Annotated in this window: 49 protein-coding genes and 3 pseudogenes (1 of these 52 running past the window's edge); 25 read left to right on the forward strand and 27 right to left on the reverse strand. The window is 69.6% G+C overall.

What is annotated here, in order from left to right; translation table 11 throughout:
- From AB8P05_RS26220 to AB8P05_RS26230, 3 genes are all read right to left on the reverse strand, one after another.
- A protein-coding gene (locus tag AB8P05_RS26220; protein WP_014189570.1) for a dihydroneopterin aldolase crosses the window boundary here: on the reverse strand, window positions 1–196 show its 5' portion. 188 nt of this gene lie to the left of the window's left edge; 196 of the gene's 384 nt are visible here — the first part of the coding sequence; it begins with the start codon at window positions 194–196; its stop codon lies beyond the left edge, outside the window.
- Window positions 197–284: 88 nt separating this feature from the next.
- Window positions 285–1,367, reverse strand: coding sequence for a site-specific DNA-methyltransferase (locus AB8P05_RS26225; protein ID WP_455175373.1), 1,083 nt, complete (start codon window positions 1,365–1,367; stop codon window positions 285–287).
- A gap of 89 nt (window positions 1,368–1,456) precedes the next feature.
- A complete protein-coding gene (locus AB8P05_RS26230) occupies window positions 1,457–2,125 on the reverse strand; it encodes a ribonuclease HII (RefSeq protein WP_455175374.1) in 669 nt (222 codons plus the stop codon).
- Window positions 2,126–2,340: 215 nt separating this feature from the next.
- Between AB8P05_RS26230 and AB8P05_RS26235 the strand changes: the two genes are divergently transcribed.
- Together AB8P05_RS26235 and AB8P05_RS26240 are read left to right on the forward strand one after the other, a co-directional pair.
- A complete protein-coding gene (locus tag AB8P05_RS26235) occupies window positions 2,341–2,838 on the forward strand; it encodes a YchJ family protein (RefSeq protein ID WP_472761483.1) in 498 nt (165 codons plus the stop codon).
- A 255-nt stretch (window positions 2,839–3,093) separates the two neighbouring features.
- Complete coding sequence (locus tag AB8P05_RS26240) at window positions 3,094–3,705, forward strand: cold-shock protein (RefSeq protein WP_108548876.1); 612 nt, start codon at window positions 3,094–3,096, stop codon at window positions 3,703–3,705.
- Between the two features lie 87 nt (window positions 3,706–3,792).
- Here AB8P05_RS26240 and AB8P05_RS26245 read toward each other — a convergent pair whose 3' ends face one another.
- From AB8P05_RS26245 to AB8P05_RS26255, 3 genes are read right to left on the reverse strand one after another with little or no spacing between them, the layout of a single operon-like run.
- Window positions 3,793–5,502 (reverse strand): ABC transporter ATP-binding protein, encoded by a 1,710-nt coding sequence (locus tag AB8P05_RS26245; RefSeq protein ID WP_472761484.1) that lies wholly within the window; start codon window positions 5,500–5,502, stop codon window positions 3,793–3,795.
- The gene (locus AB8P05_RS26250) at window positions 5,499–6,317 is read right to left on the reverse strand and encodes an ABC transporter permease subunit (protein ID WP_472761485.1); all 819 of its coding nucleotides are present in this window, start codon (window positions 6,315–6,317) and stop codon (window positions 5,499–5,501) included. Before AB8P05_RS26250 ends, AB8P05_RS26245 begins: the two co-directional genes overlap by 4 nt.
- Before the next feature lie 26 nt (window positions 6,318–6,343).
- The gene (locus AB8P05_RS26255) at window positions 6,344–7,096 is read right to left on the reverse strand and encodes an ABC transporter permease family protein (RefSeq protein WP_472761486.1); all 753 of its coding nucleotides are present in this window, start codon (window positions 7,094–7,096) and stop codon (window positions 6,344–6,346) included.
- 275 nt (window positions 7,097–7,371) lie between these two features.
- On the opposite strand from AB8P05_RS26255, the gene AB8P05_RS26260 reads away from it, so the two are divergent.
- The 3 genes from AB8P05_RS26260 to AB8P05_RS26270 all read left to right on the forward strand — a co-directional run bounded on the left by AB8P05_RS26260 (window position 7,372) and on the right by AB8P05_RS26270 (window position 11,947).
- On the forward strand, window positions 7,372–9,651 hold the full coding sequence (locus AB8P05_RS26260; RefSeq protein ID WP_472761487.1) for a VTT domain-containing protein: 2,280 nt from the start codon (window positions 7,372–7,374) through the stop codon (window positions 9,649–9,651).
- The gene (locus tag AB8P05_RS26265; protein ID WP_472761488.1) at window positions 9,648–10,457 is read left to right on the forward strand and encodes an endonuclease/exonuclease/phosphatase family protein; all 810 of its coding nucleotides are present in this window, start codon (window positions 9,648–9,650) and stop codon (window positions 10,455–10,457) included. The genes AB8P05_RS26260 and AB8P05_RS26265 overlap by 4 nt, the downstream gene beginning before the upstream one ends.
- 263 nt (window positions 10,458–10,720) lie before the next feature.
- Entirely contained in the window at window positions 10,721–11,947 is a 1,227-nt protein-coding gene (locus tag AB8P05_RS26270) for a polyhydroxyalkanoate depolymerase (RefSeq protein ID WP_472761489.1), read from the forward strand.
- A 152-nt stretch (window positions 11,948–12,099) separates the two neighbouring features.
- Here AB8P05_RS26270 and eat read toward each other — a convergent pair.
- From eat to AB8P05_RS26285, 3 genes and pseudogenes are all read right to left on the reverse strand, one after another.
- Window positions 12,100–13,511 (reverse strand): annotated as a pseudogene (eat, locus tag AB8P05_RS26275) (ethanolamine permease).
- A 50-nt stretch (window positions 13,512–13,561) separates the two neighbouring features.
- A pseudogene (gene eutC, locus AB8P05_RS26280) lies at window positions 13,562–14,325 on the reverse strand (ethanolamine ammonia-lyase subunit EutC).
- Window positions 14,322–15,716, reverse strand: a complete 1,395-nt coding sequence (locus AB8P05_RS26285; RefSeq protein WP_472761490.1) for an ethanolamine ammonia-lyase subunit EutB — start codon at window positions 15,714–15,716, stop codon at window positions 14,322–14,324. Before AB8P05_RS26285 ends, eutC begins: the two are co-directional and overlap by 4 nt.
- Window positions 15,717–15,928: 212 nt before the next feature.
- Between AB8P05_RS26285 and AB8P05_RS26290 the strand changes: the two genes are divergently transcribed.
- Window positions 15,929–16,189: a hypothetical protein gene (locus AB8P05_RS26290; protein ID WP_472761491.1), complete on the forward strand. Its 261-nt coding sequence runs from the start codon at window positions 15,929–15,931 to the stop codon at window positions 16,187–16,189.
- Window positions 16,190–16,215: 26 nt separating this feature from the next.
- Here AB8P05_RS26290 and AB8P05_RS26295 read toward each other — a convergent pair whose 3' ends face one another.
- Complete coding sequence (locus AB8P05_RS26295; RefSeq protein WP_472761492.1) at window positions 16,216–17,004, reverse strand: DUF1194 domain-containing protein; 789 nt, start codon at window positions 17,002–17,004, stop codon at window positions 16,216–16,218.
- A 374-nt stretch (window positions 17,005–17,378) separates the two neighbouring features.
- Here AB8P05_RS26295 and AB8P05_RS26300 point away from each other — a divergent pair, with 374 nt between their 5' ends.
- From AB8P05_RS26300 to AB8P05_RS26315, 4 genes are all read left to right on the forward strand, one after another.
- Entirely contained in the window at window positions 17,379–19,184 is a 1,806-nt protein-coding gene (locus tag AB8P05_RS26300; RefSeq protein WP_472761493.1) for a hypothetical protein, read from the forward strand.
- Between the two features lie 113 nt (window positions 19,185–19,297).
- A complete protein-coding gene (locus AB8P05_RS26305) occupies window positions 19,298–19,933 on the forward strand; it encodes a LysE family transporter (protein WP_455175388.1) in 636 nt (211 codons plus the stop codon).
- Between the two features lie 349 nt (window positions 19,934–20,282).
- A complete protein-coding gene (locus AB8P05_RS26310; RefSeq protein WP_472761494.1) occupies window positions 20,283–22,361 on the forward strand; it encodes a putative bifunctional diguanylate cyclase/phosphodiesterase in 2,079 nt (692 codons plus the stop codon).
- A gap of 271 nt (window positions 22,362–22,632) precedes the next feature.
- Window positions 22,633–24,141 carry an acetyl-CoA hydrolase/transferase family protein gene (locus AB8P05_RS26315; protein ID WP_472761495.1) on the forward strand — a complete coding sequence of 503 codons (1,509 nt, stop codon included), beginning with the start codon at window positions 22,633–22,635 and terminating at the stop codon, window positions 24,139–24,141.
- 62 nt (window positions 24,142–24,203) lie between these two features.
- Here the strand turns inward: AB8P05_RS26315 and AB8P05_RS26320 are convergent, their stop codons facing one another.
- From AB8P05_RS26320 to AB8P05_RS26375, 12 genes and pseudogenes are all read right to left on the reverse strand, one after another.
- Window positions 24,204–24,389 carry a hypothetical protein gene (locus tag AB8P05_RS26320; protein ID WP_472761496.1) on the reverse strand — a complete coding sequence of 62 codons (186 nt, stop codon included), beginning with the start codon at window positions 24,387–24,389 and terminating at the stop codon, window positions 24,204–24,206.
- A gap of 130 nt (window positions 24,390–24,519) precedes the next feature.
- Complete coding sequence (locus tag AB8P05_RS26325; protein ID WP_472761497.1) at window positions 24,520–25,239, reverse strand: endonuclease III domain-containing protein; 720 nt, start codon at window positions 25,237–25,239, stop codon at window positions 24,520–24,522.
- A 57-nt stretch (window positions 25,240–25,296) separates the two neighbouring features.
- The gene (locus AB8P05_RS26330) at window positions 25,297–27,129 is read right to left on the reverse strand and encodes a sensor histidine kinase (protein WP_472761498.1); all 1,833 of its coding nucleotides are present in this window, start codon (window positions 27,127–27,129) and stop codon (window positions 25,297–25,299) included.
- Between the two features lie 3 nt (window positions 27,130–27,132).
- Window positions 27,133–28,293 (reverse strand): nitric oxide-sensing protein NosP, encoded by a 1,161-nt coding sequence (gene nosP / locus AB8P05_RS26335; protein ID WP_472761499.1) that lies wholly within the window; start codon window positions 28,291–28,293, stop codon window positions 27,133–27,135.
- Window positions 28,294–28,446: 153 nt separating this feature from the next.
- Window positions 28,447–28,838 (reverse strand): annotated as a pseudogene (locus tag AB8P05_RS26340) (DUF779 domain-containing protein).
- A 92-nt stretch (window positions 28,839–28,930) separates the two neighbouring features.
- Window positions 28,931–30,451 carry an aldehyde dehydrogenase gene (gene adh / locus AB8P05_RS26345; RefSeq protein ID WP_455175397.1) on the reverse strand — a complete coding sequence of 507 codons (1,521 nt, stop codon included), beginning with the start codon at window positions 30,449–30,451 and terminating at the stop codon, window positions 28,931–28,933.
- A gap of 168 nt (window positions 30,452–30,619) precedes the next feature.
- Window positions 30,620–31,636, reverse strand: a complete 1,017-nt coding sequence (locus AB8P05_RS26350; RefSeq protein WP_472761500.1) for a formate dehydrogenase subunit gamma — start codon at window positions 31,634–31,636, stop codon at window positions 30,620–30,622.
- Between the two features lie 195 nt (window positions 31,637–31,831).
- Window positions 31,832–32,467, reverse strand: coding sequence for a formate dehydrogenase FDH3 subunit beta (fdh3B, locus tag AB8P05_RS26355; RefSeq protein WP_472761501.1), 636 nt, complete (start codon window positions 32,465–32,467; stop codon window positions 31,832–31,834).
- A 20-nt stretch (window positions 32,468–32,487) separates the two neighbouring features.
- Window positions 32,488–35,409, reverse strand: a complete 2,922-nt coding sequence (locus AB8P05_RS26360; protein WP_472761502.1) for a formate dehydrogenase subunit alpha — start codon at window positions 35,407–35,409, stop codon at window positions 32,488–32,490.
- 121 nt (window positions 35,410–35,530) lie between these two features.
- Window positions 35,531–35,740: a twin-arginine translocation signal domain-containing protein gene (locus AB8P05_RS26365; protein WP_455175400.1), complete on the reverse strand. Its 210-nt coding sequence runs from the start codon at window positions 35,738–35,740 to the stop codon at window positions 35,531–35,533.
- Entirely contained in the window at window positions 35,737–36,345 is a 609-nt protein-coding gene (locus tag AB8P05_RS26370; protein ID WP_472761503.1) for a TorD/DmsD family molecular chaperone, read from the reverse strand. Before AB8P05_RS26370 ends, AB8P05_RS26365 begins: the two co-directional genes overlap by 4 nt.
- A 138-nt stretch (window positions 36,346–36,483) precedes the next feature.
- On the reverse strand, window positions 36,484–36,660 hold the full coding sequence (locus AB8P05_RS26375; RefSeq protein WP_472761504.1) for a hypothetical protein: 177 nt from the start codon (window positions 36,658–36,660) through the stop codon (window positions 36,484–36,486).
- 134 nt (window positions 36,661–36,794) lie between these two features.
- Between AB8P05_RS26375 and nadA the strand changes: the two genes are divergently transcribed.
- From nadA to nadC, 3 genes are all read left to right on the forward strand, one after another.
- Window positions 36,795–37,844 (forward strand): quinolinate synthase NadA, encoded by a 1,050-nt coding sequence (gene nadA / locus AB8P05_RS26380; protein ID WP_472761505.1) that lies wholly within the window; start codon window positions 36,795–36,797, stop codon window positions 37,842–37,844.
- A 180-nt stretch (window positions 37,845–38,024) separates the two neighbouring features.
- Window positions 38,025–39,683, forward strand: coding sequence for an L-aspartate oxidase (locus AB8P05_RS26385; RefSeq protein ID WP_472761506.1), 1,659 nt, complete (start codon window positions 38,025–38,027; stop codon window positions 39,681–39,683).
- On the forward strand, window positions 39,668–40,501 hold the full coding sequence (gene nadC / locus AB8P05_RS26390; RefSeq protein ID WP_472761507.1) for a carboxylating nicotinate-nucleotide diphosphorylase: 834 nt from the start codon (window positions 39,668–39,670) through the stop codon (window positions 40,499–40,501). Before AB8P05_RS26385 ends, nadC begins: the two co-directional genes overlap by 16 nt.
- Window positions 40,502–40,543: 42 nt before the next feature.
- Here nadC and AB8P05_RS26395 read toward each other — a convergent pair whose 3' ends face one another.
- Entirely contained in the window at window positions 40,544–41,098 is a 555-nt protein-coding gene (locus AB8P05_RS26395) for a carbonic anhydrase (RefSeq protein WP_472761508.1), read from the reverse strand.
- A 565-nt stretch (window positions 41,099–41,663) separates the two neighbouring features.
- On the reverse strand, window positions 41,664–42,836 hold the full coding sequence (locus AB8P05_RS26400) for a mandelate racemase/muconate lactonizing enzyme family protein (protein WP_472761509.1): 1,173 nt from the start codon (window positions 42,834–42,836) through the stop codon (window positions 41,664–41,666).
- A 158-nt stretch (window positions 42,837–42,994) separates the two neighbouring features.
- Here AB8P05_RS26400 and AB8P05_RS26405 point away from each other — a divergent pair, with 158 nt between their 5' ends.
- The 3 genes from AB8P05_RS26405 to AB8P05_RS26415 all read left to right on the forward strand — a co-directional run bounded on the left by AB8P05_RS26405 (window position 42,995) and on the right by AB8P05_RS26415 (window position 45,176).
- Window positions 42,995–43,987: a LysR family transcriptional regulator gene (locus AB8P05_RS26405; protein ID WP_472761510.1), complete on the forward strand. Its 993-nt coding sequence runs from the start codon at window positions 42,995–42,997 to the stop codon at window positions 43,985–43,987.
- Window positions 43,988–44,197: 210 nt separating this feature from the next.
- Window positions 44,198–44,428 carry a hypothetical protein gene (locus AB8P05_RS26410; protein ID WP_455175409.1) on the forward strand — a complete coding sequence of 77 codons (231 nt, stop codon included), beginning with the start codon at window positions 44,198–44,200 and terminating at the stop codon, window positions 44,426–44,428.
- Window positions 44,429–44,540: 112 nt separating this feature from the next.
- On the forward strand, window positions 44,541–45,176 hold the full coding sequence (locus tag AB8P05_RS26415) for a hypothetical protein (protein WP_472761511.1): 636 nt from the start codon (window positions 44,541–44,543) through the stop codon (window positions 45,174–45,176).
- A 12-nt stretch (window positions 45,177–45,188) separates the two neighbouring features.
- Here the strand turns inward: AB8P05_RS26415 and AB8P05_RS26420 are convergent, their stop codons facing one another.
- Window positions 45,189–45,743, reverse strand: coding sequence for a cytidine/deoxycytidylate deaminase family protein (locus tag AB8P05_RS26420; protein ID WP_455175411.1), 555 nt, complete (start codon window positions 45,741–45,743; stop codon window positions 45,189–45,191).
- A gap of 179 nt (window positions 45,744–45,922) precedes the next feature.
- Here AB8P05_RS26420 and AB8P05_RS26425 point away from each other — a divergent pair, with 179 nt between their 5' ends.
- Window positions 45,923–46,807 carry a hypothetical protein gene (locus tag AB8P05_RS26425; protein WP_472761512.1) on the forward strand — a complete coding sequence of 295 codons (885 nt, stop codon included), beginning with the start codon at window positions 45,923–45,925 and terminating at the stop codon, window positions 46,805–46,807.
- Window positions 46,804–47,787, forward strand: coding sequence for an acetyltransferase domain-containing protein (locus AB8P05_RS26430; protein ID WP_472761513.1), 984 nt, complete (start codon window positions 46,804–46,806; stop codon window positions 47,785–47,787). Before AB8P05_RS26425 ends, AB8P05_RS26430 begins: the two co-directional genes overlap by 4 nt.
- A 70-nt stretch (window positions 47,788–47,857) precedes the next feature.
- On the opposite strand, the gene AB8P05_RS26435 is transcribed toward AB8P05_RS26430, so the two are convergent.
- Window positions 47,858–48,310 carry a MarR family winged helix-turn-helix transcriptional regulator gene (locus AB8P05_RS26435; RefSeq protein WP_455175414.1) on the reverse strand — a complete coding sequence of 151 codons (453 nt, stop codon included), beginning with the start codon at window positions 48,308–48,310 and terminating at the stop codon, window positions 47,858–47,860.
- Between the two features lie 492 nt (window positions 48,311–48,802).
- Between AB8P05_RS26435 and rimO the strand changes: the two genes are divergently transcribed.
- The 7 genes from rimO to AB8P05_RS26470 all read left to right on the forward strand — a co-directional run bounded on the left by rimO (window position 48,803) and on the right by AB8P05_RS26470 (window position 55,585).
- Window positions 48,803–50,122, forward strand: a complete 1,320-nt coding sequence (gene rimO, locus AB8P05_RS26440) for a 30S ribosomal protein S12 methylthiotransferase RimO (protein WP_472761616.1) — start codon at window positions 48,803–48,805, stop codon at window positions 50,120–50,122.
- A 22-nt stretch (window positions 50,123–50,144) separates the two neighbouring features.
- Window positions 50,145–50,549, forward strand: coding sequence for an HNH endonuclease (locus AB8P05_RS26445; RefSeq protein ID WP_472761514.1), 405 nt, complete (start codon window positions 50,145–50,147; stop codon window positions 50,547–50,549).
- Window positions 50,546–50,713 carry a hypothetical protein gene (locus tag AB8P05_RS26450; protein ID WP_167562533.1) on the forward strand — a complete coding sequence of 56 codons (168 nt, stop codon included), beginning with the start codon at window positions 50,546–50,548 and terminating at the stop codon, window positions 50,711–50,713. Before AB8P05_RS26445 ends, AB8P05_RS26450 begins: the two co-directional genes overlap by 4 nt.
- 232 nt (window positions 50,714–50,945) lie before the next feature.
- Window positions 50,946–51,197, forward strand: a complete 252-nt coding sequence (locus AB8P05_RS26455; RefSeq protein ID WP_014189516.1) for a hypothetical protein — start codon at window positions 50,946–50,948, stop codon at window positions 51,195–51,197.
- 130 nt (window positions 51,198–51,327) lie between these two features.
- Window positions 51,328–51,753: an OsmC family protein gene (locus AB8P05_RS26460; RefSeq protein ID WP_455175416.1), complete on the forward strand. Its 426-nt coding sequence runs from the start codon at window positions 51,328–51,330 to the stop codon at window positions 51,751–51,753.
- 341 nt (window positions 51,754–52,094) lie between these two features.
- Window positions 52,095–53,192 carry an ABC transporter substrate-binding protein gene (locus tag AB8P05_RS26465; protein ID WP_472761515.1) on the forward strand — a complete coding sequence of 366 codons (1,098 nt, stop codon included), beginning with the start codon at window positions 52,095–52,097 and terminating at the stop codon, window positions 53,190–53,192.
- Between the two features lie 8 nt (window positions 53,193–53,200).
- The gene (locus AB8P05_RS26470; RefSeq protein ID WP_472761516.1) at window positions 53,201–55,585 is read left to right on the forward strand and encodes a sensor histidine kinase; all 2,385 of its coding nucleotides are present in this window, start codon (window positions 53,201–53,203) and stop codon (window positions 55,583–55,585) included.
- 33 nt (window positions 55,586–55,618) lie between these two features.
- On the opposite strand, the gene AB8P05_RS26475 is transcribed toward AB8P05_RS26470, so the two are convergent.
- Window positions 55,619–55,870 carry a hypothetical protein gene (locus AB8P05_RS26475; protein WP_455175419.1) on the reverse strand — a complete coding sequence of 84 codons (252 nt, stop codon included), beginning with the start codon at window positions 55,868–55,870 and terminating at the stop codon, window positions 55,619–55,621.
- Window positions 55,871–55,876: the final 6 nt, after the last annotated feature.

Consider the following 55,876-nt stretch of genomic DNA (forward strand, 5'->3'; position numbering starts at 1 on the left):
TGTCCTCGCCGGTGACGCCGGGGGCGATCACCTCGAGGTCCAGGTTCAGGCGGATGCGCTGGGGTTTTGCCCGTTCATGGGCATAGACGCCGATCAGCGCGTCCATCACCAGATCGCGCACGAAACAACGGGTGGACAGCGCCGCCGGGGCCGAACGCGGCACCGGGGCGGTGACGGTGGCGAAGAGCTTGTTCATGGGCGACAGCCCTAACACGGCGACGCCACCGCTGCCAAGCGACCGTCCCCGCCCGCGACCATGCCGGAAGGACAGGTCTGGGATGGACTCAGTGCATCTCCGAGCGGATGCGCTCGCGCAGCACGTCGATCGGGCGCAGATCCTCGCCCTCCTCATAGTGCCAGAAGGTCCAGCCGTTGCAGGCCGGCAGGCCGGCCATGGCGGCGCCCACCTGATGGATCGAGCCGCGATGGTCGCCGCGCGGGCCGGAGCCGATCAGCGTGCCGTCGGCGCGCACGCGGGCGGCGACGCGGCGGCGCTGGTCGAACAGGGTCGAGCCGGGGCGCAGCAGACCGCGCTCCACCACCCAGCCGAAGGGGATGCGCGGTGCGGCGCGCTTGGGCGGGGTGTCGAGGATCGCCGCCTCCGGCGCCTCCTCCACCGCGTCGATGCGGGCCTGGGCCGCCTTGACATAGGTGTCGTCGCGCTCCAGCCCGATCCACTTGCGGCCGAGCCGCTTCGCGACCGCGCCGGTGGTGCCGGTGCCGAAGAAGGGATCCAGCACCACGTCGCCGGGACGGGAGGAGGACAGGATCACCCGGTACAGCAGCGATTCCGGCTTCTGCGTCGGGTGGGTCTTCTTGCCGTCCTCGTCGCGCAGGCGTTCGCCGCCGCTGCAGATCGGCAGCAGCCAGTCGCTGCGCATCTGAAGATCCTCGTTGAGGTTCTTCATCGCGTCGTAATTGAAGCGGTAGCGCGCATCCTTGTCGCGGGCCGCCCAGATCATCGTCTCGTGGGCGTTGGCAAAGCGGGTGCCGCGGAAGTTCGGCATCGGGTTGGTCTTGCGCCAGACGATGTCGTTCAGGATCCAGAAGCCCAGATTCTGCAGCGTGGCGCCGACGCGGAAGATGTTGTGATAGCTGCCGATCACCCACAGCGAGCCTTCCGGCTTCAGGATGCGGCGGGCGGCCGTCATCCAGTCGCGGGTGAAGCGGTCGTAGGCCTCGAAATCGTCGAACTTGTCCCACTCGTCATCCACCCCGGCGACGCGGGTGTGGTTCGGCCGCAGCAGCTCACCCCCCAACTGAAGGTTGTAGGGCGGATCGGCGAAGACGAGATCGACCGACGCGGGCGGCAGATCGTTCATGAGAGCGATGCAATCGCCGACCAGGATACGGTTTTCAGGGAGCATTTTACGACCGGCAAAGAACTGAGACTCGGCCGGACAATGAGTCGCGGCCGAGTCGCCGTCAACAGCTTTCTTTGCCAAGTGACGAGCGCTCAGCCGCTTAGTGCCTTTTGGCGTTTCACTGGTGCAAAACTGACTCGGTGATGGGGCGTGACACCATGGCGGGTCAGCGCGTCCAGATGCTCGGGCGTCGGATAGCCGGCATTTCGATCCCATCCATAGTGTGGATACTGGGCCGACAACCGCAACATCTCGCTGTCGCGCGCCACTTTGGCGAGAATAGAGGCGGCGGCGATGGACTGGCTGCGGCTGTCGCCCTTGACGACCGCCACCCTCTCGCACGGCAGGTCGGGGGTGAAGCGGCCGTCCACCAGCGCCGCGTCGGGCGGGACGCCCGGCAGCGCCTCGTAGGCCCGCTTCATCGCCAGCAGCGTCGCCTTGTGGATGTTCAGATCGTCGATTTCCTGAGCCGACGCCTCGGCAATGGCGAAGGCGAGCGCGTGGGCGCGGATCGCCGGCTCGATCTCCTCGCGCAGGCGGCGGGTGACGGCCTTGCTGTCGTCGATCTGCGCCGCGATTTCCGGCGGCAGCCCTTCAGGCGGCAGCACGACGGCGGCGGCGACCACCGGGCCGCAGAGCGGTCCGCGCCCGACCTCGTCGATGCCGCAGACGCGGCGGCCGGGTCCGAAGCCGGCCTCCAGCGACAGGTCGGGGCGGGCGCGGAGGACGGCGGCGGCTTTGCGGGGCGCTTTGGCAGGCATCGGCGGGCGGCCTTCCGGAAGGGGGTGGATGGGGCCGCTTGATAGCGGCGGCGGAGTCCGCGCGCAAGGCCGCCCCCGTTTGCGGCCTCTTGCGTCAACCAGCCTCTTGAGAAGCGGCGCAAGGCTGCGCTATGGATGCGCCCCGCGAAACCGGCCGGCCCCGCCGACAGGCCGGATTTGCGACGCCGGACCACGCCATCACCCGAGAGCAGGCCATGACCGACACGACCCAGACCGCCGCCGAATGCCCCTGCCGTTCCGGCAAGCCGCTGGATGCCTGCTGCGGTCCCTATCTGGCCGGCATGCCCGCCCCGACGGCCGAAGCGCTGATGCGCTCGCGCTATTCGGCCTTCGCCACCGGCAACATCGATTACCTGCACGAGACGCTGCTGCCCAGCACCCGCGACGACTTCCACCGTGACGAGATCGAGGCGTGGGCCAAGTCCAGCGTGTGGACCGGCGTGGAGATCCGCTTCACCGAGGCCGGCCAGCCCGGCGACAGCGAAGGCGTGGTGGAGTTCGTCGCCCGCTTCACCACGAACGGCAAGCCGATGACCCACCACGAGACCAGCCGTTTCACCCACCAGGACGGCCGTTGGTACTATGTGGACGGCATGCTGGGCGCCCGCCCGCGCAGCGGCCCCAAGGTCGGCCGCAACGACCCCTGCCCCTGCGGCAGCGGCAAGAAGTACAAGAAGTGCCACGGCGCCTGAGCCTGCGCGACTGACGGCCGGACCCTGAGTCGCGGTTGATTCGTCACGCTGCACCTGCACAATTTCGGCGAAATCGCCCCGCCCCGCCCGTCGATCGGGCGGCGGCGGTGTTTTTGTTGTGCGCGCGGAGTGGAATTGCGCAATCCTGATTGAATTATGGGTCGGAACCGATCATCCTTCGCTCGCCCTGTTCCGGGTCTCCCTCTTTGGTGCTTTGCCGGGATGGGGTTTAACACGACAGATGAGACGATACTGATGTTCGACCGTCCGCAGCGCTCTTCCTTCCGCGCTCCTGAAATCACCCAGCGCGACATCCGCGCCACCGTCAAGTGGTTCAACGCCACCAAGGGCTTCGGCTTCGTCACCCCCGACGACGGTTCGCCCGACGCTTTCCTGCACTCCACGGTTCTGCAGTTCTGCGGACACGACAGCCTGCCCGAAGGCGCCACCATCACCTGCGACCTGTCGCGCGGCCCGAAGGGCCCGCAGGTCGCCACCATCCACGCGGTCGACACCTCGACCGCCGCTCCGAGCCGTCCGTCGCGCGCCCCGCGCGAGCGTGACAGCTGGGGCAACGACGGCGGCTACGGCGGCGGCAACAGCTACGGCGGCAGCCGCGGCGGCTACGGTGCCGACAGCTACGGCGATTCGGACAGCGGCGAGCTGGTCGACGGCACGGTGAAGTGGTTCAACGTGTCGAAGGGCTTCGGCTTCATCGCCCCGTCCACCGGCGGCAAGGACATCTTCGTGCACATCCGTGCGCTGGAGCGGTCGGGCATCAGCGGCCTGGACGACGGTGCGCAGGTCCGCGTGACCATCCGCCAGGGCGCCAAGGGCCCCGAGGCGCAGCGCATCGAGATGGCCTGATCTCTCATCGGTCGTTGTGATGTGAAAAAGCCCCCGCTCCGGTGGAGCGGGGGCTTTTTCATGCCTGAAACGCGGCCGAGAGGCTCTTTACGAATCCAGGAACGGCGCGCCGCCCTCGAACGCCGTGTCCCAGTAATGGCAGGCCACGCGGTGGCCGGGCGCCACCTCCTCCAGCGGCGGGACCGCCTGGGCGCAGAAGTCGCGGGCCAGCGGGCAGCGGCGGCGCAGGGCACAGCCGCCCGGCGGGTTGAAGGCAGACGGCGCGTCGCCCTCCAGGGCCGGCCGCTCGCCACGGGCCGCGGCCAGCATCGCCCGGCTGTAGGGATGCAGCGGCGCCGTCCGCAGGGTCTCGGCATCGGCGCTCTCCACCACCCGCCCCGACAGCATCACCATGCCGCGATGGGCGTCGCGCAGCCCCTCCAGATAGCGGTCGGTCGCCAGCACCAGCGCCAGGCCGCGCCGGTCGCGCACCGCCGTCAGTCGGTCGAGGAAGCCCTCGCGCTCCTCCGCCGACAGGCCGGCGGCGGGATCGTCGGCGATCAGCACCCGCGGCTCCGGCAACAGGGCGCGGGCAAGCCCGGCATGGGCGGCCTCCGCCTTGCCGAGCCCGCCGGGCCAGCGGAGCGCGGTGTCGGCACGCAGGCCGGCCTCCTCCAGCGCCTCGTCGATGCGGCGGTCGCGGCGGTCGGCGGCGATGTCGGGGCGCAGGCTTCCCAGCGCCAGGGCGAACTGGGCACCGATGGTCATGGCGGGATCGAAGGAGGCGGCCGGGTCGGGGAACAGCGGCTGCAGGTCGCGCCGGGCGCGGCGCATGCCGCCGGGATCCGCATCCTCCCCCGCCGCGTCGGCCGGCGGCGCGGCGGCGGCGACCAGATCGCGGCCCATCCACACCACCGCCCCCGCCGTCGGCGGCGGCAGGCAGAGCAGCGCGCGGGCGAGGGTCGCCTTGGCGCTGCCGGTCTCGCCCAGCAGGGCCAGCGTCTCCCCCAGGCCAAGGTCGAGGTCGATCCCGTGCAGCACGGTCAGCGCCCGCGCCTCCCCCTTAGGACCGGGGGCGAGCGGATAGGCCATGCCGACGCCGCGGGCATGCAGCCGGGCGGTCCCCGGCGCCTCCATCACCGCCGCCGGGGCGATGCGCGGCGGCTCATGCGGCAGCAGGCGGCCGCGGCGCAGGGACAGCACGCGGTCGGCGGGTCCGGCCACGCCGTCCTCCGGCCGTCCGGCAAGGATCAGCGCCACCCCGTCCGCCCGCGCCCAGTCGGCCAGCCGGTGGAGAAGCCGCAGCCGCACCGTCGGGTCGAGCCCGGCGGCCGGCGCGTCGGCCAGCAGCACCGCCGGCCCCACCGCCGCCGCCATGGCGAACAGGCAGGCCCAGCGCAGCGAATCCGGCAGCTGTTCGGGCGGCAGGTCGAACCGGCGGGCGGCGGCGGGCACGCCCATGCGGTCGAGCCCGTCGGCAGTCCGGCGCAGCGCGCCCCGCAGGTCCAGCCCCAGATGGTGGCCGACCACCTCCGCCACCTGCAGGGCCAGCGGCCGGCGCGGCGCCAGACGGCCGCCCTGGGCGATCAGCAGCCGCCCTTCGACCCGGACGCTGCCCGCCATGTCCACCCCGGCCGGCGGCTGGCCGGCGAGCGCGCCGAGCAGGGCGGTCTTGCCGCTGCCCGCCCCGCCGGTGATCGCCAGCACCTCCCCGCGCTCCACCCGCAAGGTGGCGCGGTCGAGCAGGACGCGGTCGCCGACCATCAGGGTCAGCGCCTCGGTCTCCACCGGGGCGGCTTTGGGGGCGATGTGGTTCATGGCTTGCGATTTCCCGCCACCGCGGCGTCGGCGATGGCGCAGGCGGCCCAGAGGGCGAGCGCCAGCAGCAGGGCCGGCGGGACGAAGGCAACCGGATCGCCCAGCCGCGCCGCCAGCCCGACCGAGGCGCCCCAGCTGCCCAGCGCCGGCGGCAGCCCGAGGCCGAGCAGGCTGGCGGCACTCTCCGCCGCCAGCACGCGCGGCAGGGCCAGCGTCCCGGCGGCCAGCAGCGGACGCGCCGCATTGGGGATCAGGTGGCGGCGCAGCACCTCTCCCTCCGGGAGGCCGGCGGCGCGGGCGGCGGTCAGGAACTCCGCCCGCAGCAGCGCCGACAGCTCGGCATGGGCGAGTGCGGCGACGGCCGGAGCGGCGGTCAGCGCGGTGACGACGGCCAGCGGCCCGACCTCCCCCAGCAGCCCGCCGGCCAGCCCGCCGGCCAGCGGCACCAGCAGGGCGAGCGGCAGGCCGGCGAGACGGTGGGCGGCGGCGATGGTCCGCCGCTCCGCCCGGTCGCCCGACAGCCTGCCGAGCAGCCCGGCCAGCAGCGCCCAGCCGATGCCCAGCAGCCCGCCCAGCACCGCGGCCAGCAGCGCGAAGGACAGGCTGCCCCGCCCGTCGAGCAGGGCGGCGGCCACCGGATCGGCGTCCAGGCGCTGGATCGTCGCCCCGTCGGCCATCAGCGGTGCTGCGGCCGAGGCGAGCGCCAGCGCGGCCAGCACCGCTACCCCGGACAGGCCGCGGGCGAAGCCGGCGCGCGGCGCCGCCGGATGGGACGGCACCGGGTGGGACTGCGGTGATTGGTCGAACTCGGCCATCGGGTCCCTTCGTCCGTCACGCCCCCTCATAGGGCGTCGAGCTGTGGTTGGCCGGATCGATCCAGTCGCGCACCGCAAGGCCGAGCGCACCCAGCAGCGCGGTCAGTCCGCAGAGCGCCAGCAGCGCCGGCAGCGACCCCGCCGCCGACCCGGCGCGGGCGGCGTCGATCATCAGCGCCCCCGCCCCCGGCAGGTCCAGCAGGCTTTCCAGCACCACCGATCCGACCACCGCCGCCAGCACAGCGGCGCGCAGCCCCCATCACCGGGGCGACCGCCTGCGGCAGGGCGTGGTGGCGCAGCACGGTGCGCTCGTCCAGGCCCAGGCCGCGGGCCATGCGCACGGCGCCGCCCTCCGGCCCGGCGCCCAGCGCCCGCTCCATCGCCGGGCGCGACAGCCGTGCCGCCTGGCAGGCGGCGGGAATGGCGAGCGCGGTCCAGCCCAGTGGTGCCGCCGAGGCCCCGGCCCGCACGGCGAGTGCCGCGACGGCGGCCAGCAGGAAACCCGGAAGCAGCGGCCCCGCCCCGGCCAGGAAGCGTCCGATCAGCCCGCCGGCGGAGCGCGGCGCCACCGCCGCCCAGGATCCGGCCAGGGCGCCCAGCGCGGTGCCCACCGCCAGCGACGGCAGGGTCAGCAGCAGCGTCACCGCCAGCCCGACCAGCAGCGCCATGCCGGCATCCGGCTGCGGCGCCACCAACGCCGACAGCCCCACCCCCGCCGCCATCGGCAGGATGGCGGTCGGCACGGCATCGATCAGTCGGCGGATCAGGGAGCGCGGCATCGGAGGAACGGCTGTCGGGCGGAAAACGGCATATCGGGTGCGACATGCGACCGTAAGCGCCCCCGCCCCCGCGGGGCAACAGAATTAGCGCCACCCCGGCCCAAGGCCGGACGGCCCGCGTCCGACGGGGGGAGGTCGGGCCCCGCCGGAATTTTTCGACCGTCAGCGTGGCCGGGGTGGCTGCAATTCCCGGCGGCTTTCACCAAATGGCTGAGGGCGGGGAAGGAAAGGCCTTCCCAGATGTTATGACCAGGACACACAGACGACCGGACCCCATGTACGCCCACTCGCCCCAGCCGCTCCCCTCCGCCGGACCGCCGCCCGACGCGACCGGCTCCGCCGGCATGCTGCGGCCGATCCTGGAGCCGGGACGGACCTGCTGGCGGGTGGAGGATACGGCGCGGCTGGGCGTCATCGTCGACGGCGAGGATTACTTCGCGCTGGCCAAGGCCGCCATGCGGCGGGCGCGGCGCACCATTTACCTGACCGCCTGGGATTTCGACGCCCGCATCCGCCTGATGCCGCAGACGCGCCGGCCGCGCCGCCCCGACCGGCTGGGCACGCTGCTGAACTGGCTGGCGACGACGCGGCCGGACCTGCACATCCATGTGCTGAAGTGGGATTATGCGGAGCTGTTCGACCTCGCCCGCTGGTCGCACCCCTTCATGCTGCGCAACTGGCTGACCCACCGGCGCCTGCAGTACCGGCTGGACGGCGACCACCCGACCGGCGCCTGCCATCACCAGAAGCTGCTGGTGATCGACGACCGGGTCGCCTTCTGCGGCGGGATGGACGTCACCGCCAACCGCTGGGACACCCGCGCCCACCACGCCCACGATCCGCGGCGGCGCCAGCCCGACGGCAAGCCCTACGAGCCGTTCCACGACGTGATGATGGCGGTGGACGGCGATGCCGCCCGCGCGCTGGGCGAGATGTTCCGCGAACGCTGGGCACGGGCGACCGGCGAGACGCTGCTGCCCCCCGCCCCGTCGCCCGGCCGCCCGGCGCGCCGCCATCCGCTGGCCGCCGACCCCTGGCCGCAGGGATTCGAGCCGCTGCTGCGCGGCGTGCGCGTCGGCATCGCCCGCACCGACCCCGCCTGCAACGGCCGCGAGGCGGTGCGCGAGGTCGAGGCGCTCTATCTGGCGGCCATCGCCGCGGCGCGCGAGGTCATCTATCTGGAAAGCCAGTATTTCGCCTCCACCGCCGTCGCCGAGGCGCTGAGGGCCCGGCTGGCGGAGGAGGACGGGCCGGAGGTGATCGTCGTCAACCCGGTGCGCACCACCAGTTGGCTTGAGAACACCGTGATGCTGGGCGCCCGCGCCCGCCTGACCCGCGAGCTGCGCGAGGCCGACCGGCACGGCCGCTTCCGCCTGTTCGCCGCCCTGACCGACGGTGGCACCTGCATCACCGTGCATGCCAAGGTGATGGTGGTGGACGACCGGCTGCTGCGCATCGGTTCGGCCAACCTGAACAACCGCTCCATGGGCCTCGACACCGAATGCGACCTGGCGCTGGAAGCCGGGCCGGGGCCGGAGGACGCCGAGACCCGCCGGGCGATCCGCCACACCCGCGACGACCTGATCGCCGAGCATCTGGGCACCAGCCCGGCGGCGGTGGCGGCGGCGCAGCGGCGGCTGGGGTCGCTCGCCGCGGCCATCGACGAGCTGCGCAAGCCAGTGGGCCGCACGCTGGAGCCCCTGCACGACCCCGAGCCGGACGGGCTGGCCGCCGCGGTCGCCGACGCCCGCGTCTTCGATCCCGAACATCCGGTCGATGCGGTGGACATCGTCCGCCGGGTCCTGCCCTCGCGCATCCCGCGCACCCGCCACTGGCTGATGCTGGCCGGCATCCTGGCGCTCCTGGGTCTGTGGGGCATGTGGCGCTACACGGCGCTCAGCGAATGGGCGACGCTCGACGCCGTGCTGTCGGTCTTCCAGGGCTTGCGCGACAGCCCGCTGGCGCCGCTGTGGGTGATCCTGGCCTATGTCGCCGGCGGCTACGTCATGTTCCCGCTGACCGTGCTGATCGCCGCCACCGCCATCGTGATGGGGCCGTGGTGGGGATTCCCAACCGCCATGGGCGGAGCGGTCGCCTCGGCGGTCGCGATGTTCTGGACCGGGCGGATGGCCGGACGCGACCTGCTGGACCGCCATGGCGGCCCGCTGATCGCACGGCTCAACGACAAGCTGGCCGACAGCGGCATCGCGGCGGTGGCCGGCGTGCGCGCCGTGCCGGTGGCGCCCTACACCGTGGTGAACCTCGCCGCGGGCGCGTCGAAGCTGCGCTTCGGCGATTACGTGATCGGCACGATGGTCGGTCTTGCGCCCGGCATCCTTGCCTTCAATCTGCTCGGGCACCAGCTTGAACGCACCATCAGCAACCCCGGCGCCGCCGACATCGCGCTGCTGGTGGCGATGGGCGCGGTGGCGATCGGGCTCGGCTGGCTGACCAGCCGGCTGCTCGGCCGGCAAGGTCGAAAGGCACCGGGCCGGAAGACGGAAGAAAAAGGCCGGCAGGACGACAGGCCAGAAGAAAGGATTTTGGAACCGTGATCCGTTTCAGCCGTGAGCGTGTCCAGCGCATCGCCGCCGCCTTGCGCGCAGCCCGTGCCCGCCGTCCCCGCCGCGCCGACCGCCGCAGTTCCCCGATTCCGGACGGCATGGCCGCCTTCAGCGTCGCCACCTGGAACATCCACAGCTGCGTCGGGCTGGACGCCCGATTCGCGCCCGACCGCATCGCCCAGGTGATCCGCGACCTGGAGGTCGACCTGATCGGCCTGCAGGAGGTCGGCTGGCACCATCGCGGCGAATCGGGGATGGACCAGTTCGCCTTCCTGGAACAGCACACGGGCATGAAGGCCTATGCCGGCCCGACCAAACACAGCGAACGCGCCCATTACGGCAACTGCCTGCTGACCCGCCTGCCGGTGCGCTCGATGGAGACGATGGACCTGTCCGTCGGCAAGCGCGAGCCGCGCGGCGCCATCGACGCGGTGGTGGAGGTGGAGGGGCGCGCGGTGCGGGTGATCGTCGCCCATCTCGGCCTCGACCCCTGGGAACGGGCCAAGCAGGTCGGCGACATAGTGTCGCGGGTGGAGCGGCAGCCGGAGCTGCCCACCCTGTTCATGGGTGACCTGAACGAATGGACGCCCAGCTCGCCGCGGCTGCGCCATCTGGCCGCCTCCTTCGCCGACGTCGCCAACCCGCGCAGCTTCCATGCCCGCATGCCGACCCTGCGGCTCGACCGCATCTATGTGACGGGAGGCTTGCAAATCCCCGCTTTCGAGGTGGTGCGCAGCGTCCTGACCCGTCGGGCATCGGACCATCTGCCGGTCCGCGCCGTCCTGGCCGTCCCCTGATCGTCAGCCACTTCCCAGAACGTCAGTATGACCAACGGAGTCACGCGCCGAGGTCATAGCGGGTTTGTTGCGGTTGATAATTTTTTGTGCACCGCAATGTTCTTTTAACAACAGAGCTTTGCAAATGCGAAGAGGCTCTTGACCTATACGCGACCCCTGACGAAGGATATGGTTGGTAATACGATCAATAAGTGGTCGAAGGAATAACAACCCGACCAACGTACCCTGGCCGACCGGGGGTAGCCGTGACGTGAGGATCTGATTTGCTGTATCACCTGTACGACATGCAACATGCGGCCATGGGGCCGATGCGCTTCTGGGCCGAAGCCGCCCAGCAAACCTTCCAGAATCCGCTGGTCCCGCTGTCCTACACCAAGCTCGGCCGGGCGGTCGCCGCCGGGGCGGAGCTGGTGGAGCGGACGACCCGCCGCTTCGGCAAGCCGGCCTTCGGGCTGGCGGAAACGGTGGTCGACGGGCGGACCGTGCCGGTCACCGAACGTTTCGTCTGGCAGTCGCCCTTCTGCAAGCTGCTGAACTTCGCCAAGCCGGAAGGCACGCCGCGCCAGCCGAAGGTGCTTCTGGTCGCCCCGATGTCGGGCCACCACGCCACGCTGCTGCGCGGCACGGTGGAGGCGCTGATGCGCGACCATGACGTCTACATCACCGACTGGATCGACGCGCGGCTGGTGCCGATGTCGGCCGGCCGCTTCGACCTGGACGACTACATCGACACGGTGGCGGAGCTGATCCGCTTCCTGGGGCCGAACACCCACGTCATCGCGGTGTGCCAGCCGGCGGTGCCGGTGATGGCGGCGGTGTCGCTGATGGCGGCGGCGGACGAGCCGGTGCAGGCGCGCAGCATGACCCTGATGGGCGGCCCGATCGACCCGATGGCCAACCCGACGACGCCGGTCAAGCTGGCGATGGAACGGCCGCTGAAGTGGTTCGAGCGCAGCGTCATCACCACGGTCCCGGTCTATTATCCGGGCGCCTTCCGCCGCGTCTATCCGGGCTTCATCCAGCTGTCGGGCTTCATGTCGATGAATCTCGACCGCCACATCAACGAGCATGTCGGGCTGTTCCGCCACCTCGTCCGCGGCGACGGCGATTCGGCCGAGCAGCACCGCCGCTTCTACGACGAATACCTGTCGGTGATGGACCTGTCGGCGGAATTCTACCTGCAGACCATCGAGACGGTGTTCCAGAAGCACGCCCTGCCCAACGGCACCATGGTGTCCCGCGGCCGCAGGGTGGAGCCGGCGGCGATCACCAAGACCGCGATGATGACGGTGGAAGGCGAGCTGGACGACATCTCCGCCCCCGGCCAGACCATCGCGGCGCAGCGGCTGTGCTCGTCGCTGCCGGACGACATGCGCAAGACGCATTTCCAGAAGGGTGTCGGCCACTACGGCATCTTCAACGGCCGCCGCTGGCGCGAAAGCATCCTGCCGGAGATCCGCAGCTTCATCCGGAGCCACGACGGGGAGTGAGGGGATTGGGGGCGCGCCGGCTGCGGGTGCCCCCTCCCTCCCCGCTTTGCGGGAGAGGGGAGAGTTTGCGAAGCGGCGGCAGTCCCCTCTCCCACCACAGGTGGGGGAGGGTTAGGGAGGGGGCACCGCTCAGCCAGTACCCCAACCCCTCCTCAATCCACCATCGTCCGCGCCTCGGTGAAGGCATCCATATGCCCCAGCCCGCCGGTCGCGCCGGCCTTCACCCGCATGCCGGCGGTGGCGATGTGGAACAGGTAGCCCAGCGCGAACAGCGCCACGAACAGGCCGAACACCAGGGCGTTGTAGTAGATCATCGTCAGCAGGGCCAGCACCGCCAGGACCAGCGAAATCGCCGGGAACACCGGATAGAAGGGCGCGCGGTACGGCCGCTCCAGCGCCGGTTCGACGGCACGCAGGCGGAACAGCGCCGCCATGCTCATGATGTACATGACGATGGCGCCGAACACCGACATGGTGACGATGTTGGCGGTCAGCGGCAGGCCGCCGATCTGGATGAACTCGTCGGAATAGATTGCGGCGATGCCCACAACGCCGCCGGCCAGAACCGCCCAGTGCGGCGTCTTGCGCGTCGGATGCAGCCGGGCGAACACCGGCGGCAGGAAGCCGGCGCGGGACAGCGCGAAGATCTGGCGCGAATAGCCCATGATGATGCCGTGGAAGGAGGCGATCAGCCCGAACAGGCCGATCCACACCAGCATGTGCAGCCAGCCGCTCGACTCGCCCACCACCGCCTTCATCGCCTGGGGCAGCGGATCGTTGATGTTCGACAGCGCGGTCCAGTCGCCGACGCCGCCGGCGAAGATCATGGTGCCGAAGGCCAGCGCCACCAGCGTCAGGATGCCGCCGATATAGGCGCGCGGCACGGTGCGCTTGGGGTCCTTGGTCTCCTCCGCGGCCATCGCGGCGCCCTCGATCGCCAGGAAGAACCAGATGGCGAAGGGGATCGCGGCGAAGATGCCGCCGAAGGCGTCCATGCTGAAGCTGTTCGACCCGGCCCAGCCGTTGGCGGTGAAGTTGGCCCAGGAGAAGCCGGGATAGACGACGCCCATGAACACCACCAGCTCGAAGATCGCCAGCAGCGTGACGAACAGCTCGAAGGTGGCGGCGATGGACACGCCGGCGATGTTCAGCCCCATGAAGATGACATAGGCGCCGACCGCCGCCAGCTTCGGGTCGAGCCCTGGAAACTGCACGTTCAGATAGGCGCCGATGGCGAGTGCGATGGCCGGCGGCGCGAAGACGAACTCGATCAGCGTGGCGAACCCGGCAACGAAGCCCCCTTCGGTCCGAAGGCGCGGTAGCTGTAGGCGAAGGGACCGCCGGCATGGGGAATGGCGGTCGTCAGCTCAGTGAAGCTGAAGATGAAGGTGGTGTACATCGCCGCGATCAGGATCGTGGTGACGAGGAAGCCGAGCGTCCCCGCCGCCGCCCAGCCGTAGCTCCAGCCGAAATACTCGCCGGAGATCACCAGCCCCACGGCGATCCCCCACAGGTGGAGCCCGCTCAGGCTCTTGCTCAATTCAGGCTTCGTGTTCCCAGACATGTTGCCTCCTGCCCCTGTTCAAAGGCGTTGGTGTCTATGGCGGCGCTCTCTCACGACCGGTCGGTCAGTTGGTTTTTCTCGTTGTCCGGACCGGCCAGGGACGGGGCGTCCTCCTTCAGGGCGACCCCCGTCAGCTTCAGCCGCGCCGCCTCGGTTGCGAGCCAGCACAGCTTGTCGGCGGCCGTCCGGATGGACAGGCCGTCGGAATGGATGTTGGAAATGCAGTTGCGTTCGGAATCGGCACGGCCGGGCCTGGGATCCCAGGTCAGGTAGACCCCAAGCGATTCCGCGGCCGACAGGCCTGGCCGCTCCCCCACCAGCAGCGCGACCAGCCGGGCGCCCATGGCCGACGCCACCTCGTCGCCCAATGCCACCCGCGCCTGTCCGGCCAGCACCACCGGGCCGACGCGCAGATGCGGGAGCCGCGACACACAGGCATGGACCAGCGGGGCCGCGTTGACCTGCACCGCCGCGGCCGACAGCCCGTCGGCGATCACGAACAGCAGGTCCCACTCCCCGCCGGCAGTGCCGCGGCGCTCGCCGGATCCAGCCGGCGCCCCAGATCCGGGCGGCGCAGATAGGTCGGCCGGTCGGGTGCCGCGCTGTGGACGCGGATCGTCTCCAGCGGGGCGAGGTCGGCGGCCAGCCGGTCGAAATCGACCGCGCTGTGCACCGCGTCGCGGGCGCGGGCATGGGCCAGCTGGAACTCCAGCAGGGCCTTGGTCGGCAGGGCGTCGCCGCTGCGGCCCAAGGCGATGCGGGCGCGGGTGGCGCTGCGGAAGCGCGCCCAGGGATCCTTCGGAGTCTCGCTCATGGCGCCGCACTCCCCAGCAGGGCGGAGACGACGAGGCTCTGGTCGGGCCAGGGCGGCAGACGGCGCTGCTCGTCGAGCCAGCCGGCCTTGTCCAGCCACGCCTCGAACTCAGGCGCCGGCGGGCGTTTCAGCAGATGCCGCAGGCCGAGCACGTCGTGATAGGACAGGCTCTGGTAATTCAGCATGACGTCGTCGGCGCCGGGCACCGCGATCAGGAAATTGACACCCGCGGTCGCCAGCATCGTCATCAGGACGTCCATGTCGTCCTGGTCGGCCTCGGCATGGTTGGTGTAGCAGACGTCGCAGCCCATCGGCACGCCCAGCAGCTTGGCGCAGAAATGGTCCTCCAGCCCGGCCCGCGTGATCTGCTTGGCATCAAAGAGATATTCGGGGCCGATGAAGCCGACCACCGTGTTGACCAGCAGCGGGTCGAAGGCGCGGGCGACGGCATAGGCGCGGGTTTCCACCGTCTGCTGGTCGACGCCGAAATGGGCATCGGCCGACAGGGCCGATCCCTGCCCGGTCTCGAAATACATCACGTTGTCGCCGATGGTGCCGCGCTTCAGCGACTTGGCCGCCTCCTGCGCCTCGGCGAGCAGCGACAGGGTGACGCCGAAGCCGGCATTGGCCTTCTCGGTGCCGGCGACGGACTGGAACACCAGATCGACCGGCGCGCCGCGCTCGATCGCCTGGATCGTGGTGGTGACATGGGCCAGCACGCAGGACTGGACCGGGATGTCGAAGCGGGTGCGCACCGCGTCCAGCATCTCCAGCAGCGCGATGCAGGCCGGGACGTTGTCGGTCGCCGGGTTGATGCCGATCACCGCGTCGCCGATGCCGTAGAGCAGCCCGTCCAGTGTCGAGGCGGCGATGCCGGTCGGGTCGTCGGTGGGGTGGTTGGGCTGCAACCGGCTGGACAGCCGTCCCGGCAGCCCGACCGTAGTGCGGAAGCGGGTGACGACCGAACATTTCGCGGCGACGCAGACCAGATCGTGGTTGCGCATCAGCTTGGACACCGCCGCCACCATCTCCGGCGTCAGGCCGGGGGCGAGCGCCGCCAGCGCCGCGCCATCGGCCTCGTAGGACAGCAGCCAGTCGCGGAACTGCCCGACCGTCATGTGCGCCACCGGCCGGAAGGCGTCGGCGTCATGCCGGTCGATGATGAGGCGCGTCACCTCGTCGGTCTCGTAGGGGACCAGCGCCTCGGTCAGGAAGGTCTTCAGCGGCAGGTCGGCCAGCACCATGCGCGCCGCCACCCGCCGTTCGTCACTGTCGGCGGCGATGCCCGCCAGCTCGTCCCCCGACCGCCGCGGCGAGGCGCAGGCCATCAGCGCCTTCAGGTCGTCGAAACGGTGGCGTTGCCGCCCCAGATCGCAATGGTAACCAGCCATGCCGGCCTCCCGCCCGTCTCATCCCAGGGCAAGAGTGGCACGGGGCGGCGCGGGGGCAGTTGACCGTAGAACACAAAATGCGGCGTTAGACCTTCGTGAGATTTCCCTCTCCCGGGACGGGAGAGGGAAGGATACCCCATCTGCGCAAGCTCCAGCCCAAGCGCGACCTTCGGCGGTGCAATCGGGTAGCCGGCCGAACCTGAAGCCCGGCCATGCCGTTCATTTCGCACCGCAGCGCGCCGCCCATCACCGGACGCCGCGCGCCACGCAAGAAGGAGACCGTCATGCTGACGCTGTTGCGCACCGCCGTCCTGGTTCTGCCGCTGGTCGCCGTGGCCGCCTGCCACAATGAAGGCCCGGCCGAGCGCGCCGGCGAGTCCATCGACAATGCCGGCCAGAGCGTGAAGGACGCCATCGATCCGCCCGGTCCCGCCGAAAAGGCCGGACGCGCCATCGATCGTGCGGTGGACTGACCTCGACGGAGGACGGGACGGCCCGCTCAGCGGGCCGCGAGGTCGCCTTGCCGCCCGGCCGGCTGAAGCCCCGACACCTCCAGCAGCAGCTTGCTGAGAATCGCGTCGGCAAAGGCGTCGAAGTCGCGGGCGGGGACCAGGAAGGCGCCGGGACCGCCGATGACATGGTCGCGGTAATAGCCCTCCAGGTCGTTCGGCGCCGCACCGCCCCAGGGATTGGGCCGGTCGTTCAGGATCGGCAGCCCGTTGATGGTGATGCCGCGGGCAACGGCGGCGTCCCGCGCCTCCTCCACCGGACGGCCGCGGTTGTTCTCGCCGTCGCCCGACAGGTCGATGACCCGCCGCGTGCCCTCGAACCGGTTGGCCTCGAACAGCGGGACGGCATAGTCGATGGCGGCACTGATCGAGGTCCATTGCTCCGTCATCATCGGCGCCTCCGCCACCATGCCGGCGAAGCGTTCGATGCTGGCCGGATCGCTCAGTTCGGTCCAGCCGACCACGGTGTGCTGGTGGCCCTCCCCCGCCCATTCCACATAGGTGGCGGCGATGCGGCCGAAGGGCCCGCCGCGGATCGCCGCCTGCACCTTCGGGTTCAGCAGGGCCTGGACATAGCCGTTGCGCTGCAGCTTCGCCTCGTCCGGATCGACGCTGCCGGACACGTCCACCGCCAGGACCAGTTCCAGGTCCACCGGCGTCTGGGCGGCGGCCGGAGCCGCGGACAACGACACGCATAAGAGGAAAAGGACCAGGAGGCGGGCCGGCAAGCCGGCGAGGGGACGGATAGAGAGACGGGCCAAAAGACGGTATGCACGCATACGCACCCCCTTCGCCACCGGCTGTCCGCACGCCCAGGCGTCGGACGAAGGATTGAGGATTGGTATGCGAACGGTTTCTGTCCATGCCCCGCCGGACGATTCCATTGCCAACGGAAGGCCAATGCGGGGTACTCCGCCGCTGCCGTTTCCTGAAACGGCAGGTGGAATCCGCCGCGGCGGCATCGGTAACGGATGACAAATGCAAGATTGCCTGCATAGCTTAAGCCGTAAGGGGTAAGCCGACCGGCAGAGGCCCCACGCCCGCCCCAGCCCGGCAGTTCATGTCCGCCCCAGCCCCCGCCGTACCTCCAGTCGCGCATCCAATCCGCCGGTCCTCCGCGGCACCGCGCCTGCCGGCAGCGGCCCTCTGCGCCTTGCTGGCCCTTCTGCCTGCCTGCCGGCCCGGCATGGCGACGGCACAGACCGTGCCGCCGCCGCTCCATTCGGCCGAATTGCTGGCCCCCACCCTGCCCAAGCCGCAGGTTCCTGCCCCTCGCGCCATCGACACGCACACCGCCTGCGCCGACCATGAACCGGCGGGCAAGCCCGTCCTCGACGCGCTGTTCGGCGGGGACGCCGCCTTCGCGGAGCTGGCGCGCGACAACCCGGCCGAAGCCTTCCGCTGCTCCAGTCTGTTCCCCGGCGAGGCGGCGCTGGCTGCCCTGCGGGAGGCGGCCGGGCGCGCCCCCTTCGACGCGGTCGGCGCCGCCGACCAGCTGTCCGGCCGTCCCGGCGGCGCGGAGGTCGTCGCGCGGGCACTGGACATCGGGCTGCTGACCCGCTCGCTCGACAGCGGCCTGCCCTTCTACGAGACCCGGCACGAGCTGCGCAAACGCCTGCCCAAGGAGACCCTGCGCCTGCTGGAAGCCCAGGCGGCCAAGGCGCTGGCGGCGTCCCTGGCACGCGATCCGGCGCTGATGGCGCCGAAGATCGGCGCGCTGCTGGACGACATGGTGGACGATCCGCCGGCCGACCGCTTCCGCATCACGCTGGCGCTGTCGTCGGAGGATCTGTTCGGGCTGATCGCCCGGATCGGGCCGCAGCTCTACACCTCCTCGCTCGACGGGCTGGTGAACATCCTCCAGATCCAGCTGAAGCAGGAGCGGCGCGGCATCCTCGACCTCGCCCGCGGGGCGCGGACGCGGCCGCTGTGGGCGGAATTCTTCATCGCGGTGGTCGGCGGCGGGCGGGCCGGCAGCCTGTTCGGCACCAACCCCGCCGTCGCGCGGGAGCTGATGCGCGAGAGCATCCAGGCCCTGCTGCCGGCCACCGGCATGACCCAGCCTGCGGCGGCGGGCGGCATGCCGGACCCCGCGGTGGTCATCGGCGTGCTGGCCGACGCCATGGACCTCGAAAACCGTGCGGTCCGCGCCGCACTCGAGGATGAGCTGGCGGCCTGGTACCGCGGCGCCGGCGAGGCGCCGGTCAAGGCCATGGCCGGGCTGGCGGGCAGCCTGCACGCGATGCGCCTGTCCGGCCGGCCAGCCACCCCCGCCTTCGAGGCGGAACGGTTCCTCCAGCGTCATTCGCCGGGCGCGCCGCCGGTGCTGACCGCGCAGCGCCTGTTCCGCAACGGCCTCAACGTGCAGCGGATGACCTTCTACGACGATCCTGACGGGCGGGCGTCCTTCCGCGGCTTCCTGCGGCAGCACCGGATGCAGGGCTGGGCGCTGCACGGCCAGTCCGGCTTCGTCGTCGCCATCAGCCCCGACCGCCACGGCCGCCGCATCGTCATCGTCGCCGACGTTCCCGGCGCCGGCGACGCCGGGCGGGCCGCCGCCTGGGACTGGATGGCGCGCGAGGGGCTGACCCCGTCCATCGTCATCCACCGCGGCCACAGCTATCATGAGGACGGCACGATGACGGAGATCGGGCCGGCCACCGCACTGGTCTTCTGGGGGTCCTGCGGCGGGCACACGCGGCTTCGCGCCACGTTGGAACGGGCGCCCGACGCGCTGGTGCTGGCGACGCAGAACATCGGCGTGTCCGCCGTCAACGAGACGCTGCTGGGCATCATCGAGGAACGGCTGCTGGCCGACGGCACCATCGACTGGAACGCGGTGTGGACCGACGCCCGCGCCCGCATCCGCGACCGCCGCTTCGCCGCCTACAAGCGTCCCGACCAGGATTCGGCCAACCTCGCCTTCCGCGCCTGGCGGGTCCAGGCGGCCTTCCCGTAACCCGTACCGCCGAGCATGGCTGTGTTTCGCCGCTGCTGCTTGCGGCGGAACGACGCGCATGGTGCTGTGGTGCCTCCGATTGTTGCCCACCCCCGTTGTCGAGGCCCCAGACCATGACGTGGCAGACGCTCGCCTTCTTCTTCGCCACCGCCTTCGTGATCTCGATGACGCCGGGGCCGAACATGCTGCTGGCGATGAGCCTGGGCCTGCGCTTCGGCGCGCGGCGTGCCGCCTGGGGCGGGGCCGGCATGTGCGCGGCGCTGGCGGTGATGGCGGCGCTGTCGGCCTTCGGCCTGGGCGCCCTGCTCTCCACCTCCGTGCTGGCCTTCGAGATCGTGCGCTGGGCCGGCGTGGCCTATCTGACCTGGCTCGGCATCGCCGCCTGGCGGGCGCCGGTGGAGCCGGCCGGCAGCCGTGACGCCGCGGCCTCCGCGACCGGCGAAGGGTCGGCAGTGCGGCTGTTCCTGCGCGGCGCGCTGGTCGCCTTCAGCAATCCGAAGGCGCTGGTCTTCATGGGCGCGCTGTTCCCGCAATTCATCGACGCCGGCGCGCCGCTGGCACCGCAGTTGATCGCGCTGGTCATCACCATGGTGGTGATCGAGTTCGGCTGGATCATGGCCTATGCCACCGGCGGCGACCGGCTGGCGGCAAGGCTGACGACGGCGTCGGCGGCGAAGTCGCTGAACCGGCTGACCGGCGGCCTGATGATCGGCGCCGGCGGCTTGCTGGCGCTCGCCCGCCGGGTCTGACGCCCCCGCCCGCTTTCTCCCGCTTCCGCAAAGAAAAAGGGCCGCGCAATCGCGCGGCCCTTAAGTTTAGGGAGGAAACGCCCCGAGAATGGGCAGGGGCAGGATATGCTGCGCCGCACACGAACTGGTATTACCAATGCTGAATGGTAGCCATGCGCAGCAGGAATGGCCCTATGCAGCAATATGCATTGTCAGCAATAGGACCGTAGCTCCGGTTACAAAAATTTCACGGAACCGCCGCGCCTGAGTCATCGCCCGCCCCATTAATGCATCGGTTCGCCATACACCCCAAAGGGTTACCCCGGGGAGTGGCGCGGCGAAGCGAAACACGCGGTCGAGGAACGGTGCGATGGCGATCCCAGTCCTGCGCAGCCTGACGCTGAAGCAGGCGATTCATGCGGTCCTCGCCGCCTTCGTCATCGGATTCGCCATCACCGCGGCGGAGTTCGCCTGGACCGCCTCGCGCGAGCGGACGGCGGCGCTGGACCGGATCGGGCAGGTGGCCGCCCTGGTGGAGGGGCCGGCCGCCACCGCCGCCTGGCTGATCGACGGCGATCTGGCCGGGGAGGTGCTGGACGGCGTGGTGCGCGCCAATGCCGGCTGGGCGGAAATCCGGCTGGGGGACGGCACGCTGCTGGCCCGGCGCGAACAGGCCGCCCCGCCGATGTCGCTGCTGGAACGGGCGGCGACGGCGCTGCTCTTCACCGACCGGCCGGTCCTGGTCCATGACCTGCCCGTCCCCGCGGCCGACCGCAGCACACCGGCGGGCAGCGGCCGGGTCGTCGGCCAGTTGGCGGTCGGGATCGACACCGGGCGGGCGGCGGCCGGCTTCCTCGCCTATGTCTTGGCCGCGCTGGTCGCCGGAACCCTGCGCAACCTCCTGATCGGGCTGGCGATGGCGGCGGTGTTCCACCGGCTGCTGACCCGCCCGCTGCTGCAGATCGGCCGCGCGGTGGCGCGCATCGATCCGGAGAAGCCCTATGGCCAGCCGCTGGCGGTGCCCCGCGGCCATGCCGACGACGAGCTGGGCTTCGTCATCGCCCGCTTCAACCACACCCTGACCCTGCTGGAGCAGGAACATGACGAGCTGCGCCGTCTGGCGACCCGCTGCCCGCTGACCGGTCTGGCGAACCGGGCGCTGCTGCTCGACCGGCTGGACCATGCCATCGACCTTGCGGAACGCGCACGGGAGCCGGGGGCCGGCCGGCTGGCGGTGCTCTATGTCGATCTCGACCGCTTCAAGCGGGTCAACGACAGCCTGGGGCACGGGGTGGGCGACCTGCTGCTCTGCCGGGTGGCGGAGCGGCTGGGCGCCAGCGTGCGGCGTTGCGACACCGTCGGCCGGCTGGGCGGCGACGAGTTCCTGGTGGTGCTGGAGCGCGTCGCCGACGGCGAAGAGGCGGCGATGGTGGCGCAACGGCTGCTGGATGGCCTGTCCGCCCTGCGTGAGGTGGGCGACCACCGCGTCCACATCACCGCCAGCATCGGCATCGTCCTCCATCCCATGGACATTGCGGGCGGCGGGGGCTCCCCGGACGGCGCCGGGCTGATGCGGATGGCCGATTCGGCGATGCAGGCGGCCAAGGCGGCGGGCGGCGACCGTTTCGTCTTCCACACCCGCGACATGACCGACCGGGCCGAGACCCGCCTGCGGCTGGAGGCCGGCCTGCGCGAGGCGGTCGCGGCCAAGTCCTTCGAACTGGTCTACCAGCCGAAGATCGAAGCGGCGGGCGGCCGGCTGACCGGCTTCGAGGCGCTGATCCGCTGGCGGCACGAGGGGGCGGCGATCTCCCCCGCCGATTTCATCCCGGTCGCCGAGGACAGCGGCCTGATCATCGAGATCGGCCATTGGGTGCTGGAGGAGGCGTGCCGGACCGCCACCCGCTGGGCGCTGGACCATGGCCCGGTGCCGGTGGCGGTCAACGTCTCCGCCCGGCAGCTTTCCGATCCCGGCTTCGCCCGGCTGGTCGAGCAGGTGCTGCAGCGCCACGGCACCCCGCCCCACCTGCTGGAGCTGGAGATCACCGAGACCGTCATCATGAAGGACGTGCGCCATCACCTGCCGACGCTGAACCGCCTGCGGGCGTTGGGGGTGCGCATCGCCATCGACGATTTCGGCACCGGCTATTCCTCGCTGGCCTACTTGCGCGAACTGCCGGTGGACGTGCTGAAGATCGACCGCAGCTTCGTCAACGACCTGCCGCACGCGCCCGACATCGCCTCCACCGTCATCGCCCTGGCCCAGAAGCTGCTGCTGTCCACCGTGGCGGAGGGGGTGGAGACCGCCGAACAGCGGCATTGGCTGGCGGAGGCCGGCTGCAACTGCCTGCAGGGCTACCTGATCTCGCGGCCCCTGTCGGCCGACGCCGCCGAAGCGATGGTGATGACGGCCTTCGCCCACGACGAGGCGCTGCCCCTGACTGCTTGAGGGCAGCCGACATCAAGTAACCGTCCAGATTCCGCGAAAATGGAACTAAATTTCATTCATCGGATCGCGTTCATCGCAAGTTCCTGTCCGCATCCCGCACCGATCCGCCGATATTCGCCCACCCATTCACATCATGACGGCCTGATATTCCGGACCGACAATTGCGGTCCCGGACAGCGCCTCCTTATGAGTATTTTCAAACAAGAAATACGACCGCATGGGAACGGATGGTTCTCCATTCGCCAAAAAGCACTCATAAAAGGAACGCCCGATGTACCGAGATCGCATTCGCCTGAAGTCGCTGTGGGGCAAGGTGGTGCCGGCGGAAGAGGCCGCCTTCCTCATCAAGGACGGCATGACCGTGGGCATGAGCGGCTTCACCCGTGCCGGCGACGCCAAGGCGGTGCCGCTGGCGCTGGCCGAACGCGCCGCGTCCGAAAAGCTGAAGATCACGCTGATGACCGGCGCCTCGCTGGGCAACGACGTGGACCGCATCCTGACCGAGGCTGGGGTGCTGTCGCGCCGGCTGCCCTTCCAGGCCGACCCGGTGCTGCGCAAGGCGATCAACCGCGGCGAGGTGATGTTCGTCGACCAGCATCTGTCTGAGACGGTGGAACTGCTGCGCTCGCGCCAGATGGGGCCGGTCGACGTCGCGGTGATCGAGGCCTGCGCCATCACCGACACCGGCGGGATCGTGCCGACCACCTCCATCGGCAACTCGGCGACCTTCGCCATCCTGGCCGAGAAGATCATCGTCGAGCTGAACCTGACCCAGCCGCTGGACCTGGAGGGGATGCACGACGTCTACATCCCGACCCGCCGCCCCTTCCGCGAACCGGTCCCGGTGGTGACGGCGGAAAGCCGCGCCGGCCTGCCCTATATCCCCATCGACCCGTCGAAGATCGCGGCCATCGTGGTGACGCGCAAGCAGGACAGTTCCGCCAGCATCCTGCCGCCGGACGACGAGACCAACGCCATCGCCGGTCACCTGATCGAGTTCCTGGGCCGCGAAGTGAAACAGGGCCGGATGGGCCGCTCGCTGGCGCCGCTGCAGGCCGGCATCGGCACCATCGCCAACGCGGTTCTGCACGGGCTGATCGACGGGCCGTTCCACGACCTGACCATGTACAGCGAGGTTCTGCAGGACAGCACCTTCGAGCTGTTCGACGCCGGCAAGCTGAACTTCGCCTCTGGTTCCTCGATCACGCTCAGCGCCGGGAAATATGCCGAGGTGCTGCCGAAGATCGGCTCCTACAAGGGCCGTCTGCTGCTGCGCCCGCAGGAGATCTCCAACCATCCGGAGGTGATCCGCCGCCTTGGCGTCATCGGCATCAACACGGCGCTGGAGTGCGACATCTACGGCAACGTCAACTCCACCCATGTCAACGGCACGCAGATGATGAACGGCATCGGCGGCTCCGGCGATTTCGCCCGCAACAGCCACCTCGCCATCTTCGTCACCAAGTCGCTGGCCAAGGGCGGCGCCATCTCCAGCGTCGTGCCGATGGTCAGCCATGTCGACCACAACGAGCATGACGTGGACGTCCTGGTGACGGAGGTCGGGCTGGCCGACCTGCGCGGGCTGGCCCCGCGCGAACGGGCGGAGACCATCATCCGCAACTGCGTCCACCCCAGCTACCGCGAACTGGCGGCCGACTATCACCGCCGGGCGCTTCAGCGCGGCGGCCACACCCCGCATCTGCTGGAGGAGGCCTTCGCCTGGCACACCCGCTTCCAGCAGACCGGCAGCATGATGCCGAAGCCGCTGGCGGCGGAATAGGGGTCCTCAAAAACGGGCGGGCCGCGGAATGCCGCGGCCCGTTCCCGTTACCGATATGCTTGTCAGACGTGCTGCCCGCCATTGCGTTCCAAGTAGAGAAGCAGGGCGGGATAATAGTGCTTGCGCTCGGACGAAATCTTCTCGCAGAAACGCCGGGCGGCACCGCTCTTGATCCATTCCTCAAGCTGACCGTTTTCCCGCTTTTCCGCGACGATGGTATCGATCGCGTCCAGAATTTTGTGAATCACCTCAGGCCTCGTCTTATGAGATCGGAGCGGCGTCTTCGTCGCCCTCTCAATCCTATATGCGCTCGGCTGCCGGTGAACGGCCCTGCATTCTGGGAATGGCTGCGTGTTGCAATGCACAAAACGAATGGCTTCACGCCCTCTCCCGCTCATCCTCCGATGGCCGTAGAGCCTGACCCGTTGGGCACAGGCGCAGCAGCACGCAGCGGTCGCAGGCCGGTGCCTGATAGTAGCAGCAGCGCTGGCCGTGCAGCATCATGACCTCGTGGTTGTCGTACACCTGCTGGGCATCCCATTCCGCCGGCAGTTGCGCCGACAGCACGGCGTGCGAGGGGCCGACGGCGAGGCCGGCGGGGATCAGGCCGGTGCGCACGGCGACGCGGTGGTGGTGGCTGTCCACCGGCAGCGCCGCCTGCCGCAGCGTTGAGAAACTCAGCACCGCCGCGCTGGTCTTCGGCCCTACCCCCGGCAATTCCTCCAGCCACGCGCGGGCCTCGGGCACCGGCATGCCGGACAGCAGGTCGAGCGACAGGCTGCCGACCCGCTCGGTGATGCGGCGCAGGATGGCCTGGATGCGCGGGGCCTTCTGCTCCGGCCAAGTGACGCCGGCGATGGTCGCCTCCACCTCGGCAACGGGGGCGTCGCGCACCGATTCCCAGTCGGGCCAGCGCCGCCGCAGCGCCTTGAATGCGGCGCCGGAGGCCGCATTCCGGGTGCGGTGCGACAGCAGCGACGACACCAGTTCGCTCAGCGGGTCGAGGCTGTGGAAATAGGCGACCGGGCAGCCGTAGACGGTGCACAGCAGCCGGTGGATTTCGAGCGCCTTGTCGCGCAGCGCAGCGGGGTCGGTCATGAAAACCGACAACAGGCGAACCGGTAAGGCGTTACCGGTAAATCATCATGCCCCGCGCTACCCCACCAGCCCCGACATCACCGCGCGCAGTTGTGCCGGCTTCACCGGCTTGTTCAGCACCAGACAGCCGGCCGCCTTGGCCTCGTCGGCCAGTTCCGGCGTGCGGTTGGCGGTGACGATCACGGCGGGCAGGATGCGGCCGCAGGCGGCGCGCAGCCGCGCCACCTCGTTGACGCCCAGCGCCCCGTCGTCGAGGTGATAGTCGGCGATCAGCAAATCCGGCGGCTGCGGCATGCCGGACAGCAGGGCCAACGCCTCGTCGCCGTTGGTGGCGGACACCACGTCGCAGGCCCAACCGCGCAGCAGCGCCTCCATCCCCGCCACCACCGCCGGCTCGTTGTCCAGCACCAGCACCGAGGTTCCGGCCAGCCGGTTGGTCATCGGCCGGGCGGCGATGCTGGCCGGGCGCACGGCGCGGCGCTCGGTCCCGCGCGGCACGGTGACGGCGAAGACGGAGCCCCGACCCGGCTCCGACCGCACGGTGATGGGATGGCCCAGCATGCGGGCGACGCGGTCGACGATGGCGAGCCCCAGCCCCATGCCGCGGTCGCGCCCCTTGGTGACGGGGGTGTCGAGGCGGCGGAATTCCTGGAAAATCTCGGCGATCTTGTCGCGCGGGATGCCGGGGCCGTTGTCCCACACCTCGATCCGGATGCTGCCGTCGCCGGCCCGGCGGCAACCGACCACCACCCGGCCGCCCTGGACATAGCGCAGCGCGTTGGACAGGAAATTCTGCACGATCCGGCGCAGCAGCCGCATGTCGCTGCGCACCACCGCCCCCGACCCGACCACCTTCAGGTCGATGCCGCGCTCCGCCGCCACCGCGGCATATTCGGTGGCGAGCGGCGCCAGGATGCCGCGCAGCGGGAAGTCGGTGACCTCCGGCGTCACCGCCCCGGCATCGAGCTTGGAGATGTCCAACAGCGCCGACAGCAGATCCTCCACCGACGCCAGGGCGACGTCGATGTTCTCCACCAGCTCGGCATTGGCGTCCGGCTGCTCCAGGTCGGCCAGCGCCGAAACGAACAGGCGGGCGGCGTTCAGGGGCTGCAGCAGGTCGTGGCTGGCGGCGGCGATGAAGCGGGTCTTCGACAGGTTGGCCTGATCGGCCTGGGATTTGGCCTGCTGAAGCTGGTCGTTCAGCATCATCAGGGCGGATTTCTCCGCCTGTTCGGATTCGCGCCGCCGCTCCTCCTCATGCTTGATGACGGTGATGTCGGTGTAGACGCCGACGATGCCGCCGTCGCGGGTGCGCCGCTCGTTCACCTGGATCCAGCGGCCGTCGGACAGCCGGTTCAGGAAGACGCCCTTCAGGTCGTGGCGATGCTCCATCCGCTCGCGCAGCCAGACGTCGGGAGGCGGCTCGCTGACCGCACCCGCAGCGGCGACCATGGCGACCAGATCGTTGAAGCGGATGCCGGCCTGGATGCGCCCCGCCACCGACGGCCAGTAGGACAGGTATTTGCGATTGCACAGCACCAGCCGGTCGGCGGAGTCGAACAGGGCGAAGCCTTCGTTCACCGACTCGATCGCCTCGAACAGGCGGGTGCGCATGGTGTCCGCCAGCTCCTTGGCGCGGGCGAGGTCGCGGTTGCTGTCCTCCAGCTTGTGCAGGGCGCGTTCCAGCTCCAGCGTGCGCTCGCGGATCTTCTGCTCCAGCACGATGGCGGTCTGGAACAGTGAGAAGGCGCCGCCCTGGAAGTCCATCGACCGCTCGACGCGGTCCATCAGCACCTTGTTGATGCGCTGGAGCTTGGCGTTCTCGCGCTCCAGCTCGGCGATGCGGTCGGCGGGGTCGAGTGTCCAGTTGCGGGTTTGGATGCCGGCCATGGCTTAGCGCCCTCCGATGGCGACGCCCGTGAAGGTCTGGTTGACGTGCATGCCGTTCACCTGCTCGCCATAGGCGCAGAATCCGACGACGCGGTGGCGGGCCAGCCGGTCGGACATCACGGCATTCAGCTGCCGCTGCTCCATCTCCAGCCGGCGCAGGATGCAGTCGCAGCCGAGGATCAGGTCGGGCGCGCCGACCTCCGCCTCGATGCCTTCGATCAGCCCGTCGAAGTTGGAGACCGGATCGACCCCCTCCGCCACCGTCAGGACGATGCCCTCGTCGATGGCGCAGAAGAAGGTCAGGCTCTCGTCGTCGTTCACCTTCTGGATGGAGCGGACATGGTACTGGCCGCCGACCCGCACCACGACCGGGTGGGAGGCGAAGATCATCGGGGTCAGCGGCTCGCCCTCCAGACCGACCAGCCGGGCGTACTCGCGGCCGGCCGGCTCGGCATTGATCTCATGGACGATGCGGTGCTGCGGATCGGCGCCGGTGACCACCATCTTGCGGTCGGAACTGACGAAATGCTGGGTGCGGAAGACGGTGAAGGGCCGCGTCGTGGTGAACAGCGCCACCACCGCCGCGTTGGGATGGAAGGCGCCCTCATGCAGGACGAATGTGCGTTCGAAATGCAGGTCGTCGCCGGCCGACGCCCCGAACAGCGGGATGTCGATCAGCGCGTTGTGCAGAGCGCTGACCACCGTCTCCTCGCTCATCGACAGGCCGTCGATCAGCAGCATGGCGAAGCTGCGGGCGTCCTCGCCCAGCGGCACCGGGCGCGAGGCCATGGCGCGGTCGCGCCGCGACAGCAGGGAGCGGGCGATGGCGGTGCTGTCGGCGATCTCGAAACGGTCGACATGGTCGACCAGCGCGGTGACGATGGAGAAATCCTCGGTCGGGAAGCCAACCGCCACCAGGGCGTTGGTGGTGTAGCCGCCGGGGCCGATCTCCCCCGCCGTGGTGCAACCGATGACCGGCACGGTGCCGAACTCCGCCGCCAGCGCGTCGGCCAGCGCATGGCGGTCATAGCTCGGCGCGCAGAAGACGATCACCAGCTCCAGCGCCGCGTCGCCCAGCCCGGCACGCAGGTCGCGCGCGGCGTCTTCCGGCCGTTCGGCATGGGTGACGGCGCGCGGCATGCCGTCGCCGGACGTCGGCCTCACCGGACCTTCTGCGGAGATCTCCCGTGCGGACATCGCTGCCCCTCCCGTCTCCCTCTCCGTCCGCGGATGCGATCCGGCAAGGGTACTCCAGGGATGGCGGCGGGCAAGACCAATCCGCGGGCCGGTGAAGGACGACATGATGCGGGGCGGCTCCTAAAGGGTGTCTGCCGGTTGCGGATCGGGCAGGCTGGCCAGTTCGTCGTCGGTGAACAGCCGGGCCTTGGCGGTGAAGCGCACACCGTCCGGCGCCTCCAGAGAGAAGCCGCCGCCGCGCGCCTGGATAACGTCCAGGATGACCTGGGTGTTGCGCCACCATTGGAAGGTGTCGTCGGACATGCAGAAGGGCGCACCGGCGACCATGCCGAGGCACAGGTCGCGCCCGCCCAGGCGGAACTCCCCTTCGGCAGGCAGAGCGGTGCCGACCCGTCGCAGCAGCCGCCCGACAGATGCAGCATCAGCGGCCCGTGCTTCGCGGCAAGGCGGTCCAGCAGGGCGACGGCTTCGGGAGTGGCGGTCACGCGATCCGGTGGCGTAGGGGCGGTCATGCTGGTCCTTTATCACGAAACCGGGCGGCGAAAGAAAAAAGGCCGGGGGACTCGCCCCCGGCCCAGGTTTGCCCGATAGGGAGGAGCGGGGCTCAGAAGAAGCCGAGCGCTTTCGGGCTGTAGCTGACCAGCAGGTTCTTGGTCTGCTGGTAGTGGTCGAGCATCATCTTGTGCGTCTCGCGGCCGATGCCGGACTTCTTGTAACCACCGAAGGCGGCGTGCGCCGGGTACAGGTGGTAGCAGTTGGTCCACACGCGGCCGGCCTGGATACCGCGGCCCATGCGGAAGGCGCGGTTGCCGTCACGGGTCCAGACGCCGGCGCCCAGGCCGAACTCGCTGTCGTTGGCGATGGCCAGCGCCTCTTCCTCGGTCTCGAAGGTGGTCACGGCGACGACCGGGCCGAAGATCTCCTCCTGGAAGATGCGCATCTTGTTGTGGCCTTCCAGGATGGTCGGCTGGACGTAGTAGCCGCCTTCCAGCTCGCCGCCCAGATGGGCGCGCTCGCCGCCGGTCAGCACCTTGGCGCCCTCGGCCTTGCCGATCTCGATGTAGGAGAGGATCTTCTCCATCTGCTCCTGTGACGCCTGGGCGCCGATCATCGTGTTGCCGTCCAGCGGGTGGCCCTGGGCGATCTTCGCGACGCGCTCCACCGCCAGCTTGATGAAGCGGTCGTAGATCGACTTCTGGATCAGCACGCGGCTGGGGCAGGTGCAGACCTCGCCCTGGTTCAGCGCGAACATCGCGAAGCCTTCCAGCGCCTTGTCCAGGAACTCGTCGTCCGACGCCATCACGTCTTCGAAGAAGATGTTCGGCGACTTGCCGCCCAGCTCGACGGTCGACGGGATGATGTTCTCGGAGGCGTACTGCAGGATCAGGCGGCCGGTCGAGGTCTCGCCGGTGAAGGCGATCTTGGAGATGCGCTTGTTGGTGGCCAGCGGCTTGCCCGCCTCGATGCCGAAGCCGTTGACGACGTTGATGACGCCGGCCGGCAGCAGGTCGCCGATCATCTCCATCAGGACCATGATCGCCATCGGGGTCTGCTCGGCCGGCTTCAGCACGATGCAGTTGCCGGCGGCCAGCGCCGGGGCCAGCTTCCAGGCGGCCATCAGCAGCGGGAAGTTCCAGGGGATGATCTGGCCGACGACGCCCAGCGGCTCATGGAAGTGGTAGGCGTAGGTGGTGTGGTCGATCTCGGCGATCGAGCCTTCCTGGGCGCGGATGCAGCCGGCATAGTAGCGGAAGTGGTCGATGGCCAGCGGAACGTCGGCGGCGCGGGTCTCACGGATCGGCTTGCCGTTGTCCAGCGTCTCGGCCAGCGCGATGATCTCCAGCCGCTCTTCCATGCGGTCGGCGATCTTCAGCAGGATGTTCGAGCGCTCGGTCGGCGAGGTGCGGCCCCAGGCGTCCTTGGCCTTGTGGGCGGCGTCCAGCGCCAGCTCGACGTCGGCGGCCTGGGAACGGGCGACCTCGCACAGCGGCTTGCCGGTAATCGGGGTCAGGTTGGTGAAGTATTGGCCGTCCACCGGCGCCACCCACTGGCCGCCGATAAAGTTGTCGTAGCGGGGGCGGAGCGCGATCTGCTTCTGGAGCGTTTCGAGAGCCTGGTGGAGCATTGGGCCGTTCCTCTCAGTGTGGCGAACCGGTCAGGTCCCCGGTCCGGCGCGTTTGTCGGCGCCATTCAGCCATTCTGGGAGGGAGGGGGTAAATTGTACTATGGAAGGAGACGGTAGGATGGTTGGATTGTTCGCCTACCACCCTATGCGCGCCCGCTGCGGAACCACTCACTCCGCCGGCTGCCGTCCCTCGACATAGCCCTTGCGCAGCTGCTCCTCGTACCAGCGGCGGTGATGCTCGATGGCCCAGGCCTCGTCGACATCGCCGCTGCCCATGGCGTCGAAGGCGCCTTCCATGCCGATGGTGCCGATGTAGATGTGGCCGATCACCACCGCGATCAGCACGGCCGCCAGCAGCCCGTGGATGACGTGCATGATCTGCATGCCGCCGATGCCGGTGAAGGCGAAGGGCACCATCAGCAGATAGCCGGTGACGATCATGCCGATCCCGCCCAGCACGATGCCCCAGAACACCCCTTTCTGCCCGGCGTTGAAGCGGCCGGCTTCCGGATGGTGGCCGCCGGCCTTGGAGAACAGGCCGCCGCCGGTCTTGACCCACTGCCAGTCGGACTTTTCGGGAATGTTGTCGCGCATCCACAGCGCCACGATCAGCAGCAGCCCGACAACGAAGGGCACGCTGACGAAGTTGTGGATCGACTTGGAATACTCCGCCAAGGGCGTGAACGCCTGATGGCCGATCAGCGGGATCAGCAGCGTCCGGCCGAAGGTGAGGATCACGCCGGTCAGCGCCATGGTCAGGAAGCTGACCGCTGTCGTCCAATGGGCGAAGCGGTCCAGCCCGTTGAAGCGCAGGACCAGCCGTCCCGACTTGCCGCCATGGATGCGGATGGTCCCACGATAGAGGAAGAAGACCGTCAGCACCGCCGTCACGCCGATCGCCAATCCGCCGATCGCCAGCCGAAGCGTGTGGCTGCGCCATTCCCGCCATTCCCGCCCTTCGGGCTGGACCAGCACGGCCAGCTTCTGGTCCGGGATGCTGACGCGGCCGATCACCTTGTCGTCCTGCGGGACATAGAGCGGCACCTGCTCCTTGGTGGTGGGGGAGTTGGGGCCGGGCACCTGGTAGAGCTGCGCTTGTGCGAAAGTCGGAGCGGCCAGACCAGCAATGGCCAGCAGGGCGATCAGAAGCAGCAGGGCGTGCAGGGGGCGCAGAGTTGGGCGCATGAGTTGGGTCTCCCGGTTAGGCGACTTCTTGCGACACTTGCCCCCACCCCAACCCTCCCCCGCTGGGCGGGGAGGGAGCAAGTGCTTAGGCGGGAGAGTGGCGGCAGTCCCTCCCCCGCCATCGGACCGACCTTCGGTCGGCCGAGAGCGGGGGAGGTTAGGTGGGGGGCTAACGTCGCACTCGCTCAGAACTCCTCACGCCCCTCCCGTCCCCGGCCCGCCGGGTGCGAAGGGGGAGCCGCGGTCGTTGCGGCCGTAGGCGGTGGACCAGCCCGGCGCGCCGGAGCCGTAGCCGCGGCGCAGCGAGCGTTCCTGATAGATGTCGGCCAGCACGGCCCCGTCGCCGCCCATCAGCGCGCGGGTGGAGCACATCTCCGCACACAAGGGCAGCTTGCCTTCCGCCAGCCGGTTGGATCCGTATTTCTGGTACTCCTCCACGCTGTTGTCGGCCTCCGGGCCGCCGGCGCAGAAGGTGCATTTGTCCATCTTGCCGCGGCTGCCGAAATCGGTGCTGCGCGGGAATTGCGGCGCGCCGAACGGGCAGGCGTAGAAGCAGTAGCCGCAGCCGATGCACAAATCCTTGCTGTGCAGGACCACCCCGTCGGCGGTCTGCAGGAAGCAATCGACCGGGCACACCGCGGCGCAGGGCGGGTCGTTGCAATGCATGCAGGCCATGGAGATCGACCGCTCGCCGGGCTTGCCGTCGTTCAGCGTGACCAGACGGCGGCGGTTGATGCCCCAGGGGACCTCATGCTCGTTCTTGCAGGCGGTGACGCAGGCGTTGCATTCGATGCAGCGTTCGGCGTCGCACAGGAACTTCATCCGGGCCATGACTTTTCAGCTCCCGCGCTTCATGCCGGTTCGACCCGGCAGAGGGTGACCTTGGTTTCCTGCATGAAGGTGACGGGGTCGTAGCCGTAGGTCGTCACCCCGTTCACCGGCTCGCCCAGAACGATGGGATCGGTTTCCGGCGGGTAGTTGCCGCGCAAGCTGTCGCCCTGCCAGAAGCCGGAGAAGTGGAAGGGCATGAACACCGTGCCGCCGCCGACGCGGTCGGTCACCAGCGCCTTCACCTTGGCCTTGCTGCCGTCCTCCGGCCCATAGACCCAGACCCAGGCGCCGTCCTTGACCCCCAGCCGCTGGGCGTCCCCGGTGTTGATCTCCACGAACATGTCCTGCTGCAGTTCGGCCAGCCACGGGTTGGACCGCGTCTCCTCGCCGCCGCCCTCGTACTCGACCAGCCGGCCGGAGGTCAGCACCATGGGGAAGCGCTGGCGCAGGTCGCTGTCGGCCACCTTGAACTGCAGCGAGCGGGCAAGCTGGACCAGACGGAAGTCACGCCGGTCCTCGATGGCCGGGAAGGCCTTCACCAGATCGGGGCGCGGGGAATAGATCGGCTCGCGGTGGATCGGCACCGGGTCGGGCAGGTTCCAGGCGACGGCGCGCGCCTTGGCGTTGCCGTGCGGCACGCAGCCATGCTTCAGCGCCACGCGGATGATGCCCATCGACAGGTCGGTCTGCCAGCTGACATTGTCGACCTCGTTGCCGCCGATGGCCTGGATGACGCGCATCTCCTCCGGCGTCAGGTCCTTGTCCCAGCCCAGTTTCTTCAGCACGGCCATGGTGAATTCGGGATAGCCGTCCTCGATCTCCGATCCATTCGAGAAGGAGCCGTCGGCCAACAGCGAGACGCCGTTGCGCTCCACCCCGAAACGGGCGCGGAAGACGCCGCCGCCGTCCATCACATGCTTGGAGGTGTCGTAGAGCACCGCTGATCCCGGATGCCTGATCTCCGGATGGCCCCAGCTGGGCCAGGGCAGGCCGTAGTAATCGCCGGCGCAGGGGCCGGACGCCGCCCGCATGGTGATCTTGTCGAAATCGGCCTGATGCTTCATGTGCATCTTCAGCCGTTCCGGCGACTGGCCGGTGGCGCCGATGGACAGGCAGCCGCGGTTCATCTCGCGCAGGATGTCCTCGGGGACCGGGCGGGTTTCCTCCACCGTGATGTGCTTGAACATCTCGTCGGCGAAGCCCAGCTTGCGCGCCAGCAGATAGATGATCGTGTAGTCGTCCTTCGATTCGAAGATCGGCTCCACCACCTTCTCCCCCCACTGCATCGAGCGGTTGGAGCAGGTGCGCGACCCGTCGGTCTCGAACTGGGTGCAGGCCGGCAGGATATAGGTGCCGTTGCGCCGTTCCTTGATGGCGGCGAAGGTGGTCGGGTGCGGGTCGGCGATGACCAGAAGGCTCAGCTTCTCCAACCCCTTCACCATCTCCGGCATGCGGGTGACGGTGTTGCCGCCATGGCCGAAGCACATCATGGCGCGAAGCGGGCTGGGCTGGTCGATCTCGCCCGGCTTGGCCAGCACCGCGTCGAACCAGCGGGTGGTCGGGATGCCCTTGGCCTCCATCAGGTCCTTGGAGCCGAAGCGGCCCCTCAGATAGTCGTACTCGACGTCCCAGACGCGGGCGAAATGCTTCCACGCCCCTTCCGCCAGCCCGTAATAGGCGGGCAGAGTGCTGACATCGAGGCCGAAGTCGGTGGCGCCCTGCACGTTGCAGTGGCCGCGGTAGATGTTGGCGCCGCCGCCGGCAATACCGATGTTGCCCAGCGCCAGCTGCAGGATCGACAGCGCGCGGACGTTGGCGGTGCCCACCGTGTGCTGGGTGACGCCCATGCACCAGATCACGGTGCTGGGCTTGTTCTTCGCAATCACCTCCGCCACCCGGCGCAGCTGGGACCCGGGAACGCCGGTGACCCGCTCAACCTCCTCGGGCGTCCATTTCTTCACCTCGGCGCGGATCTCGTCCATGCCGTAGACGCGCTGGCGGATGTAGTCCTTGTCCTCCCAGCCATTCTCGAAGATGTGCCACAGCAGGCCCCAGGCGATGGGGATGTCGGTGCCGGGACGGATGCGGACATATTCGGTGGCGTGCGCCGCGGTGCGGGTGAAGCGCGGGTCGATGACGATGAAGGGAGCGCGGTTGTGCTCCTTGCCGCGCAGCATGTGCTGCATCGACACCGGATGCGCCTCCGCCGGGTTGCCGCCGACGATCAGCAGCGCCTTGGAGTTCTGGATGTCGTTGTAGCTGTTGGTCATGGCGCCGTAGCCCCACGTGTTCGCCACGCCGGCGACCGTGGTGGAATGGCAGATGCGCGCCTGATGGTCGACGTTGTTGGTGCCCCAGAAGGCCGCCAGCTTGCGGTAGAGATAGGCGCCCTCGTTTGAGAACTTCGCCGAGCCCAGCCAGAACACCGCGTCGGGTCCCGACGCCTGCCGGATCTCCAGCAGCTGGTTGCCGATCTCCTCGATCGCCTGATCCCAGCCGATCCGCTGCCACTGGCCGTCCACCAGCTTGAGGGGATATTTGACGCGGCGGGTGCCCTTGGTCAGCTCGCGCACCGACGCGCCCTTGGCGCAGTGGGTGCCCTGGTTGATCGGGCTTTCCCAGCCCGGCTCCTGCCCGACCCAGACGCCGTTCTGCACCTCCGCGATCACCGTGCAGCCGACCGAGCAGTGGGTGCAGACGTTCTTGCGCGTCACCACCTCGATGTTCGGCAGGATGGGACCCGCCTCGGCCTTGCGGATCATGGCGCCCGGCAGCGCACCGACCGCGGCGATGCCGCCCGCGGCGAGGCCGGACCGGCGCAGGAAGCCGCGGCGGCTGACACCCGACTCCAGGCTGTCGGCCAGCGCGCCGAACAGACCGGACCGCTTGCCGCTAGGATGCGCACCGCGATTGGCTTTCGCTGAGGACCGTTTGACCAGCATGGACACCCTCCGGACCGCTCCGGAACCCATCGGATGCCTCAATGAGCATCCGATGGGTTCCGGTCTTTTGATTTTGCGTGCGATTCACGCGTCGGACGATTCCGTCCGACGCGACCGCACTTCAGAGGCGGTTCAGCGCGTAGAAGCGCTTGACGTGTTCGGTTTCGCGGTAGCGGGCCTTCACCTGCTCCTGCGGCGATTCCATGGCCTGCGCCTCTTCGCCCGCCGGCAGCATGGTGGCCGCGGCGGCGCCGGCCGCACCCAGACCCAGAGTCTTCAGGATGTCGCGGCGCTGCAGGGGATTGCGCGGGGCTTCTGGCGGCGTCTTCATGCGTCGGCTCCCTCCAACTGGGCGGGTTGTTCGGAAAGGGACTGGCCTTCGATCTCCAGGAACAGGCGGCCGATGGTGCCGACCGGGCGATAGAGGCCGGCGGAGGCCGCCGCCTCCAGGTCCCGGAAGAAGCGCCCGGCCCAAGGCGTCAGGTGGCTGTCCAGCATGTGGCGCTGCACCGCCGGATCGGCCGCTTCGCGGATCAGCACCGCCATCACGTCGCAGAGTGCGGCGATGTGGTCCTCCGGCTCCGACACGCCGGGCGCGCGCTCCAGCCCCAGCGCCTGCAGGTCGGCGCGCAGGGCCGACAGCGGCCGGTCGGTCAGGAAGCCCGTGCGGTAGTAGGAGGCGTAGGGGACCAGCTCGCCCTGGACGACGCCGATGAACAGCGCGTTGAACTCCCGCTCCGCCTGCTGCGGACCGGTGGCGCGGGAACGGGACGCGAGGTCGTCGAAGGCCCGGCCGATGGCGGTGGCGTCGCCCGTCAGGCCGCCGAGCAGCCCCAGCAGGTCGGCGGAGGGCGGGGCCGCCAGCGTCAGCGCCAGCAGCCGGTAGACGTCGGCGCGCAGGCCGTCCGCGCCGCTTTCCGGATCATGAACCGTCATCACACTCCCGCAAGCCGCTCCCGACAAACCCCAAGGCCATGGCTGGCCCAGACTGGGATAACGGCCGGCGGGCGCAAAGGTTGCCCTGCCCGGTCGGGGCTACCCCACCGGGGTCATCCTTTTCCCCCGCCCGCGGGGTTACTTCTGCGGACGGCCGGAGAAGTTGCGGTGTTCGATGGACGCCTCCTCCCCCACCCGCGTGCCGGCGGAGGCGAAGGTCTCGTCGGCGCTTCGGGCGAACAGCGTCGGCAGGACCGCCCAGGCGCCACCCGCCAACACGACGATGGCGCAGAGCGCGGCGAGGAAGGCTTTCATCGGCATTTCTCCAGACACAGCACGATCCGGGGCGGGGCCGCGCGGCCGGCCCCATCCACGACCGCCACAACACCCCCGACGCCGGAATGTTTCCCCGCCGTCTTTTCCTCTTGATATGCTCTTATCGAGCACATATGGTTTTGCTCAGAACGAGCATAGAGCGGAGCAGTCCGATGCCCGAGGTCGCCGAACTCGCCTACACCCCCGCCGTCGCCGCGGCGACCGCGCCGATCTATGACCGCATGAAGCGCGTCGTGCCGGCCATCGAATGGCCGTTTCACGCGCCGCTGGTCCACGCGATCAACGAGCTGAAGCGCGAGCGCAACGCCGTCATCCTGGCGCACAACTACCAGACGCCGGAGATCTTCCACGGCGTGGCCGACATCGTCGGCGACAGCCTGGCGCTGGCGGCCAAGGCGACCGAGACCGACGCCGACGTGATCGTGCTGGCCGGCGTGCATTTCATGGCGGAGACGGCGAAGCTGCTGAACCCGGCCAAGACCGTGCTGATCCCCAGCCGCAACGCCGGCTGCTCGCTGGCCGACAGCATCACCGCCGCCGACGTGCGGCTGCTGCGCGAGGCGCATCCCGGCGTGCCGGTGGTCGCCTACGTCAACACTTCGGCTGAGGTGAAGGCGGAGGTCGACATCTGCTGCACTTCCGGCAATGCGGTGGAGGTGGTGGAATCGCTGGGCGTCGACCGGGTGATCTTCCTGCCCGACGAATATCTGGCGAAATATGTCGCCACCCAGACCAAGGTCGAGATCATCGCCTGGAAGGGCCATTGCGAGGTGCATGAGCGCTTCACCGGCGCGGAGATCGAGGAGTTCCGCCGCAGGTTCGACCGGCTGACCGTGATCGCCCACCCCGAATGCCCGCCCGACGTGCTGGAGGCCGCCGATTTCGTCGGCTCCACCGCCCGCATGATCGACTTCGTCGGCAACGAGAAGCCGCCGCGGGTGCTGATGGTCACCGAATGCTCGATGAGCGACAACGTCGCCGCCGCCTCGCCGGAGACCGAGTTCGTGCGCCCCTGCAACCTCTGCCCGCACATGAAGACGGTGACCCTGTCGGGAATCCTGGAGTCGCTGCAGACCCTGGAACCGCGGGTGGAGATCCCGGACGCACTCGCCGCCCGCGCCCGCCGCTCGGTGGAACGCATGCTGGCGGTGAAGCCGAAGTGAGTGCTTAGAAACGCCCTCTCCCGCCCCGGGAGAGGGAGGGGACCCGCGCCAATGGCGCGGGGAGGGTGAGGGGCGATCCAGATATGGATCCCCTTATCCTCGCCTCACCCTCACCCTTCCCATGCTGCGCATGGGCCCCTTCCCTCTCCCGGGGCGGGAGAGGGAGACCCAGGAGTCCCCATGACCTCCAGCACGCCTTACGATGTCCGTGACGCCGAGGTGATCGTCGTCGGCTCCGGCCTTGCCGGGATGACCGCGGCGCTGCAGCTGGCCCCGCGCGCCGTCACGCTCGTCACCAAGACCGCCGGCCTGCCCGGCGGCTCCAGCCTCTACGCCCAGGGCGGCATCGCCGCCGCGGTTGGACCCGGCGACCGGCCGGAGGACCATGCCGCCGACACCATCGCCGCCGGCGCCGGGCTGGTCGATGCCGCGATGGCGGCCCTGCTGACCCGTGACGGCGCCGCCATGGTCCGCCACCTGCTGGCGGATGGCCTTCCCTTCGACCGTGCCGCCGACGGCTCGCCTCTGCTGGGACGGGAAGCCGCGCATGGCGCGGCGCGCATCGTCCATGCCGGGGGCGACGCCACCGGCCGCACGCTGGTGACCGCATTGACGGAGCGCCTGCAAGCCACCCCGTCGGTGCGGGTGGAGACCGGCGCCTTCGCCGTCGACCTCGTGCTGCGCAACGGCCGGGTCTGCGGCCTGCTCGCCTGCCATCCGGAGGGCTGGGTGCTGCACCGCGCCCCCCGCGTCATCCTGGCGACCGGCGGCATCGGCGCCGCCTTCGCCCGCACCACCAACCCGGCGGAGGCCACCGGCGACGGACTGGCCATCGCTGCGCGGGCCGGCGCCCGGCTGGCCGACCTGGAGTTCGTCCAGTTCCACCCCACCGCACTCGCCGTCGATGCCGACCCGGTGCCGCTGCTGACCGAGGCGCTGCGCGGCGCCGGCGCCCTGCTGCTCGACCAGACGGGCCGGCGCTTCATGCCCGACGAGCATCCGCTGGCGGAACTGGCGCCGCGCGACGTGGTCGCCCGCGCCATCGGCCGGCGCGTCGCGGCGGGGGAGCCGGTGTTCCTCGACCTTCGCCCAGCGCTGGATGCGAAACCGGACGGCTTTCCCACCGTGCTGGCGCTCTGCGCCGACCATGGGCTCGACCCGTTCGCGCAGCCGATGCCGGTGGCCCCCGCCGCCCACTACCATATGGGCGGGGTGGTCACCGACGCCGGCGGGCGCACCAGCCTGGAGGGGCTGTGGGCCTGCGGCGAGGTCGCCTGCACCGGCGTCCACGGCGCCAACCGGCTGGCGAGCAATTCCCTGCTGGAGGCGCTGGTCTTCGGCGCCCGCGTCGCCCGCGACGTGGCCGAACGCCCCCTGGCTCCCCTGCCGCCCTTCGCCCTGCCCCACCCACCGGCGGTCGCCGCCGATGTCGGCGACGCCCTGCTCGACGCCATCGGGGCGGAGGCGCGGACGGCGCTCTACGAAGGCGCCGGGCTGGTCCGCGACGGGCTGGGGCTGCTCGCCGCCCGGCGCAAGCTCGACCGGCTGGCGGCGGCACTGGACATGCTCCGCTGCGAGGATGACGCCGACCATGGCGCCCACCATGGCTCCGAGGCCCCGCCCCCGGTCGTCCGCCAGTGGGGCGAGGCGCGCAACCGGCTGCTGGTCGGCCGGCTGGTCGTCCATGCCGCGCTGGCGCGGGAGGAAAGCCGCGGCGCCCATTGCCGCAGCGACCATCCCCTGCCGAACCCGGCCTTCACCCGCCGCACCCTGACCCTCAGCGACCTGGCCGGCACCGCCGGTCCCCTGTCCGGAGACGCCGCATGCTGCATCCTCTGACCGTCGAGCCTATCGTCCGCGCCGCCCTGGCGGAGGATCTGGGCCGGGCCGGCGACATCACCACCGACAGCATCATCCCGGCCGACGCGGTCGCGACCGCCCGCATCGCCGCCCGCAAGGACGGCCGCGTCGCCGGGCTGGAGGCGGCGCTGATCGCCTTCCGCCTGCTCGATCCCGGTGCGTCGGTGACGGTGGAGCGGACGGATGGCGACGACGTGCCCCCCGGCGGCACCATCGCCACCCTGACCGGCAAGGCCCGCGCCCTGCTGACGGCGGAGCGCACGGCGCTGAACCTGATGGGCCGGCTGTCCGGCATCGCCACCGCCACCCGCGCCCTGGTGCGCGAGGTGGAGGGGACCAAGGCCCGCATCGTCTGCACCCGCAAGACCACCCCCGGCCTGCGCGTTCTGGAAAAGCATGCGGTGAAGCTGGGCGGCGGCTTCAACCACCGCTTCGGGCTGGATGACGCCGTCCTCATCAAGGACAACCACATCGCCGTCGCCGGCGGCGTGCGCCCGGCGGTGGAGCGCGTCCGCGCCGCCATCGGCCACATGGTGAAGGTGGAGGTGGAGGTCGACACGCTCGACCAGCTGGACGAACTGCTGGGCCTGCCGGTCGATGTCGTCCTGCTCGACAACATGGACCCGGACACGCTGCGCCGCGCCGTGCGGATGGTGGATGGCCGGCTGCTGACCGAAGCCTCGGGCAACGTCACCCTCGCCACCGTCCGCGCCATCGCGGAAACCGGCGTCGACATGATCAGCTGCGGCTGGCTGACCCACAGCGCCCCGAATTTGGATCTGGGGCTGGATATGTGACCTAAAAATACCCTCTCCCGGGGCGGGAGAGGGTCCTTTTCCCTACGCCGCCAGCTTCTCGACCGTGCCGTCCAGGCCCATCAGCAGCAGTTCGACCTCCAGGTCGGGGTGGCGTTCCTTGACCATCGCCTTCAGCTTGGTCAGGTACTGGCCGTGCACCTCCGCTTCCTTGGCAGGGTCGGAGGCCACGTCCATGCCGAGGAAGACCTTGTAGGCGCCGCAGTCGCGGTGATCCATGACGATCAGGCGCTTGATGTGGTGCAGTTCCTTGGCGACCGCGACATGGTCCCAGAAGGCCTCGCCCCAGGCCGGCTTCTTGTCGGTGAGCGCACCCAGACTGGCGCCGGCCAGGATGACGTGGTCGTAGTTCGCCTGCATGTTGCGGGCGTTCATGTAGCCGGCGACATGCCCCATCAGGCGATAGTCCATGCAGGACAGCAGAAGCGTGTCGACGCTGCCGGCGCTGGCCGGGCGGCTCATCATCATCGGCGCCATCAGCGTCACGCCGGCACCCAGCGTCGCCAGTTTCAGGAACCCGCGGCGCGAGCTGTGTTCGCCCTGGCAGCAGCCATGGTGATGACCGGTCGAATGATCCATCGTGCCCTCCAACGCGCCCCGAACCCGATATCGGGGGTTTCACGCGCGATGGTGGCGGGGAAAAGGTAAAAATTTCAATATAGGGGCTTCCATCAAGCGGAAAAGCAACATTCCTTCATCTCTGTGGCATTTTTCGGAAATACCGTCCCACAACCGCGGCATTCCCCCTCCTGCCGCGCAAAAGAAACGGGCCGCCCTTTGAGGGGCGGCCCGTTCCAAAGCATGGATGTTCCTGGTCGTCAGCGTGCGGCGATCACCCGCCGCGCGTGCTGCTGGGCGCCGGGGTTCCGACCGATCCGACGGTGCCGGAGGCCGGCGGCGGCGATACGCTCGCGCTGTGGCTGGACGAACACTCCGCGTTGGCGATCCCAGCCGTCAGGAGTGCGGCGAGACCGAACAATGCGGCGACAACCGGACTGGCTCCATGAGACATTGGATCACCTCCTTTCTGAAACGTTGCGACCACCAATAGATTGACACAGCAATTCAGTTGGTCAATGGCCGATTCGATTCACGGCACCCCGTCTCCCAAAGGAACAGGTTTGGAGTCCATACCTGACAATTTTTATCGGGTTTCCAGCAGGCCGCTCATGGTCGCGAACAGCTCCGACTTGGCCTCGAACCCGATGCCGGGCAGGTCGGGCAGGCGCACCCGGCCATCCTCCACGGCGATGCCGTCGGCGAAGCCGCAGAAGGGCTTGAAGACGTCGGGATAGGATTCGTTGCCGCCCAGATGCAGGCCGGCGGCGATGTTCAGCGACATCTGGTGCCCGCCATGCGGCACCACCCGGCGGCTGGACCAGCCGTTCTCCTTCAGCATGTCCAGCGTGCGCATATACTCCACCAGCCCATAGCTCAGCGCGCAGTCGAACTGCAGCCAGTCGCGGTCGGCGCGCATGCCGCCATGGCGGATCAGATTGCGGGCGTCCTGGTGGGAGAACAGGTTCTCGCCGGTCGCCATCGGGCGGTCGTAATGGGCGGCGAGTTCGGCCTGCAGCGCATAGTCCAGCGGGTCGCCGGCCTCCTCGTACCAGAACAGGCCGTAGGGCTTCAGCGCCTCCGCGTAGGCGATGGCGGTCTTGAGGTCGAAGCGGCCGTTGGCGTCGACGCACAGGTTCTCGCCCGATCCGACCACCTCCAGCACCGCGTCGATCCGGCGCAGATCCTCCTCCAGCGGGGCGCCGCCGATCTTCATCTTCACGACCCGGTAGCCGCGGTCGCGGTAGCTGCGCATCTCGTCCTGCAGCGCCTTCAGGTCCTTGCCGGGATAGTAATAGCCGCCGGCCGCATAGACCCACACGCTGTCGTCGGCCACCCCGCCGCGGAAGCGGTCGGCCAGCAGGCGGTAGAGCGGCACGCCGGCGATCTTCGCCACGGCGTCCCACACCGCCATGTCGATGGTGCCGACGGCGACCGAGCGCTCGCCATGGCCGCCCGGCTTCTCGTTGGTCATCAGCCGCGCCCAGATGCGGAACGGGTCCAGGTTTTCGCCCGTGTCGTCCAGCAGGCTGTCGGGTGCCGCCGACATCAGCCGGGGAATGAAGCGCTCGCGCAGCAGCCCGCCCGCGGCATAGCGGCCGTTGGAGTTGAAACCGTAGCCGATCACCGGCTTTCCGTCGCGCACCACGTCGGTGACGACCGCCACCACGCTGCAGGTCATCTGGCTGAAGTCGATGAAGGCGTTGGCGATGTCGGACTTGATGCCGGCGGTCTGCTCGCGGATTTCGACGATGCGCATGGCGGTTCCTCTTGCAGCATGGTGGCGCGTTTCGTGCCGGCACTGTAGGGATGATGCGGGCCGCCGGGCCAATGCCAAGGCCGGAACGCATCATGCAGGTTCGGCATGGGCTTGCCCCGCACGGGTCCCGGTCCGGCAGACGTGACGAAGATTGGGCGATGGAACTCTCCTGGCTCGACGATTTCCTGGCGCTGGTGGATTGCGGCAACTTCTCCCGCGCCGCCGACGCGCGCCACCTGACCCAGCCGGCCTTCAGCCGACGCATCCGCGCGCTGGAGGATTGGGCCGGCACCCCGCTGTTCGACCGCAGCGGCCAGCCGGTGACCCTGACGGAGGCCGGGCGCCGCTTCCGCCCCTTCGCCGACGAGACGGTGCGCCGCCTGCTGCAGGGGCGTGAGGAAGCGCGGCTCGCCGCCCAGTCGGAGGCCGCGACCCTGCGCTTCGCCGCGACGCACGCGCTGTCGCTGACCTTCTTCCCGGCCTGGCTGCGGACACTGGAGGCGCGGGCGCGGCTGGGCGCCATCACCCTGTCGTCGGACAGCATGGAGGCCTGCGAGCGGCTGATGCTGGCGGGCCAAGCGCAGTTCCTGCTGTGCCACGCCCATCCGGCGGCGGCTGGCCGGCTGGATGCGGAGTCCTTCCGCTCCGTCGTCGTCGGCGGCGACCGGCTGCTGGCGGTGACCGCCCCGGACGGCGACGGACGGCCCCGCCATCTGCTGGCCGATGGGGAAACTGCGCCGCTGCCGCACCTGTCCTACAGCCGCGAGTCCGGAATGGGCCGCATCCTGGAGGCGGTTCGGGTGGTGCAGCCGCTGCCGGCGGCGCTCGACACCGTCTTCACCTCCCACCTCGCGGCGGTGCTGCGCACGCTGGCGCGCGACGGGCGCGGGGTGGCATGGCTGCCGGAAAGCCTGATCGCCGAGGATCTGTCCCGCGGCACCCTGGTCCGGGCCGGCCGGCCGGCCGGCGACCCGCGCTGGACCGTTCCGGTGCAGATCCGGCTGGTGCGCCCCCGCGCGCGCCAGAGCAAGGCGGCGGAGAGCTTCTGGACCCTGGCGGTGGAAGCCGCGCTGTGGCGCAACGCCGAGTCGCCGCCCGAACCAGACACCGCGGTTGCCGGGCCGGAACGGTCCATGGAAAAAGAGTTGTGACGCTCACTCCCTAAGGCACTTTGTTCGTTGACATTCCCGCCGACGGTTGTTCAACGAGTCGATTTCGCTGGCGCTAACCCTTTCGATCAGGCAAAATTTGCCTAGTTTGGGGTGCAGCCGGGCCCCGACGCCCCCGGTCGGACGGCCGGGCCGATGACCTGTTCGCCGGCTGTTCCAAGAAGCGTCGCGTCAGCGACCGGAGGAGCCATCATGGGCGTGAGCAGCATCGGCGGTATCGGCGGCTACCAGCAGCCCTACGTCACCCCGCTCAGCAGCGGTCCGGCCGCGGCGCAGCGGTCCACCTCGCAGGTCGAATCCGCGCAGGAAGACCAGGACGAACGCAACCGCCGCCAGCAGGAGGCGCAGAACGTCCAGGCCGGCTCCGGCAGCGGCGGCAACACCACCCCGACCCGCGGCCAGAACCTGAACATCACGGTCTGATCCCGGTCGGGACCGGAACCGGTCGCACGGGCGGAACGGCGGGGGAGTGAAGCGGGGCGGCAGCCGGCAACGGCCTGCCCCAGTCAGCGGACAACAGACGCGGGAGGCACCGATGGAGATCCGTGGCGTTTCCAGCACGACGGCAGTCCGCCCGACGGCCTTCCAGCCGACGGAGGCCGGCATCGCCGCCTCTTCGGCCGCCTCCACCCAGCCCTCCCCCGCCCGGACCGCCGGCACCCCCGCCGGACCGGAGGAGGAGAGGACGTCCGGCGCCGGCTATATCAGCCCCTACCTGCGTTACGACCAGGGCGCGCGGGTGGCCGTGCTCTATTTCCGCGATTTCGACACCGGCGAGACCCAGGACCAGATTCCGTCCCAGCGCGTGGTCGAGGAATACCGCCGCGCCGCCGACCGGCTTGCACAGGACGACCAGAGGAAATCCGCCGCCGGGACGCAGGCGCGGAACGGCACCGCGGCCGATCCGGCTGCGGGCTCCGCCGACGGGTTGGCCGGGGCTGCATCGGGAACGGGCGCCGCCGCGGACTGGAGCATTGCCGGGACCGGATTGGGCGGCGGCACCGGCTTCACCGGCGGATCGGTGTACAGCGGGTCGGCGGCCTCCACCGGCGCGGCATCGCCCGGTACGACCTCCACCGGCGCGGCGCCGGCCGCCTCCGGCTTCACGCCTGCTGCGGCGGCCGGACGCTACGGCGGATCGCCGGGCGGCCTCGTGTCGGTGACGGTCTGAACCTCCCGCGCCCTATTTGATTTTCGTGCCGAAGAACTGCCCATACTGCTGCTTGTGGGTGTCTTTGCGTTCCTTGACCATGCTGCTCGACAGGTTCAGGGGGAACCGGTAATAGACCACCCAGTCCTCCATGCGGTCCTCCAGCCAGGGCTCGCAGTTTTCGCACGGGCTGTAGTCGACATAGATGTGGCATCGGCCATTCTGGTCGGTCCACAGAGCGTACTGATCGCAGGCGATCAGGATCGCCGTCTGCTCCGCATGCTGTTCGCGCTGCGACGAGGCGAAGGGGCTTCTCGGATTGATGTCGTCCGATACGGTGTTGAACACCGGATCGAGCCCCGTATGCAGGCGCGACGATCCGAAACAGACCGAAAAATTGGGATAGGACGTCAGATCCGCCCGCTTCTGCACCGCGACCGCGGCATTGCAGGCTTCATAGCCGAAGCCGAGGTTGCGGAAGCCGTGGAAATGGACGAAGTGATTGGTCGCAGCCGCGTACAAGGCGAGACCGGGGCTGCCCGGCGGCAGGGCGGTGGTGCTGAGGTTGATCATCTGATGGATGGTCATGGCTCTCACCCAATAAGGGAAATCAATGGGACTTGACGCGTTTCGGGAGATGAAAAAGGCAAAACTATAGTAGCACGGGCATTTCTCCACCACCATGGCGGGAACGTAATAGGCGTTGCCCGAATGATGCCGGCTCCGCTAATGCTGGACGGCAGTCCGAAACCTCCCCGTACCGGTCCATGCCCGCCTGCTCAGCCGCCTTCCCCCGCTTCATCGCCATCGACTGGTCCGGCGCCCGCGGCAAGCGCTATGCCGGCATCGCGGTGGCGGAGTGCCGGGACGGCGACGCGGCCCCCGCTCTGGTGGAAGGTCCCGGCGGCTGGTGGTCGCGGACGGCGCTGTTCGACTGGCTGCTGGTGGAGCTGGCGCGCGAACCGGCGCTGATCGGCATCGATTGCGCCTTCTCCCTGCCCTTCGCGGTGGCGGCGCGCGGCTTTCCCGGCCGGGAGGCAACCGTCTTCGACCTGTGGGACGCGGTGGAGGAGGTCTGCGCCGGCGAGCCCGATTTCGCAGGCGGCGCCTTCGCCCTCCATCCGCTGCATGGCGCCGGATTCTGGCACCGCGGCCCGCAGCCGGACTGGTACGATGACCCGCACCGGGCGACCGAATGGGCCTGCCGCGCCGACGGGCTCGGCCATCCGCAGAGCCCCTACAAGCTGATCGGCTCGCGTCAGGTCGGGAAAGGCGCGCTCGCCGGAATGCGGGTGCTGCGCGCCCTGCGCGCGGCGCTGCCCGGCCGGCTGGCGGTCTGGCCCTTCGAGGATCCGGTGGCGGGCGGCAGCGCGATGGTGGAGATCTACCCGCGCCTGTTCCTCAAGCACACCGGCTTCGGCCAGCGCAAGATCCGCGATGCCTCTGAACTGGACGAGGCATTGCACCGGCTGGGCTCTCGCCCGCTGGAGCGGACCGGCGCCGTCAGCGACCATGACAGCGACGCGCTGGTCTCGGCCGCCGGGCTGCGCCGGCTCGCCGGCATTCCAGGGGCCTGGGCACCGCGGGGGCTGGACGGAACGGCGCGGCGGCAGGAAGGATGGATTTTCGGCGTGGGAATGACGGAATCATGAGTGCAGTCGACGGTGTGGCGGCGCAGGGTTCGGCTCCGGGCACGCCAGGCGGATCCCAAGCGGGAGGATCGCGCCGGCCGGCGATCGACGTCGCGCGCGGGCTGGCGCTGGTCGCCATGGCGCTCTATCACGCCAGTTGGGACGCAACCTATTTCGGGCTCGCCCGCTTCGACCTGCTGGGCGATCCGCTCTGGCTTGCCGCCCGCACGGCGATCCTGTCGAGCTTCCTGTTTCTGGCCGGCATCGGGCTGGTGCTGGCGACCCGCGACGGGCTGGACGGCCGGCGCTTCCTGCGCCGGCTGGGACGGGTGGCGGCCGGGGCCGCGGCGGTGTCGGCGGCCTCCTACGCCCTGTTCCCCGACAGCCCGATCTTCTTCGGCGTGCTGCACCACATCGTGCTGGCGAGCATCGTCGGCCTCGCCTTCGTCCGCCTGCCGGCGGCGCTGACCCTGGCGGCTGCCGCGGCGGCGGTGCTGGCCGGCACCTCGCTGTCCTTCCCCGCCTTCGACAGCCCGTGGCTGCGCTGGATCGGCATGACCAGCGTGGCGCCGGATTCCAACGACTTCGTACCGGTCCTGCCCTGGATCGGCGCCATGCTGGCGGGGATCGGGCTGGCGCGGCTACGGCCGGGGATGGGGGAAGGCGTGGCGGTGACCGGCGCCGCCGGGCGGACTCTGGCGCTGGCCGGGCGGCACAGCCTCGCGGTCTATCTGCTGCACCAGCCGCTGCTGTTCGGCATCGCCTGGGCCGCGGCACAGATCCTGCCGGTGGAGGCGCCGGCGGTGCGCGACTTCCAGGCCGCCTGCGTGGCGAACTGCGAACGCGCCGGCGTCGCGTCGGCGACCTGCGCCGCCAACTGCAGCTGTGTGCAGTCGGAACTGGCAAGGAACGGGCTGTGGGAAGGTTTCGTCGCCAACCGCCTGAGCGAACGCGAACAACGCGGGCTGGAAAGCGCGGTCGCCGTCTGCCGCAAGCCCTGAGGGGTACGGCCGGGCGCCCCCGGACGGATCAGACCGATCCGATCAGGCCAAATCGATCAAACCGAACCGATCAAACCGACTGCCGCTTCTCCAGCAGGCCGCGCAGCAGGCTGGTCAGCGTCTCGGCCAGGCGGTACTGGTCGTCGGCCGGCAGGGTGGCGATGACGCCGGCGAAGTCGTTGAGCGGATCGTGGCGCAGCAGCTCCAGCGCCTTCGGCGTCGGGTGCAGCTGGGTGACGCGGCGATCCTCTGGAACCGGCACGCGGACCAGCAGCTCCTTGCCCACCAGCACCTCCACCATCTGCGAGGCGGCTCCGCGCGTGGTGGCGTGGAAGTCGGCGAAGGCCGAGACGGTGCGCTGGCTGTTGTTGGCGCCGGCGAAATAGCGCAGCGCCGTCCACTGGGACGGCTTCAGCCCGTGGGTGTAGCCCAGGCTGTCCGCGATATGGGCGATCTGCAGCATCACGTCGGCGATGGCCTGCGGCGACGCGCCGCCGGTGTGATCCGAGTGGGCGAAATCCATTCCGGCTCCCATGGGTCCGGTTCCGATCGAACCCGCTCCGATGGGAGAACCGACCGGGGTGCGATCCAGCGCACCGTTCTTCCTCACCGACATCCGGCCCGCAGCAACGCCGCGCACTTTTGCGAAGTCCATTTTTTCCACTCTATAAAGTTTAGTGGCTATACGATGGCCATACAAAGAGGCAGGCGGCTATCGCTGAAAGGCGGCAGCCACTTCGATCATAAGACCGTCACATACTGTAGCGCGACCGAACTGAAAACGGAACCGCGAACACTTTACCCTTTTGTTGCGAATTGTCGCATCCACCTGGGCGGTCCGGCCAAGGCACGGCTGTGGGAAAGCCTTGGGGAACACAGGCGAAACCGGCATATCGGCCATGCTGAATCGCTTCGCCGACATGTTTCACTGGCGTAATCTTCGATTCGGCGGTATACGCGCGCGATGACCACATCCCCCGTTCCGAAGTCCGCATCGCCGGCCGCCGCCCAGACCATGGGCGCCCCGAAGGTCGGCATCGTCAGCCTCGGCTGCCCGAAGGCGCTCGTCGATTCAGAGCGTATCCTGACCCGCCTGCGCGCGGAGGGGTACGAGATCTCCCCCAGCTACGACGGCGCGGACGTCGTGCTGGTCAACACCTGCGGCTTCCTGGACAGCGCCAAGAAGGAATCGCTGGACGCCATCGGCGAGGCGATCAAGGAGAACGGGCGGGTCATCGTCACCGGCTGCATGGGCGTGGAATCGGACCTGATCCGGCAGATCCACCCCGACGTGCTGGCCGTCACCGGCCCCCACCAGTATGAACAGGTGGTCAGCGCGGTGCACGAGGCGGTGCCGCCGACGCACAACCCCTTCACCGATCTGGTGCCGCCGGAAGGGCTGCGGCTGACCCCGCGCCACTACGCGTACCTGAAGATTTCCGAAGGCTGCAACAACCGCTGCAGCTTCTGCATCATCCCGTCCTTGCGCGGCGATCTGGTCAGCCGGCCGATCCATTCCGTCCTGCGCGAGGCGGAAAAGCTGGCGGTGGCCGGCGTCAAGGAACTGCTGGTCATCTCCCAGGACACCAGCGCCTACGGCGTCGACGTGAAGTACAAGACGGAGAAATGGTACGACCGCGAGGTCCGCACCCGCTTCTTCGACCTGTGCAACGAGCTGGCGAACTTCGACCTGTGGGTCCGCCTGCATTACGTCTACCCCTACCCGCATGTGGACGAGGTCATGCCGCTGATGGCGGAGGGCAAGATCCTCCCCTATCTCGACATCCCGTTCCAGCATGCCTCGCCCACCGTTCTGAAGGCGATGCGCCGCCCGGCCGCCCAGGAAAAGCAGCTGGACCGCATCCGCAAGTGGCGCGACGAGTGCCCGCATCTGGTCCTGCGCTCCACCTTCATCACCGGCTTCCCCGGCGAGACGGAGGAGGACTTCCAGTTCATGCTGGACTGGCTGAAGGAGGCCCAGCTCGACCGCGTCGGCTGCTTCAAGTACGAGCCGGTGGAGGGTGCCGCAGCCAACGACCTGCCCGGCGCCGTGCCGGAAGAGGTGAAGCAGGAGCGCTGGGAACGCTTCATGGAGACGCAGAAGGCGATCAGCGCCGAACGGCTCCAGAAGAAGGTGGGCTGGACGCTGGGCGTGCTGATCGACGAAGTGGACGAGGACGGGGCCATCGGCCGCTCCTACGCCGACGCGCCGGAGATCGACGGCAACGTCTTCCTCAACGGCGAGACCGGCCTGAAGCCGGGCGACATGGTGGACGTCACCATCGAGCATGCCGACGAGTACGACCTGTGGGGCAGCGTCGAGCGCGACCTGTAATCCCACCCTTACGGAGAGCGCCATGCCCGTCACGCCGGACGATGCCAGACTGATGGACGTCCAGCAGGGCGGGCGCTGCTTCTTCTGCGACGGGCCGGTGGGGGCGAAGGCGACTTACGACCATCTGATCCCCCGGGCCTATGGCGGGATCGACGATCCGGCCAACGTCGTGCTGGCACACCGCCGCTGCAACCAGCACAAGGGCGACCGGCTGCCGACCCATGAGGAACTCGACCGCTTCTTCGCGCTGCGCCGCTCCAGCCGGCTCGGGGTGTGGCCTCCCTGCTGGCTCTGCGCGACGAGGACGGGGCGGCCGACGAGGAGGAGCGGTGGATGGCGGTGGCGCAGGCCATCGCGCGGGAACGGTAAGGCGCCCGATCCGGTTGAAGGGAGGACACCTTATATAATGGGAGACTCCCGCCGATGACCGGTTCGCAGAACAAGCAGCCTCACACCGAAGAGACCGTCCGCCACACCGAGGGCGAGCAGAACACCGGCAATCACAAGAAGCCCGATGCCCCCGACGCCAAGGGCGCCGACCGCTTCGGCGGCACCCGCGCCGGTGCCGAGAATGTCGAGCCCAAGACCTAGTACCAGCGGCTTTTGATCCTGACCTGTCAGGATAAAAGCTTTGGCGACATGGGCCGCCGCCGTGCCGGTCGGCACGGATACCAGCGGTCATCATCAATGACCGCTGGTATAAGCCGCGGAGATAGGGCCTTTTCGGGCTGGCATCCCATGCCCGGCCTGTGCGAGATCCGGGGGCCGGCGCCCAAGGACATCCTGTCCGAGGCGACCGCCCCCACTTCGCATCCGTGACCCGATGGCCCCTTCGATCTTCAAGCGCTACAAGCTGCATTTCACGCGCCCCCTGCCCGGCCTGCGCCCCGGCCGGCCGGAACGGGACGCCATGGTGGAGCGCGTGCGGCGGCTGGCCAGCGAGAACGGCATGGCCGGCGACCTGCACGCCATCGCCCCCAACGCCGGCTTCGGCATCCTGGAGGTCCGCTGCACCGAACGGCTGGCCCGCCGCCTGTCGGACCTGTCGGAGATCGAGACCGTCCAGGAGGCGTGATCGTCCCGCGCGCCGCCCCCGCGCGAAGGTATTATACGGCTGGCCGCAACGTGCCCCCGCCCTAGGTCAGGCTCGACCGGTCCCGATGCGCGGGCCGGAACCACCATGACCTGAAAGGGGAGACACCGACATGGCGATGCGGCAATCGGACGCCGAATGGCGCGGCGACCTGAAATCGGGCAGCGGGACGATGCGGCTGGGCAGCGGCGCCTTCGAGGGCGCCTATTCCTTCCCGTCGCGCTTCGAAAACGGACAGGGCACCAACCCGGAGGAGCTGATCGCCGCGGCACATGCCGGCTGCTTCTCCATGGCGCTGTCGGCCGGGCTCTCCCAAGCCGGCCACCCCCCGACCCGCGTCCACACCACCGCCAAGGTCCATCTGGAGAAGGCCGGCGCCGGCTTCGCCATCAGCCGGATCGAGTTGGAGTGCGAGGCCGAGATCCCCGGCATCGACGACGCCGCCTTCCAGGAACAGGCGGCCGGCGCCAAGGCCAACTGCCCGGTGTCGAAGGCGCTCGCCGGCACCCAGATCAGCCTGACCGCCCGACTGGTCTGATGCCATAGCGACCGATGCGCCGTTCGATGAGCGAATGGCGCATCCCCTTGCTCCCTCGGTCCCTTGGCGTGCCGTCCACGATAATAAACGGCCCGACAGGCATGAACCTGCCGGAACGGCAAGGGGTCGTCCGCGCCGCCGCTCGGCCGAAGGGCAGATTGACCCCGCCGCTTCCGCCCACCCATAGTGCCGCGGTCCGCGCGCGGAAGCTCCGTCTTCCGTCCGCCGTATCAATCGAACGACGGACAATGTTTGCCGCAGCCATCCGCCTTCTTAAGCCAGCGCTTCTTCTGCTTGCGCTCGCATGCGCAACGCCGGCCGCCGCGGCCGGACCCGATCCGGTGATCCTGGCGCTGGACGGCGAATTCGGGTTGAGCAACAGCACCTCGGCCGAAGCCATCGAGCGCGGAATCCTGACCGCCATCGACGACATCAACCGCCAGGGCGGCGTGCTGGGCGGCCGGCCGCTGGCCCTCATCACGCGCGAACACCGGTCGATCTCCGCCCGCGGCATCAAGAACATTCGGGAACTCGCTACCATCCCCGACCTGATCGCGGTGTTCGGCGGCCGGTTCAGCCCGGTGGTGATCGAGGAGCTGCCGATCCTGCAGCAGACCCGCACCCTGTTCCTGGCGCCCTGGTCGTCGGCGGACGGCATCGTCGACAACGGGATGGAGCCCAACTACATCTTCCGCCTGTCCTTGCGCGACGGGCTGGCCATGCCCTTCCTGCTGAGCCGCGCGGCCGACCGCGGGCTGACCCGCGTCGGGCTGCTGCTGACCAACACCGCCTGGGGACGCTCCAATCTGGAGGCGGCCAAGCGCCATCTCGCCGGGCGCGACAGCCCGGCCATGGTCGGCACCGCCTGGTACAACTGGCGCGACCGCTCGTTGATCGACAAGTACGAGGAGCTGGCGGCCGCCGGCGCCCAGGCGATCCTGCTGGTCGCCAACGACGACGAGGCCGCCGTGCTGGTGCGCGAGGTGGCGGCCCTGCCGCCCGGCCGGCGGCTGCCGATCCTCAGCCATTGGGGCGTCACCGGCGGCGATTTCGTCGGTCAGGCCGGCCCGGCCCTGCAGGAGGTCGACTTCTCCGTGATCCAGACGGTCAGCCCCTTCCGCATCCCGCCCGAACGGCTGGCGCCGGTGCTGGAGACCGCCGGGCGGCTGTTCGGCATCCACCGGCCGGAGGACATCGTGTCGCCGGTCGGCTTCCTGCACGCCTACGACCTGACCCGCATCCTGGCGCTGGCGATCGACCGCGCCGGCACCACCGACCGCGCCGCCGTGCGCAACGCGCTGGAGCAGGTCGGCCCCTATCGCGGGGTGATCCGCGATTTCGACCGCCCCTTCGCCCCCGGCCGGCACGAGGCGCTGGGACCGGGCGACCTGCTGATGGCGCGCTTCCGCGCCGACGGCGTGCTGGTCCCGGTGGAGTGAGCGCGCCGATGACCGGACCCGATCCCTACCGCCCCCCGAACGGCTCCGTTTCCCCGAGCGCCGCCCCCAGCGCGGCGCAGCGGATGCTGACCTCCGGCCGGCTGGCCCGCCGCTTCGCGCTGGTGTCGCTGATGCTGGGCGTGCTGATCGCCATCCTGATCGGCGCCAGCCTCTATGTGGTGTCGAGCCGCCATCTGGCGCGCCAGCACCTCGCCAATGTGGAGGCGAACGCCAGCCTCGCCGCCCGCCAGACCGAAGGGCTGCTCGACACGCTGGTCACCACCATGCGCGAGCTGGCCGAGAACAGCGTGCTGGCCACGGCGCTGGTCGATTCCGCCGGCAAGGAAACCTATCTGGTCCCGTTCCTGAGCAGCTTCGACCACATCGCCAGCGTGCCGCTGGCGATCGTCTTCACGGATTTCGAAGGGGACCAGATCGCCAACAACGGGCGGCAGACCGGTACGCTGACCATCACCGCCGCCGACATGGCCTGGCTGCGCGCGGCCATCGCCGCCGGGAGGCCGGCGGCCACCGTGATCCACCAGGGCGGCACCCATTTCCTGCTGGCGGCGGAGATGCTGGTCTATTCCCGCACCAGCTCGCCGGAAGGGGCGCTGCTCTACAAGGTGCCGCTCGACGCCCTGGTCCTGCATCCGGAGGCGGAGCTGCTGCACACGGCGGAGCCGCCGCCGCCGCTGGAACCGGACATGATCGCGGTGACCGTCCCGCTCACCGTGCCGGACCGGCTTTCGGCGCTGGGACTGCAGCTGCGGCTGCAAGCACCGGGCACGCCGGCCACCGCCCTGTTGTCCTGGATGCTGCCGGCCTATGGGCTGGTCGCCCTCGCCGCCCTGCTGGCGATCTATATCGGCAGCCGCGCCGTCGGCATCCACATGACGCGCTCCCTGCGCGAACTGGAGCGGCTGGCCGGCTCCATCGCCACCGACGGCTTCACCGGACAGCGCGCCCGGGTGCGCGGCAACGACGAGGTGTCGGCACTGGCCCGCGGCTTCAACGCCATGCTGGACCACATCGCGGCGATCCAGCGCGAGCGCGAGATGCGCGCGGCGGAGGAGATCACCATCCAGCGCACGCTGGCCGAACGCGCCGAGCAGGCGCGCGCCGAAGCCGAAAGCTCCCGCAACGAGGCGGAGCGCTCGCGGCAGGAGGCGGTGATGGCGCTGATGGTGGCCGAGCGAGCCAATGCCGCCAAGACCCATTTCCTGGCCGCGGCCAGCCACGACCTGCGCCAGCCGGTGCAGTCGCTGGTCCTGCTGACCTCGGCGCTGGCGCTGCGGCTGGGCGACCATCCCGCCTCGGCGCTGGTCGGCAGCCTGGAGGCGTCGATGGACGCGCTGTGCCGGCTGCTCGACGCCATCCTGGACATCTCGAAGCTGGATGCCGGCACCGTCTCCCCCAATGTGCAGACGGTGTCGCTGGGCTCCATCTTCGCGCGGCTGGAGGAGGAGTACCGGCTCCGCGCCGCGGAGAAGGGCATCGCCTTCCGCAGCGTTCCCACCGACGTGACGCTGACCGCCGACCCCGCCCTGCTGGAGCGGATCATCCGCAATCTGGTGGAGAACGCCCTGCGCTACACCGACCGGGGCCGCATCCTGCTGGGCTGCCGCCGCGGCCGCGGAACCCTGCGCATCCAGATCTTCGACACCGGCATCGGCATTCCGCCGGAGCATCTGGAACGCATCTTCCACGAGTTCTACCAGATATCCAACCCCACCCGCGACCGTGGCAAGGGGTTGGGGCTGGGGCTAGCCATCGTCGACCGGCTGGCGCGGCTGCTGGGATACCGGGTGCATGTCGCGTCCCGGCCCAACCGCGGCTCCTGCTTCACGCTGGAGATCCCGATGCCGGCCCAGTCCGCACCGGCCCCCGCCCCCGCGGCGGAGACGGCGGAGCAGGCGCCGGAACCGGGGCGCGGCATCGCGCTGGTGATCGACGACGATCCCCTGGTGCGCGAGGGGCTGACCCTGCTGATCGAGGATCTCGGCTGGCGGGCCATCGCGGCGGACAGCGCCGGCCATGCGCTCCGCCTGCTGCGGGAGCAGCCGCGCCCGCCCGATCTGGTGATCGCCGACTACCGGCTGGAAGCAGGGGCCACCGGCCTGCAGGCCATCGGCGCGGTCGAGGCCGCGCTGGCCGAGCAGGGCCACCCATCGCCGCTCAGCGTCGTGCTGACCGGCGACACCGCGCCCGAACGCATCGCCGACGCCGAGGCCAGCGGCTACCGCATCCTGCACAAGCCCATCGCCGCCAAGGAGGTGGCGCAGCTGCTGAGCGATGCGCTGCTGGACGGGGCAGCCACCGCGCGCCGCCCCATCCGCGGCCAGGCACCCGGAGACGCCGGCCACCGCGATTCGCCCATCCTGCAGGGCTGAGCGCGCCGGCCGGCCGCCTCCCGCGTCCCGGTCCTAGCCACGTCCGCGCTGGATTTGCCCGGCGGCATCGACCTGCAGGGCGAGCCGCTCGATGACGCGCAGCGCCATCTCCTGGCGGCGCGCCGGGTCCCATGTTTCCTGCCGCAGATGGGCCGCCGCCGCGTCTTCCAGCGCGCCCCGCGCCTCCTCGACCGTGAAGAGGCCCTTTTCAACCATCGCGATCACCAGCGATTCACAAATCGAGAGAGCGGCCATGCCCGCCGCCTCTTCCTCCGCCGTCATCATGCCCCC

The organism is Azospirillum sp. VT-I1, assembly GCF_055698305.1.

What these genes read in the sequence shown, in the direction of transcription:
- AB8P05_RS26225 (WP_455175373.1), bottom strand. Translation starts at nt 1,367, where the DNA reads ATGCTCCCTGAAAACCGTATCCTGGTCGGCGATTGCATCGCTCTCATG.
- AB8P05_RS26230 (WP_455175374.1), bottom strand. Translation starts at nt 2,125, where the DNA reads ATGCCTGCCAAAGCGCCCCGCAAAGCCGCCGCCGTCCTCCGCGCCCGC.
- AB8P05_RS26235 (WP_472761483.1), top strand. Translation starts at nt 2,341, where the DNA reads ATGACCGACACGACCCAGACCGCCGCCGAATGCCCCTGCCGTTCCGGC.
- AB8P05_RS26240 (WP_108548876.1), top strand. Translation starts at nt 3,094, where the DNA reads ATGTTCGACCGTCCGCAGCGCTCTTCCTTCCGCGCTCCTGAAATCACC.
- AB8P05_RS26245 (WP_472761484.1), bottom strand. Translation starts at nt 5,502, where the DNA reads ATGAACCACATCGCCCCCAAAGCCGCCCCGGTGGAGACCGAGGCGCTG.
- AB8P05_RS26250 (WP_472761485.1), bottom strand. Translation starts at nt 6,317, where the DNA reads ATGGCCGAGTTCGACCAATCACCGCAGTCCCACCCGGTGCCGTCCCAT.
- AB8P05_RS26255 (WP_472761486.1), bottom strand. Translation starts at nt 7,096, where the DNA reads ATGCCGCGCTCCCTGATCCGCCGACTGATCGATGCCGTGCCGACCGCC.
- AB8P05_RS26260 (WP_472761487.1), top strand. Translation starts at nt 7,372, where the DNA reads ATGTACGCCCACTCGCCCCAGCCGCTCCCCTCCGCCGGACCGCCGCCC.
- AB8P05_RS26285 (WP_472761490.1), bottom strand. Translation starts at nt 15,716, where the DNA reads ATGGCTGGTTACCATTGCGATCTGGGGCGGCAACGCCACCGTTTCGAC.
- AB8P05_RS26290 (WP_472761491.1), top strand. Translation starts at nt 15,929, where the DNA reads ATGCCGTTCATTTCGCACCGCAGCGCGCCGCCCATCACCGGACGCCGC.
- AB8P05_RS26295 (WP_472761492.1), bottom strand. Translation starts at nt 17,004, where the DNA reads ATGCGTGCATACCGTCTTTTGGCCCGTCTCTCTATCCGTCCCCTCGCC.
- AB8P05_RS26305 (WP_455175388.1), top strand. Translation starts at nt 19,298, where the DNA reads ATGACGTGGCAGACGCTCGCCTTCTTCTTCGCCACCGCCTTCGTGATC.
- AB8P05_RS26310 (WP_472761494.1), top strand. Translation starts at nt 20,283, where the DNA reads ATGGCGATCCCAGTCCTGCGCAGCCTGACGCTGAAGCAGGCGATTCAT.
- AB8P05_RS26315 (WP_472761495.1), top strand. Translation starts at nt 22,633, where the DNA reads ATGTACCGAGATCGCATTCGCCTGAAGTCGCTGTGGGGCAAGGTGGTG.
- AB8P05_RS26325 (WP_472761497.1), bottom strand. Translation starts at nt 25,239, where the DNA reads ATGACCGACCCCGCTGCGCTGCGCGACAAGGCGCTCGAAATCCACCGG.
- AB8P05_RS26330 (WP_472761498.1), bottom strand. Translation starts at nt 27,129, where the DNA reads ATGGCCGGCATCCAAACCCGCAACTGGACACTCGACCCCGCCGACCGC.
- adh (WP_455175397.1), bottom strand. Translation starts at nt 30,451, where the DNA reads ATGCTCCACCAGGCTCTCGAAACGCTCCAGAAGCAGATCGCGCTCCGC.
- AB8P05_RS26350 (WP_472761500.1), bottom strand. Translation starts at nt 31,636, where the DNA reads ATGCGCCCAACTCTGCGCCCCCTGCACGCCCTGCTGCTTCTGATCGCC.
- fdh3B (WP_472761501.1), bottom strand. Translation starts at nt 32,467, where the DNA reads ATGGCCCGGATGAAGTTCCTGTGCGACGCCGAACGCTGCATCGAATGC.
- AB8P05_RS26360 (WP_472761502.1), bottom strand. Translation starts at nt 35,409, where the DNA reads ATGCTGGTCAAACGGTCCTCAGCGAAAGCCAATCGCGGTGCGCATCCT.
- AB8P05_RS26365 (WP_455175400.1), bottom strand. Translation starts at nt 35,740, where the DNA reads ATGAAGACGCCGCCAGAAGCCCCGCGCAATCCCCTGCAGCGCCGCGAC.
- AB8P05_RS26370 (WP_472761503.1), bottom strand. Translation starts at nt 36,345, where the DNA reads ATGACGGTTCATGATCCGGAAAGCGGCGCGGACGGCCTGCGCGCCGAC.
- AB8P05_RS26375 (WP_472761504.1), bottom strand. Translation starts at nt 36,660, where the DNA reads ATGAAAGCCTTCCTCGCCGCGCTCTGCGCCATCGTCGTGTTGGCGGGT.
- nadA (WP_472761505.1), top strand. Translation starts at nt 36,795, where the DNA reads ATGGTTTTGCTCAGAACGAGCATAGAGCGGAGCAGTCCGATGCCCGAG.
- AB8P05_RS26385 (WP_472761506.1), top strand. Translation starts at nt 38,025, where the DNA reads ATGACCTCCAGCACGCCTTACGATGTCCGTGACGCCGAGGTGATCGTC.
- nadC (WP_472761507.1), top strand. Translation starts at nt 39,668, where the DNA reads ATGCTGCATCCTCTGACCGTCGAGCCTATCGTCCGCGCCGCCCTGGCG.
- AB8P05_RS26395 (WP_472761508.1), bottom strand. Translation starts at nt 41,098, where the DNA reads ATGGATCATTCGACCGGTCATCACCATGGCTGCTGCCAGGGCGAACAC.
- AB8P05_RS26400 (WP_472761509.1), bottom strand. Translation starts at nt 42,836, where the DNA reads ATGCGCATCGTCGAAATCCGCGAGCAGACCGCCGGCATCAAGTCCGAC.
- AB8P05_RS26405 (WP_472761510.1), top strand. Translation starts at nt 42,995, where the DNA reads ATGGAACTCTCCTGGCTCGACGATTTCCTGGCGCTGGTGGATTGCGGC.
- AB8P05_RS26410 (WP_455175409.1), top strand. Translation starts at nt 44,198, where the DNA reads ATGGGCGTGAGCAGCATCGGCGGTATCGGCGGCTACCAGCAGCCCTAC.
- AB8P05_RS26415 (WP_472761511.1), top strand. Translation starts at nt 44,541, where the DNA reads ATGGAGATCCGTGGCGTTTCCAGCACGACGGCAGTCCGCCCGACGGCC.
- AB8P05_RS26420 (WP_455175411.1), bottom strand. Translation starts at nt 45,743, where the DNA reads ATGACCATCCATCAGATGATCAACCTCAGCACCACCGCCCTGCCGCCG.
- AB8P05_RS26425 (WP_472761512.1), top strand. Translation starts at nt 45,923, where the DNA reads ATGCCCGCCTGCTCAGCCGCCTTCCCCCGCTTCATCGCCATCGACTGG.
- AB8P05_RS26430 (WP_472761513.1), top strand. Translation starts at nt 46,804, where the DNA reads ATGAGTGCAGTCGACGGTGTGGCGGCGCAGGGTTCGGCTCCGGGCACG.
- AB8P05_RS26435 (WP_455175414.1), bottom strand. Translation starts at nt 48,310, where the DNA reads ATGGATTTCGCCCACTCGGATCACACCGGCGGCGCGTCGCCGCAGGCC.
- rimO (WP_472761616.1), top strand. Translation starts at nt 48,803, where the DNA reads ATGGGCGCCCCGAAGGTCGGCATCGTCAGCCTCGGCTGCCCGAAGGCG.
- AB8P05_RS26445 (WP_472761514.1), top strand. Translation starts at nt 50,145, where the DNA reads ATGCCCGTCACGCCGGACGATGCCAGACTGATGGACGTCCAGCAGGGC.
- AB8P05_RS26450 (WP_167562533.1), top strand. Translation starts at nt 50,546, where the DNA reads ATGACCGGTTCGCAGAACAAGCAGCCTCACACCGAAGAGACCGTCCGC.
- AB8P05_RS26455 (WP_014189516.1), top strand. Translation starts at nt 50,946, where the DNA reads ATGGCCCCTTCGATCTTCAAGCGCTACAAGCTGCATTTCACGCGCCCC.
- AB8P05_RS26460 (WP_455175416.1), top strand. Translation starts at nt 51,328, where the DNA reads ATGGCGATGCGGCAATCGGACGCCGAATGGCGCGGCGACCTGAAATCG.
- AB8P05_RS26470 (WP_472761516.1), top strand. Translation starts at nt 53,201, where the DNA reads ATGACCGGACCCGATCCCTACCGCCCCCCGAACGGCTCCGTTTCCCCG.
- AB8P05_RS26475 (WP_455175419.1), bottom strand. Translation starts at nt 55,870, where the DNA reads ATGATGACGGCGGAGGAAGAGGCGGCGGGCATGGCCGCTCTCTCGATT.